Here is a 56,798-nt window from a genome sequence, read left to right on the forward strand (position 1 = left end):
GGCTGACCACGTTGACACGAATGCCACGATCTTTCAGATCCAGCGCCCACGAGCGCGCAAAGTTGCGCACCGCAGCCTTGCTGGCGCTATAGACGCTGAAGCTGGCGGTACCCTTAACTGAGGTGGTCGATCCGGTTAAAATGATCGATGCGCCATCGACCAGCAGCGGCAGCGCTTTCTGCACCGTGAACACCATGCCACGCACGTTCGTGCCAAAGATACGGTCAAAATGCTCTTCGCTAATGGCCCCCAGCGGCTGCATATCGCCGCCCCCGGCGTTGGCAAACAGAATGTCCAGCCGTCCGGCCTGTTTAGCTATCTGGGCATAGACCGCGTCCAGTTCCGCCAGCTTAGAGGCATCGGCGCGAATGCCGGTTGCCGCCGCGCCGATGGCATCCACCGCCGCGTCCAGCTCAGCCTGGCGACGCCCGGTAATAAATACCTGCGCCCCCTGAGCCGCCAGCACCTGTGCCGTTGCCAGACCAATGCCGCTTGTACCACCAGTGACCAGCGCAATTTTACCGTCGAGTTGTTTGTTCATCTTATTGTTCCTTACTGTGTAGTCGTGAGTATCGGGATTGCCCGTCACCGCATCGTCAGGGCATGGATGAACTCTACTGCGCAATTGATTAGTGAAAAATAGTGGAAAATAGAAAGGACTATTTATGGCTGTGGATAATCACCGGAGAGGATGGGCGCATAGTCCTGCCGCGAGACGTCGCTAAAGCCGCTGATAAACAGCGCTGCACAAAGGGTGCGATACGTCGGGTCGCTGACCAACTGGCGCAGCGCGTCCCGCAGCAGCGCGATGCGTGACGGCGGGGTGTTTCTGGCGGTAATCAACGGCAGTCCGGGCGCGGCGGGGCTTGCCCCGATAACGGCAAGCTCAGAGATTAACTGTGGCGCATGGCGCTGAAGTAGAGCGAAGGTAACGCAGTCGATGGCCGCAATGTCCGCCCTGCCCTCGCCGATTTCAACCAGCGACTGGCGGTGGCTGCCGCTGAAGATAACGTCATTAAAGAAGTTTCCAGACTGTGCCAGCGGCGCGACCATCTGCATAAACACGTTGTAGCCTGACTGGGAGTCGGGTGCGTTGCAGACCGCGCGGCTGCCACGAAAATCCGCCAGCGTTTTATGCCTGTCGCTCTGCCGCACCACCAGCAGGCTGCGGTAGCGAATGCCTTCGCAACCCGGAGCCGAATAGTGAAAGCAGCCCACCGTCTGCACCTCCGTTAGCCGCGTAACCAGCGGATAGCCGCAGGCCTGGCTCAGCAGAAGATCGTCGCTCTGCCAGTGGGTCAGCAGATCCTCCTGCGGCCAGACCGGCGTGACGGCAACGCCCCTTGCCGCCAGCAGATCCTGCACAGCCTGGATCAGCGCCTCGCTATCCGGGCGGTAGAGATCATACATTGGAAACGCAATCTTACTGCTCATTACCGTTCACCTTGTTAAAGCCGGGATGGGCATTAACGTTCACCGAGCGCCATAGAAAGTGCCGCAGCCACTCGCCATAGCCCCGCACCAGAAAGCCGCCGTTGCGCTGCTGATAGCTCGCCCGATCCCGCAGGTAGAGTTTGCGTAATGCATACCAGGGCACGCCCGGCAGATCGTGATGCACAGAATGGTAGTTCAGATTAAGGAACAGTACCCGCCACGGCAGCGAGGCCTCGTTGATCACCGAGCGGGCAAGCGGATCGTTATCCGCCCGATGCTCCAGAAAGGAGCGCACCTTGGTCAGGGCCAGCGCCGGATAGCTGACCGCCAGCACAAAATAGAGGATCGAAAACTCGCAGCGCAGCAGCCAGGCAAAGGTCACGGCCAGCAGAACACCGTGCACGATCCACATCGCTATTGCCCGACGCTCCAAACGGAGAAATGATGTCACCATGCCAGCCAGTAGCTGGGCGATATCCAGCGCCGGAGCCAGCAGCAGGCGACCGGGAAAGGTGTTGCGCAGGGTAATAACTTTTCGCTGCCAGGGCGCATAGCGCCGCCAGCGCCACTCGGGAATGTAGTAGGACTCGGGATCGTCCTCCGGCTGCGTGAGCAGATGGGTACGGTGATGCGCCAGATGTGCATCCCGATAGAGACCGTACGGGTACCAGACCGCCAGCGGCATCAGCCCCAGCAGCTGGTTTACCCGCGGATAGCGCGTTGGGTGGCCGTGGATCAGTTCATGCTGGAGCGACATGTACCAGGTGGTAAACCAGATCAGCAGCAGCGTAGCGGGCAGCAGCCCCAGCGTCTGCCAGAACGCCAGCGTCGTAAACCAGCCGCCGTAGATTACCGCGATCAAAATCCAGGTTGGCAGCTCGCAGCGCCACAGCCAGGAGCGGGCGCGCTGTCGAACCCAGTCGCGCTGCTCTTCATGCAGCCAGCCAGCGGTGCTTTTTGCCATCTTCTCCCACCTTTTACCCCGATGTCAGACGGGCAAACGATGTGAGAAAACGGCGGTAATGACAAAGAATTTAAATGGCTTAGCTTTTGCGAAGCGCGGCAATGGCAGCGCTAATCGCAGCAAGTTATTTAAATCCCTTTTACCAGCTTAAAGAGAGATAATCGTCTTTAAATGCAACCTGAATGTTCGTGTAATCAGTCAGCTGCATGGATGCCTCATTCAGCAAACCGTGATGGCCTGACCCTACAACAACAACACGCATGCCCGCAGCAACCGCAGAGTGAATTCCTGAAGCGGCATCCTCAAAAACAAGACAGTCGCCAGGCTGCACACCTAACGTAATAGCTGCTTGTAAATAAGGTTCCGGATCCGGTTTTCCGTGAGTCACATCTTCAGCAGTAATCATCACATCAGGCACTGGAATGTCCGCACTCGTTATGCTGCGCATAGAGACTTCTCTTGCTCCAGAGGTCACGATGGCAAGACGATCTCCAGGAAGCTTTTTCATAAACTCTATAGCGCCTGGGATAGGTTTAACATAGCTCAACGCATTTATCGCTCGTTTTTTTATCTCATCAATACACTCCTGATTAAAAAAATAAGGAGATATGAGTTTTAACGTTTCCTCTATCGTTCTGCCGTGGATGATGGATTTTATATATTCAGGATCAACGTGATTAACATTAGCCCAAGAGGCCCAAAGGTTTTCAATGCATACACCAGAATCTACCAGCGTTCCGTCAAGGTCAAAAAGAATAGCTTTACACTCAATGGTTATCATAATCTTTCCTTATAAAATGAAGCGTAACAGCATTGAGCCACTTTATTAGCGAACGGCAACTTTGTAATATAAAGCGCTATCTACAGCTAAGCGCATTGCGGTAGCCATAGCCAGAGGGTTATTTGCCTGCGCTATCGCTGAATTAACCAGAACAGCATCCATTCCTATAGAAAAAAGCTGCGTAACCTCCGTAACGTTAAGAATACCCGTTTCCCCTACACAGGGAATGCTGACTATGTTTTTCACATTTGCCATAGCCTGTAGGTTATAAATCCCCTTCCCCGTCCCTAACTCCCCTGCTGATAAACGTAGCGCACAGCACCCCATATCCTGGAGTTTCATAGCCGCATAGGGATCGGGCGTTATCATTGGCATTACGTCAAAACCAGCCTTAATGAGTACGTCTGCCGCCGTGATAACATCATAGTTATTAGCCCATCGCTGCTGTTCATCATTTCTAACATCGAGTTTAACAAATCGAATACCAAATAGATCCCTTAGTTTTATTGCCGTATCGATAGCCTCATGAGCTGAGTGTACAAATGATGTGGTGGATACGGGAGTATATCCGTAATGACATTCATCGAAGGCCTTGCTTACATCAGCAATTGCCACACCTGAACTACGATCTTTGGGGTTAATTGTTGCTATAAGAAGCTCAGCCCCCGCAGCAACTGTAACATCGCGGATCATCTCTGCGGAATCATACTGCTCAGTGCCTATCATTAATCTTGATGTTAATTTTACATGAGCCGTTTTAAGCCATGGCGCTAGTTTCATTGTTCTATCCGTTATTGATTATGATGGTAAGATGAGCAACTATTGCAGTGGTTGCCCTTTGAGAATAAAAAGCTTTTCATTTCTAAAGTTAATGAATCGAATACAAACATCTTGTTTACGTAATTTGCTTTTTGCCCGGCAAGAATTTCAATGGCCATGGTCGCTGCGGCAGTGCCAATGACCCCCACTGAGGCCCCTAACACACCCATCCTGTCAGGTGACGGGATAACATGGTCCGGTGGAAGTTCTGGAAAGAGACACCGATAGCAGCCATTGGCTATATCAAAGAAAGTGATTGCACCTTCATCACCCAATACGCTTGCATTGATAAAAGGGGTTTGCATTGCACAACACGCATCATTAACAGCGTAACGCGTTGGCAAATTATCACACCCCAGGATAATTAAATCATGCCCCTGAATATATTCTTCTACATTAACAGCAGTGACCCTGTCTTTAACAGTGACAACGTCAACATGTGAATTAAGCTGGAGCAGGCTATTTTTAGCCGCATCCACTTTTGATAAGCCAATATCTTTTTCACCAAAGAGGATCTGGCGATGCAAGTTGGATAATGAGACAACATCATCGTCGATTAACGTTATTTTTCCGACCCCTGAGGCAACCATATAAAGTGCAATCGGACAGCCTAAGCCTCCGCACCCTATAATGCACACTGCTGCTTTTTCTAACTTCGCCTGCCCCAGCAAGCCTATAACTTTGCGCTGCCGTTCATAGCGCATCTCGTTCATCTTAACCCCCAGCCATGGGTATAATAATCTCGATAGCACTCGAACTTTTTAAACGCATCGATGGATCTTTAGTTCTTTGTTTGTTCACATAAACCAGAACAAATCCGCTGAACTCTGTCTCGTTTTTTACAATCTTATTAATGAGTTCTTGATGATTAATTAAATACAAGACCTCCAGAATCGTTGAGCCAGATGGCAAAGATAATGATAAGGAGCTGCCAATTGATTTAGGTATAATTACATCAATAGTAATCTCTTCGTCGTTCATGACACATATCCCTTATTCAGTAAACCAATTGATACGTAAATTCGTTCAACCGTCACACGATTAAAATACTCCTTATAAAAAGAGGCGCAATTTTTTTACAGCAGGATTTTTAAGTGGATCATATTTCTGGAGATATATTAGCCAGCAGTATAAATCATAAATAAATTATAATGATTTTGGATACCTTGCCTGTGTTCAATCGTCAACCTGCATCTGCTCACCGTGCAGATGCAGTTTTTTCGCCAACGGGGAATAAGGAAAGAGCTATGCGCCAGCGTTATCCAGATCGAGAATATCTTCCGGCGTGAGCTGAAGGTTTATCGCTTCAACAAAGCCATCAACGTGCTCGATTTTGGTGGCGCTGGCGATAGGTGCGGTCACGCCGGGACGGCTAATCAGCCAGGCGAGCGCCACCTGCGCGGGCTTCACGCCGTGCTTCTCCGCAACGCTGTCCAGCGCTTCCAGAATGGCATAGCCGCGCGGGTTAAGGTATTTACCCACGCCCTCACCGCGCTGGCTCTTGCCCAGATCCTTCTCGCTGCGATATTTTCCGGAGAGGAAACCGGAGGCCAGGCTGAAGTAGGTCACCACGCCGATATTCTCCCGAACCACCAGCTCCTGCAATTCACTTTCAAAGCCGTCGCGATCGTAGAGGTTATACTCCGGCTGTAGCACCTGGTAGCGCGGCAGGCCGTTAGCATCGGCCGCCTTAAGTGATGCCTCCAGCTGCGCCGCATTGAGGTTGGATGCACCAACCGCACGGATCTTGCCAGCTTTCAGCAGCTTCTCATACGCGCCGAGGGTCTCTTCGTAGGGGGTGCTGTCGTCGGGCCAATGGGAGAAGTAGAGATCGATATAGTCCGTTTGCAGGCGTTTTAGGGAGTCATCAACCGCCTGTTCAATCCAGCGGGCGGAGAGCCCTTTTTTCCCCGGCTCGCCAAGGTCAGAGCCGACTTTGGTAAACAGGGTGATTTTTTCCCGTACGCCAGGGTGGGCGGCAAACCATTTGCCAAGGATCGTTTCGGATTCGCCGCCTTTGTTGCCCGGCACCCAGGCAGAGTAGACGTCGGCGGTGTCGATGGCGGTCAGGCCGCGCTCCAGCAGCGCATCCAGCAGAGTAAAGCTCTGCTTCTCGTCAACGGTCCAGCCAAAGACGTTACCGCCAAAAACCAGCGGTGGAATGTGTAATCCCGTCGTGCCTAATGAACGTAAAGCCATGCGCAATACCCCTTTTTTAGTTACGGTAAAGGCAATCGTAGACAAAACAGGGTAATAACGCACTGAATGCAGATGTAGATTTACAGAAGGGAAAGCTCTTCCCTGCGGGCCTGGTGGACCGCAGGGAAGAGTAAAGAGATTACTTCAGACGGTAGGCAACAACGGCGTCGCCGCCTTTGGTGCCCAGCGAGCCGTGACCGCCCGCGGCAATAACCACGTACTGCTTGTTATCGCTGCCCAGATAGGTCGCCGGGGTCGCCTGGCCGCCCGCTGGCAGCTCGGTCTGCCACAGTAGCTTACCGGTGTTGATGTCGTAGGCACGGAAGAAGTTATCCGCCGTTGCGCCATGGAACACCACGTCACCCGCCGTTACCAGCGGACCACCATGAGCGACCATCCCCATCGGGAAGCCGATTGGGAAACGCCCAGGCAGGAAGGTGGTGTTGAGGTTTTTGGTCGTACCGACCCGACGCATCCACTCCGTTTTACCGGTAGTCAGATCGACGCCCACCATCCGGCCCCACGGCGGCGCAATACACGGAATGCCCAGATCGGAAGAGAGCTGCTGAATGTGGATCGCGTAGGTGCCCTGGAAGTTCTCGTTCCAGTACGGCGAGTTCTCCTTGGTAAACAGACGCTCCTCTTCTGTCTGCGGGGTACGCTTGATCAGGTTGTATTTGTAGGCCAGACGTACCGGAGAAGCGATCAGGATCTGACGCTCCGGATCGATAGCCACCGATCCCCAGTTAAATACGCCGATGTTACCCGGGAAGACAATTGAACCGCCTTCGGTGGCTGGCGTCCACGGGTTACCGTCGTAGCGCAGCGATTTAAAATCAATACGGCAGGCCATCTGATCGAACGGTGTGATCCCCCACATCGCTTTTTCGCTCAGCGGATCGGGAATAAAGTTCAGCGCGGAGACCGGCTGAGTCGGTGAGAAGCTCTCTCCAGTAATGCCGCCTTCGGTTGACACTTTCTGCTGGTTAATCGGGTAGACAGGCTCGCCAGTCAGACGGTTAAGCACAAACAGGTTACCGGTTTTGGTCGGCAGGATAACGACCGGTTGTTTTTTACCCTGGTAGTCGATATCCAGCAGCGACGGCTGGGACGGGTTGTCGCGGTCCCACAGATCGTGCTTAGAGGACTGGAAGCGCCACTTGAACGCACCGGTGTTGAGATCCAGCGCCACCAGCGTGTCGCGGAATTTCTCGGTGTTGCTCTGTGGATCGCGCTGGGTACCGACTTCATCCGGCGAGGCGTTGCCAAACGGCACATAGACCAGGCCGTTTTTCAGATCGGCGCTGAGGGTGGCCCAGGCCACAGGGGTATCCTGCGGGAAGGTCTGCCCGGCGGCAATCGGCTGGGTATTCTCAGGATTTGCCGGATCGAAGTTCCAGACCAGATGACCGGTTACGGCGTCAAAGGCGCGGATCACGCCCGACGGGTTACCGGTGTTATAGCCGTTGTCCATCACGGAGCCGCCGAGGATCACCAGCTTACCGGCCACCAGCGGGGCAGCGGTCTGCATCAGCGCGTGGGGACGAATGGTACCCATGTTGTCATGCAGATCGACAATACCGTTAGTGCCGAAATCGGCGCACGGTTTACCGGTATCGGCATCCAGCGCAACCAGCTTCGCGTCGGTAGTCGCGTTGAAGATGCGGCGAGTACAGGCTGCCGGTGCAGGGTTAGATTCATTCTGCTGGGCTGCGCTGCCGTCATAGTAGCTTACGCCACGGCAGGTCTGGTGCTGTTGCAGGTAGGAGCGATCCTTTTCAGGAACATATTTCCACTTAAGCGCCCCGGTCTGCGGATCGAGAGCGTGCACCTCGTTGTGCGGCGTACAGAAGTAGAGCGCGTTGTTGACCTTCAGCGGCGTCGCCTCAAAGGTGTACTCGGTGGCGTCTGTACTTTCGCGCAGATCTCCGGTGTGATAGGTCCAGGCCACTTCCAGATCGCTGGCGTTATCTTTATTGATCTGGTTGAGCTTAGAGAAACGCAGGCCGTTGGTGGTGCCACCGTAGGCGGTCCAGTTGTTTTCCGCGACGTCGGCGCTGGAGGCGTTACGTGCGTTGGTAATGGTGCCATCCTGCGGGTACGGATCGTAGAAGCAGAGACCGATTACCAGGGCAATCATCACCGCCACGGTACCGCCGAGGAAAGGATGGAAGCGACGTTCCCCTGCTCCGCTGGCGCGGAATAGCGGACGAACCACCCACGGCATCGCCAGCCAGAGGCCAATGACGCCAATCAGATCGCCGCGCGGGATCCACTGCCATTTATCAAAGCCGACCTCGTAGATAATCCAGGCCAGAACAATCCACATCAGCACCGCATAGAGGCTAAGCGCAATGCGTTTGTTCAGGTAGAGCGTAACGGCGGTGGCAATCAGCCCCACGGCCATCACGGCGTAGAATGGCGAGCCGCCGACCAGCAGCAGTTTCGCCCCCATATAGAGCATCGCAAGCCCAATGAGCGCGATGATGATACTTGTTATTTTGTTAAGCATGATTTCCCTGACATAGACAAATGTACAATTGAAACGGCGTTTTACAACAATTTCGAAACAATGTTACAACGATCACAGAAAAAATATAGAGTTAGCGTCATCGCAAATTTGTCGTTTTGTGCGGGGAAAGGGTTAGAGAGAGGGTAAGAAACGGGTAAGCGCACGCCCTCAGGCGCTACGCATCAGGCCAAACAGCCAGTCGTTATGCAGTTGATCCCGCAGCCGGTAGCTTTCATGCAGCTCCTGCTCCAGGGTGAAACCCACCTTTTCCAGCACGCTGCGGGAAGCAAGATTACCTGCGGTGACGGTGGCAATCAGACGCTCAATCCCGCCCTCGCGGAAAGCATAATCACAAACGGCCCGCAGGGATTCTGTCCCGTAGCCCAGGCCCTGCGCTTCCGGCGCAAACAGAAAACCTACCTCGGCACAGTCAGGGCCGCGATGGATGTAGCCCGTAACGCCCAGCTTTTTTCCTGTCGCCTTGTCAGAAACCACGAGGCACAGCCAGTGCGGGCTTTGAGGAGACCAGCGCGGCAGCCTTGACTCAAAAGCGGCACGGATTTCTTCATCAGTCGGCAGATCCGCAACGTAATACATTACCTGCGTGTCTGTCTGTAGCGCCCGGAAGAAGTCCCAGTCGCTCTCTGTAATCTGCGTACAAGCCAGTCTGGCGGTATCGATAGTCACCATTTATTGTCTGTCTCTTTTATTTAATTTCCGAAACTTATCAATAAAAACATATCATTAATTTATTTAATAAAAAATACCGGGAGGTGACTATATTACGCCAGTAAAAGAACAAGAAAACGTTTGCTGGTGCAATTCCGCAACACAATTCCCGTATAGGGTGCATAAATATAAGGTTATTTTATTTCGCCATAAAAATCTGGGGCCTACGATAAGTCATTTCTATTTTATGGCCCGGCTCACGACTATTTTCAGGAAATTCAGAACTGGTATGTATCTTGCCTGTTAAAAAACGACACTCTATTTAACAGGGAACCTGTGATGCTGAATACCGTACTCTTGCGTAAATGCCGTATCGCCGTTGCTGTTTCTGGGGCGCTGGCGCTGTTCTCCTCTTTGCAGGCTAATGCTTCAACGCTGCGGATCGCTATGACCGCCGCAGATATTCCCTTAACCCTCGGCCAGCCGGATCAGGGCTTTGAGGGCAACCGTTTTACCGGTATTCCGCTGTACGATGCGCTGGTGGAGTGGGATCTCTCCCAGGGCGAAAAACCCAGCGGTATCGTACCAGGCCTGGCCACTGAATGGCATGTCGATCCGCTGAACCAGAGCCGCTGGATCTTTACTCTGCGTCCTGGGGTAAAATTCCACGACGGTACCGAGGTTAATGCCGACGCCATCGTCTGGAACGTCGATAAGGTGCTGAATAAGAGCGCCCCGCAGTACGCGCCAGGACAGATCGGCAATACCCTTTCACGCATGCCAACCCTCGCAGGCGTCGAGAAGATCGATGACCATACCGTCGCCCTCACCACGTCCGAACCGGATGCGTTACTGCCCTATAACATCACTAACCTGTTTATCGTTTCACCGACCGCCTGGCAGAAACTCTACGATGCGGTTCCGGCCGCTACCGGCGATACCGCCGCCCGCAGCAAGCAGGCGTGGACAGAGTTTGCCGCCCACGCCGTCGGCAGCGGTCCCTTTAAGCTGGAAAAGCTGGTGCCACGCCAGCAGCTGATCCTCAATAAGAACCCGGACTACTGGAATAAAGATCGTGTGCCGCGCGTCGACAAAGTGGTGCTGATCCCACTCCCGGAGGCCAATGCCCGCACCGCTGCCCTGCTCTCAAAGCAGGTGGACTGGATTGAAGCCCCGGCCCCCGACGCGGTGGATCAGATCAAAGCCCAGGGCTTTAAAATCTACGCCAATACCCAGCCGCACCTCTGGCCGTGGCAGTTCTCCTTTGCCGAGGGATCGCCATGGAAAGATATCCGCGTGCGCAAAGCTGCCAACCTGTGTCTCAACCGCGCCGAGCTGAAGAGCTACCTTGGCGGCTACATGGCTGAGGCGACCGGCGTCTATGAAGCCGATAGCCCATGGCGCGGCAAGCCTACCTTCCAGATCAAATACGATCCCGATACCGCCCGCAAGCTGATGACCGAGGCCGGGTTTAGCGAAAGCAAGCCGCTGCACGTCACCGTCGCCACCTCCGCCTCCGGATCTGGCCAGATGCAGCCCCTGCCGATGAACGAATATATCCAGCAGAGCCTGAAAAGCTGCTTCTTCAACGTCGATCTCAAAGTCAACGAGTGGAACACCCTGTTTACCAACTGGCGTCTTGGGGCAAAAGATCAGTCCGGCAAAGGGATCGATGCGATCAACGTCAGCGCCGCGGTCAACGATCCCTATTTCGGCATGATCCGTTTCGCCACCGCCAAAGCCTTCCCACCGCTGGCGGTGAACTGGGGCTACTTCTCCACGCCGGAAACAGAGAAGCTGGCGACAGCGGTGAAGCACGCCTTTACCCCAGCCGAGATGGATAAGGCCGCTGGAGAGCTGCACGCCGCGCTGGTGGATCAGGTCCCGTTCCTGTTTGTGGCCCATGACGTCGGGCCGCGAGCGATCTCGCCTGCGGTCACCGGGGTGGTGCAGCCGCAAAGCTGGTTTATCGACCTTAGTCTGGTGAGCAAAAAAGAGTAATCGTAACGGGGGCAAAAGATGATCAATACGCTGCTATACCGTATTCTGCTGGCCGTACCCACCATGCTGGGGGTGGCGGTGATCTGTTTTATGCTGGTGCAGATTGCGCCAGGGGATCCGCTAGTCTCGGTGATGCCGCCGGACGCCTCGGAAGCCCTGCGCCAGACGCTGCTGCAGGCCTACGGCTTCGATAAGCCGCTGCCGCTGCAGTTTGTCAACTGGCTGTGGCGGGCGTTGCAGGGCGATCTCGGCATGTCGGTAGCCACCGGACGACCGGTGATCGACGAGGTGATGACGGCGGTCGCTTACTCCCTACGCCTGGCGCTGCTGGCGACCATTATCGGCTTTGTGCTCGGCAGCCTGTTCGGCTTCGTCGCCGGGTACTTTCGCAATAGCATTGTCGATCGTCTGGCTTCGGTGCTGTCGGTCTTCGGCGTCAGCGTCCCGCACTACTGGCTGGGGATGCTGCTGGTCATCGCTTTCAGCGTCAAGCTTGCCCTGCTCCCCGCCACCGGCGGCGGGCCGATTGGCGAAGTGGGCTGGCAGTGGGACTGGGCGCATCTGCAATTTATGTTATTACCGGCCATTACCCTGTCGGTGATCCCAACCGGCATCATCGCCCGTACCGTGCGCTCGCAGGTGGCCGATATTCTCAGCCAGGAGTTTATCGTGGGCCTGCGCGCTCGCGGGCTTAACGAATCGCGCATCTTTTTCCATGTCATGAAGAATGCCGCCCCTACCGCGCTGGCAGTGATGGGCTTGCAGGTGGGCTACCTGATGGGCGGCTCGATCCTGGTGGAGACGGTCTTCTCCTGGCCCGGCACCGGCCTGCTGCTCAATACCGCCATCTTCCAGCGCGATCTGCCGCTGCTGCAGGGAACTATCTGGGTGCTGGCGCTGTTCTTTGTCCTGCTCAACCTGCTGGTGGATATCCTGCAAACCACCCTCGACCCGCGCATTAAGAGGAGCTGATTATGGTGGATACCGCAACCACGAAAGCTGTACCCGCTTCCCAGGCGCTACCTGCCCGGCAGGGCTACTGGCACGGCGTCTTTCGTCGTCTGCTACGCGATCCCGGCGGCGTGATCGTCGGGACGATCATCCTGCTGCTGCTGGCCCTGGCGCTGTTTGGCCCCTGGCTGATTATAAAAGATCCTTACCAGACCTCGATGTTTCTCCGCCTGAAGCCCATTGGCACCGACGGCTTTCCTCTCGGCTCCGACGAGCTGGGGCGGGATATGCTCTCGCGCCTGATCCTCGGTACCCGTCTGTCGCTGTTTATGGGGATTGTTCCAGTAGTGTTCGCCTTTTTCATCGGCGGTGCGATCGGCATTATCGCTGGCTACGCGGGAGGGAAAACCAACACCATCATTATGCGTACCGTGGATGTCTTCTACGCCTTCCCGTCGGTACTGCTGGCCATTGCCCTGTCGGGCGCGATGGGCGCGGGGATCGGTAATGCCCTGCTGTCGCTGACCCTGGTGTTTGTCCCGCAGGTAGCGCGCATTGCTGAGAGCGTTACCGCCCAGGTGCGGCATATGGATTATATCGACGCTGCCCGCGCCACCGGGGCCAGCGCATTCACCATTATCCGCGTCCAGGTGCTGGGCAACGTGCTGGGGCCGATCTTTGTCTTCTCTACCGGGCTAATCTCGGTCTGCATGATCCTCGCCTCCGGGCTGTCGTTTCTGGGACTGGGAGTGCGTCCGCCGGAGCCGGAGTGGGGCCTGATGCTCAACACGTTGCGCACGGCAATCTACACCCAGCCGTGGGTGGCGGCCCTGCCAGGCCTGATGATCTTTATCACCTCCATCTCGTTCAACATCCTCGCGGACCGCCTGCGTGCGGCAATGGCGATTAAGGAGTAAGCGATGCAACCTTTTGTCAATGTTGACGTGGGCGGGCCAGCACAGCCGCTGCTGACGGTCCACAGCCTGTTGAAATATTTTCGTTCCGGCGGCGGCAAGAAGCATGACGTAGTGCAGGCGGTAGATGACGTCAGCTTTACGGTGGTGAAAGGCGAAACCCTCGGCGTAGTGGGCGAGTCGGGCTGCGGTAAATCCACCACGGCACGACTGCTGATGCAGCTTCTCAATCAGGACAGCGGAGAGCTGATCTTTGATGGGCTGGCGGTGGGATCGACGCATCTGCCGATGAAGGCTTATCGCCGCCAGGTGCAGATGGTGTTTCAGGACAGCTATGCCTCCCTCAACCCACGCATGACGATGGAAGAGAGTATCGCCTTCGGCCAGCGCGTGCACGGCATCAGCGCCAAAGAGGCCAGCGAGTACGCTCGCTATCTGCTCGCCCACGTCGGCCTGGAGCCGGGACGCTTTGCCCACCGCTATCCGCATGAGCTTTCCGGCGGCCAGCGCCAGCGGGTGAATATCGCCCGCGCCCTGGCAATGAAGCCGCGGCTGGTGATCCTCGACGAGGCGGTATCCGCGCTGGATAAGTCGGTCGAGGCTCAGGTATTGCAGCTGCTGCAGGAGCTTAAGCGCACTCTGGAGCTGACCTATGTCTTTATCAGCCACGATCTGCACGTAGTGCGCTGGCTGTCGGATCGCATTCTGGTGATGTATCTCGGCGAGGTGGTGGAGATCGGTCCGGCGGAGCAGCTCTTTACCGCCTCCGCACACCCTTACACCCGCGCCCTGCTCAGTTCGATGCCGTCGATGGATCCGCATAATCGCACCCTGATATCACCGCTGAGCGGCGATCCGCCCAGCCCGATCGCCCCGCCTTCCGGCTGTCGATTTCATACCCGCTGCCCGCACGCCAAAGCGGTATGCGCGCAGGTTAAACCCAAACTGGAGAGCGTGGGCGACGGCCATCAAAGCGCCTGCCTGATGGCGCAGCCGGGGTCGGCGTGGCATCGGGATATTGCCGTTCAGGAGGTAAGCTATGTCGCATGAACCGTTTGTTCATATCCGCGATCTGCGGGTTGAGTTTCGCCGCGAGGGCCAGACGATCAATGCGGTGAACGGCGTCTCGTTTGACGTGCGTAAAGGCGAGGTGATGGCGCTGATCGGCGAGTCGGGGTCCGGCAAAAGCGTCACCCTGCGGGCGCTGATGCGCCTGCATCCGCCAAAAACTAGCCTGCTCTCCGGAACGCTGCGGGTCGGTGATCAAGAGGTGCTAAGCATGAGCGCCTCCCAGCTGCGGCGCTATCGCGGCGCGCTGTGCGCCATGATCTTCCAGGAGCCGCTGCTGGCCTTCGACCCAGTCTATACCGTCGGCCAGCAGATCGTAGAGGGACTGCGCCGCCATGAAGGGCTCTCTCGCCAGGCGGCAAGGGAGCGGGCGCTCGACGCGCTACGCCAGGTGCGGATCCCCAGCCCGGATCGGCGGCTGGATGCCTACCCTCACGAGATGTCCGGCGGCATGCGCCAGCGGGCAATGATCGCCCTCGCCCTGTCGTGCAATCCGCAGCTGCTGCTGGCGGACGAGCCAACTACCGCTCTCGACGCCACGGTGCAGATCCAGATCCTGATCCTGCTGCGCGAGCAGCAAAAGCAGCGCGATCTCTCGATCATCTTTGTCACCCACGACATTGGTGCGGCGGTGGAGATCGCCGATCGCGTGGCGGTGATGTACGCCGGACGCATCGTTGAGGAGGCGTCGATGGCAGAGATTTTATACCATCCGCGTCACCCCTATACCCAGGTTCTGCTCGGCAGCCGTCCCAAAGAGGGGCTGAAAAAAGGCGATGTTCTGCACTGCATTCCCGGCTCGCCGCCGGATCTGGCCCGCCTGCCCGCAGGGTGCGCCTTTGCCGATCGCTGCCCCCACGCCCTGCCCGCCTGCGCCGAGAGCCAGCCAGCTACCGAGCAGGTGACCGAGCGTCACGTGGTGAGCTGTCATCGCTGGCGAGAGCTGGCAGCAACCTCCGAACGTCAGGCAACCTACGCCTGAACCTGTTTACGCCATAACCCAGAGGAGCCAACATGCAGGATGATATTCACGCCTTTATGCCCTACCCGGCTTACCCGGTACCGCACGCCACCAGCGGGCCGCTGAGCGGCATGACTTTCGCCGTTAAGGATCTGTTCGATGTTGCAGGCTATCCGACCGGAGGCGGTAACCCGCATCTGCTGGCGCTCTCAGGGATTAAGAGCCACACCGCACCGGTGGTGCAGCGTCTGCTAAACAGCGGTGCGCGGTTCATGGGTAAAACCCATACCAGCGAGCTGGCCTACTCCATGAGCGGCCATAACGTTCACTACGGCTGGCCGCGCAACGGCGCTGCGCCAGACCATATTCCCGGCGGCTCTTCATCAGGTTCGGCCTCGGCGGTCTCTAACGGCGTGTGCGACTTTGCCCTCGGCACCGATACCGGCGGCTCGGTACGCACGCCAGCCAGCTACTGCGGTCTGTACGGTTTGCGCCCCACCCACGGGCGCATCTCCCTCGACGGCTGTCAGCCGCTCTGCGCCACCATGGATACCTGCGGTTTCTTCGCCCGCACTCCAGAAGTTTTTAAAGCTGTCGCTGAGTGTCTGCTGGGCAGCGACAGTCTGACTACGACAAATGTAAAGCTGGCCTGCCATGAAGGGCTGTTCTCCCGCCTGCCGGCGCACAGCCAGCAGGCGCTGCTTTCTGTACGCCAGCGTATGGCCAGCCATTTTGGCGACATCACTAGCCTGAGCTCGCCGCTGCCGGAGGTTGAGGATATCTATCTCGCTTTCCGCCAGATCCAGGGCTACGAAGCGTGGCAGTCACAGGGAGCGACCATTGAGCGCTATGGCCTGCAACTGGGGCCGGACGTGCGTGAGCGTTTCTTCTGGGGGAAAGCAGTGACCACGGCGCAATTTGAGGCCGCCTGCCAGCTGCGAGAGCAATTTACCGCCTGGTGGGAAGAGCAGCTTGGCGACGCGGTGTTGGTTCTGCCCACCGTGCCCGACGGTGCGCCGCTGCTTACCGCTCAGGCCGATGAGATCGAGGCGGTGCGTCGTCTCTCCCACGATATTTTACTGATTTCGGTCATGACCCGACGTCCACAGGTCACGCTGCCAGTCGCGCAAGTGGGTGGCCTGCCGCTGGGTATTTCACTTCTGGGTCCACGCGGTAGCGATCGCCTGCTGGTCGATCTGGCCGCTTCATTTATGCAAGGAGACGACAATGAGCAGTGATGTCCTGATTACCGCGGTGACAGATACAACGGTTTGCCGCATTAACGGCGAGCGGCTATGGGATTCATTGATGACCCTGGCAGAGATTGGCGCGACGCCGAAAGGGGGTTGCCGTCGGCTGACCTTAACCGATCTCGATCGCCAGGGGCGGGAGCTGGTGATCGGCTGGGCGCAAGATGCTGGCCTGAGCATCACCGTGGATAAGATCGGTAATGTCTTTATGCGCCGGGAAGGCCGCAACCCGATGCTGCCCCCGGTAGTTGCCGGGAGCCACATCGATACTCAGCCCACCGGCGGCAAGTTTGATGGCAATTACGGCGTGCTGGCGGCGCTGGAAGTGGTACGCACCCTTAACGATCTGGAGATAACCACCGAAGCGCCGATTGAAGTGGTGTTCTGGACCAATGAGGAGGGATCGCGCTTCGTGCCGGTGATGATGGGCTCCGGCGTCTTTGCTGGGGTTTTGCCGCTAGAGAAGGCCTACGCCGCGAAAGATGCCGAGGGCAAAACCGTGGGGGAGGAGCTGGCGCGGATTGGCTACGTTGGCAGCCAGACGCCGGGGGACCATCCGGTAGGTGCCTACTTTGAGGCGCACATCGAGCAGGGTCCGATCCTTGAAGATGAAGAGAAAGTGATTGGTGTGGTTCAGGGCGTACTGGGTATCCGCTGGTATGACTGCGTAGTCACTGGCCAGGAGTCCCACGCCGGACCCACGCCGATGCGCCTGCGTCAGGATGCATTGCAGATCGCCACCCGCATCATGCAGGAGGTAGTCGCCATCGCCGGGCGCAGCGAGGAGGGACGCGGGACTGTCGGGATGGTGCAGGTCTACCCCAACAGCCGCAACGTGGTGCCGGGAGAGGTCACCTTTTCCATTGATATGCGAAATATCAGCGACGAAGCGGTAGATGAGATGGATCGCCAGCTGCGTGATTTTATCGCCAGGGTTCAGCAGGAGAGCGGCATGGCGATCGCGCTAAAAGAGGTGAGCCACTATCCGGCCGCCCCGTTCCACCCCGCCTGCCAGGCGGCGATTGCCGAGGCGGCTGAGCGGCTAGGCTACCCTGCCCGCGAGATCGTCTCCGGAGCCGGACACGATGCGGTCTATATGAGCTATCTGGCTCCCACCGGAATGATCTTCATTCCCTGCAAGGATGGGATTAGCCATAACGAGATCGAGTACGCCTCGCCGGAGCACGTCACCGCTGGCGCAAACGTGCTGCTACAGGTCATGTTGCAGTATGCCCGGGCGGTGTAATCGTCATAAACTAAGGGGGGCACAAAGCCCCTTTTCTTTATGCTGTTGGGCGCTCATTCCAGGCGTCAGTAAATTGAACGTTACCATCCTTATAAAGCCAGGTGATTTTAGTATAACGAAGCTGTACGTTTTCCATATGCCCCGTACCAGGACAATCTCTTGTATCATGCATCACTGGCGTGATTGAAATCACTTTGACACCTTCCATTAAAATGTTGAAGTACTCTGCCTCATGCCCTGCATCGTTGATATTGTAGAACTTTAGTTCAGCGCTTTGCAGCGTCTGACCAGTGGCAACAGCCTTGTAGAGATACGGTGAAGAAGAGTCAATACTTTTAGTGAAGCTGAATGCGGAATGCTGGCGCGTCCCTGTTAACTTGCCTGTAGAGCCATTGGTGGGAATGCTGAGATTATGTATGAGATCTCTAAGCTCTATGCTTCCTTCACGATTTTTTACATCGGAACCGCCGTAAATCATAGCTCCACCATCGTTTTTTAAAAACAGGTGAACTGGTTCTGCCATTTTAAATCTCCTTGGTGTTAGTCTCTTGTGCCATTAGCGATTATGTTAATAACGGGCATAACAGCGATCCCGTCTGCGTAAAACAAATCTGAGTTAGTGAAATTGTAAATTTTCCCGGTCATTTTTATGTTTACTGTATTCCCGTAAGCAGTAGCCGTAATTACATTTGTATTTGTCTCTAGAAAAGGGGCACGCTCTTTCAGAGCATCTATTACGTCTTTATTTCCTATGTCTTTTTCCAGGTAGAAACGATAAATATCCGAAACGGTGGCGTTCCCCTCATTGTATTTTGTAGCGTATAGCCAGACGCTGTCTGACAATTTCTGTTTACTAACAAATACGTCTTGAGGCAGCGTGTTGGAAAAATAGTAATAGGCTGTATAACCGCCCACGAGCAGTAACAAGACCGCTGTAAGCATATAGTGCAGCTTTTTAATAACCGATCTTGCGTGCATACTCTATCCCTTGACTAATCCAATATTGGTCGTGTGGGTCGTCACCATACGGTGGTTTTTGATACCAATGCCCCCATCTTTTCTTGGTAGTTTTCGCCATTTCTTGTGCAAATCCAGCGCCCATTAGTAGGATTTCCGCCGGTATACCTGCGGCATAGCCGATTGCTCCATAATGGAAATTACCAAAATTCTCTAACTCGGGATGATGCTGCTTGTAATCCCATGGGCCTCGGTTTCTAACTTGCATGTAAAACCATGCATAAGTTAAAGGCGTTGCCATATCGCGAGCCATACCATGAGCACGGGCTATACGCATGTGATCCAAAATTAATGATATTCCTTGCGAAGGAAGTAAAGGTATAACTGCCATGTTAACCCTTCTGTTTATGAGTGATTAACAATCGTACTGCTGGCGGTAAAACAGAGTAAAGCTTGTTTTCAGGAAATAGCTTATTTTCGGACACCAAATCCCTTCAGCTTGTTGGTGGTAACACAACGCACGGAGCGTAACAGTTGCATCGTTGCCAGGTCATCTCTCAGTAGCGCTGTTAGCTGTTTTCACTTGATACGAAACTGCGGGTAGGCTTCGGCGGACTAGCGGGCAAATCTCCGCGATCCGGCCACGCACAGGATCACGCCCAGCGTGCTGGCGAGCATCAGCGGATCGACGGTTTCGTGCAACAGCGTGGCGGATAAGCCAAGCCCGATAAATGGCTGCAACAGTTGCAGCTGTCCTACGGCAGCGATGCCGCCAAGGGCCAGTCCCTTATACCAGAAGATAAACCCGATAAGCATGCTAAACAGCGACACGTAGCCCAGCGCAACCCAGGCTGACGTAGAGAAGGTGCTAAACGATTCTGGCCGTGTGATAAACGAGGCGATAAGCATAAAGGGCAGCGAAATTATCAGCGCCCAGCTGATGACCTGCCAGCCCCCCAGCTCGCGTGTTAGCTTTGCGCCTTCGGCATAGCCCAGACCGCAGACGATTATCGCCGCGAACATCAGCAGATCTCCCGCCAGCGAGGCAGAGGCATTTTGCGACAGGGCAAAGCTAGCAACCAGCAGGCTGCCCACCCCAGAAAAGATCCAGAAGGCAAGGCGCGGACGCTCGCCGCCGCGCAGCACGCCGAAGATGGCCGTGGTGAGCGGCAGTAGCCCCAGAAAGACAATAGATTGAGCGGAAGTCACGTGCTGCAACGCCAGTGCCGTCAGCAGCGGAAAGCCAACCACCACGCCCAGCGCAACGATAACCAGCGGCACAACCTGCGACCGATGCGGACGTTTTTCACGAAAGCCAGCAATCAGTCCGGCCGCGACAAGACCGGCAATCGAGGCGCGCAGAAACGTCAGAAAAAAGGGATCTATATTGAGTACGGCAACACGGGTAGCGGGCAGCGAGCCGCTAAAGATAATCACCCCAAGCAAACCGTTGAGCCAGCCGGAGAGCGATCCCGGCCCCGCTTTATGCGCAACTGCATTAACCATTTTTTACCACTCTCTATCAGCTTGAGTCATGAATAGCGGGATGGTAGTTTGCTCAATCCAGTACAATCAAAAAATTGTCATGGATACATGTCATGAAGGCGCGTTATAAATCGATCGTAGATAATTTTGCTGAGGCTATACGTTCCGGCGAACTTACAGCCGGTAGCCGGTTACCCACGCACCGGCAGCTTGCATTGGCTAAGCATATCTCGCTGGCAACAGCGACCCGAGTTTATAGCGAGCTGGAGGCGATGGGGCTGGTCAGCGGTGAAGCCGGACGCGGCACCTTTGTCAGGGATATCTCTCTGCCGCCCGGACACGGTGTGGATCAGCTCGCTGTGGCCACAGACGTACTGGATCTGAACTTCAACTACCCCTCTCTGCCGGGTCAGGGTGAGCGACTGCGTGATGCGCTCAGGCAGATAGCAGCAAGCGGCGATATTGAATCCCACCTTCGCTACCAGCCCCATGCGGGACGGCTGACGGAACGAGAGATCATTGCCCGCCACCTGACCCGAGGCGGTTTCAGCCCCGAAGCGGAGAACATGCTTATCGTTAACGGGGCCCAGCACGGTCTGACCATCACTGCGATGGGCCTCCTCAAGCCTGGCGATGTCGTCGCCGTAGATGCATTGACCTATCCGGGCTTTAAAGCCTTAGCGGCGCTCTGCCATCTTGAACTGATTGCCATTCCCTACGCTGCTAACGGACCTGATCCTGAGGCGCTGCGTCAGCTCTGCACCCGCCGGCAGGTGCGGGCAATTTATACCATGCCGACTCTGCATAACCCTCTGGGCTGGGTGCTGGATCGCCAGCAACGAAAAGCGCTTGCCGACATTGCCCGGCAGCATGATTTACTGATTATTGAAGATGCCGCCTATGCGTATTTGGTCCGCCGTCCGCCTCCACCCCTCGCTTTCTACGCGCCGGAAAGAACGGTCTATATCACCGGTTTCTCTAAAAACGTCGCCACCGGGCTGCGGGTAGGCGTTGCCATCTGCCCTGCCCGCTATCGACCTGCGCTAGAGCGAGCAATAAGGGCCACGGCCTGGAATACGCCTTCGCTGATGACAACCCTGGTCTGCAACTGGATTGAAGACGGAACGGTTTCACGGTTCGAGACGCTCAAACGACGCGATGCCCGGCTGCGCCAGTCTGTAGCAAGAGAGAGTCTGGGCCATCTCTCCTGTATTACACATCCCGACTCCTATTTTCTCTGGCTGCCACTCGCGGAAGAGGCCAGAGCCGACCGGGTAGTAAAAGCGTTAATGGATAATAATATTTCGGTATCCACCGCTGAGCCATTCTCAGTTTCAGCAAGCGTGCCGCAGGCCATTCGCATCGCGCTGGGTTCAGTGTCTATTGATAACCTGCGCAGCGCGTTGATAAAGGTGCGGGAGGTAATTGAATTTGAGCAGTATGGGTTAAAGCCGGTAAACGCCAGGGCAAAACCAGCGATTCGATGATAGCAATCTTGTTACCGGTATCACGGAAAGCACTTTACGTAACCCAGATGTTAAATCCCGCAATTGTTAACCCTCCCGCTTCAACCACACTATGGTTCCCGATTAAAGAACCCGTACCTTAACGACACCTGGTGACATCAATGACAACTAAAGTTACCCGTAAAGAGAAGATCAGTTATGGCCTTGGGGATATGGCTAGCCATGTTGGTCTGGATAACGTGATTATTTTTCTCACGTTTTACTATACCGATGTGGTAGGTCTGCCAGCCGCATTCGTCGGAACCATGTTTCTGCTTGCCCGCACTGCCGACGCCATTATCGACCCCGCGATGGGCTATATGGCCGACCGCACCCGCTCCCGTTGGGGAAAATTTCGCCCATGGATGCTGTGGCTGGCCCTACCCTTTGGCCTGAGCTGTCTCCTGACCTATGCCGTACCGCAATCGCTGGATATGACCGGTAAAATGATTTTCGCCAGCATTAGCTACACCTTTATGATGCTGATGTATACTGCCATCAATATCCCCTACTGCTCGATGGGCGCGGTGATTACGCCTGATAACGACGAGCGCATCTCCCTACAGTCCTGGCGCTTCTTCCTTGCCACGCTTGGCGGCGCAATGTCGACATTTTTCATGATGCCTCTGGCGGAGTACCTGGGTGGCGCGGATAAGCTGGCAGGTTATCGCTGGGCGATGGCGATTATGGCCAGCGCGGCGGTGATCATGTTCTGGATCTGCTTTGCCAATACCCGCGAACGTATTAAAGCGCCCGCCACTCACAACAACTACCTGGCCGAACTGCGGGATCTGTTGCGTAACGATCAATGGCGCGTCGTCGCGGTGCTCGTGGTAACCAACATTGGCTTTGGCGTGATCCGCCTCGGGGCGATGATGTACTTCGTCACCTATTATCTCGGCAGCGCCAGTTATTTCATGTGGATGCTCGCTGCGCATATCCTTGGCAAAGCCGCCGGTAGCCTGCTGGCTAAGCGTCTTACCCGCAACTTCAATAAAGTGCAGATGTTCGGCTACTGTGCGGTACTGGCGGGTGTGCTCAGCATCGCCCTGTTCTTTGCACCGAAATCCGTTTTCGTCCTGGTTCCACTAACGTTTATTGTCTCGACGCTCTATCAGGCGACCACCACGCTGATGTGGGTGATGATGGCCGACGTCGCCGACTACGGCGAATGGCGTCAGGGCAAACGTATGGATGGCATCATTTTCTCCACCTTCCTCGCCGTCCTCAAACTGGGAATGGCGCTCAGCGGTGCTATCGTCGGCTGGACCCTGGCCTTCAGCGGCTATATCGCCAACGCGCCGGAACAGACGTCGCTGGCAATGCACAGCATCGTCGCCCTCTTCACCATCGTCCCGGGACTGCTCTCTCTGGCGGCTTTCGCCACCCTGCGCTGGTACAAGCTTGATGACCAGACCATGCAGGAGATCAATTTGGCTAAAATGCAATCTATTGTGAAAGGATGACCTCTCCATGAGCGAATTAATTGAGCACGCTAACGCCATCGAATGGCGCTTCGAACGACAGATTTTACGTCTTGAACCCTGGGGCAAGAATAGCCTGCGGGTACGCGCCACCTGCGCGCCGGAGTTTAATTCTGAGCTTCACGCTCTGCTGAAGCCAGAATCATGCCAGGCCGAGATTTTCCGGGATGCTGAAACCCTGACTCTGCGCAACGGCAATATCAGTGCGGTATTGAACCTTAAGGGCCAGCTGGCATTTTACAATCAGCACGGCGAGCTGCTGCTGGAAGAGATGTGGCGACAGCGTTCTACGGTTGGCATCGGCGCCAGCGAAAAAAGCCAGGACAAGTACGTCAGCGCCCTGAAGCTGGATGGACGAGAATTTAAACCGCTGCCCGGCGGTAAATATCAGCTGACGGTACGTTTTGAGGCCCGCAACGGAGAAAGGTTGTATGGCATGGGGCAGTACCAGCAGCCCTGGCTGGATCTGAAAGGCTGCTCTCTGGAGCTGGCGCAGCGTAACTCGCAGGCCAGCGTGCCGTTTGTCCAATCCAGCCTCGGCTATGGCCTGCTGTGGAACAATCCGGCTATTGGCGAGGCTAGCTTTGCAAAAAACCACAGCCAATGGACCGCTCGCGTTACCCAGGAGATGGATTATTGGATAACCGCCGGTGATAACGTCATGGAGATGACCCGCCAGTATGCCAAAGTCACCGGTACGCCGCCCGCTGCGCCGGAATTCATCAGCGGCCTGTGGCAGTGTAAATTGCGCTACCGCACCCAGCAGGAGGTATTGGACGTCGCTCGCGAATATCACCGCCGCAACCTGCCGCTGTCAGTGATGGTTATTGATTTCTTCCACTGGCCGAATCAGGGAACCTGGTGTTTCGATCCTACCGACTGGCCGGATCCGCAGGCGATGGTCGAAGAGCTGGAATCAATGGGCATCAGGCTAATGGTTTCGGTCTGGCCGACCGTGGAGGCGCGTAGCCCACTATTTCCGCAGATGAAAGCCAAAGGCTGGCTGGTGACCAGCGATCGCGGCGTGCAGATCAACCTCGATTTTATGGGCAACACCACCTTCTTTGACGCCACCCACCCGCAGGCACGGCAGTTTGTCTGGGATACGGTGAAGAAAAACTACTTTGACTACGGGATCAAGCTGTTCTGGCTGGATGAGGCCGAGCCGGAGTATCGTGCCTATGACTTTGATAACTATCGCTACCATGCTGGACCGGTACTGGAAGTGGGCAACCGCTATCCGCGCGATTTCGCTCAGGGCTTCTATGATGGCCTGCGTGCAGAAGGCGAAAACGAGATCGTCAACCTGGTGCGCTGTAGCTGGGCAGGCAGCCAGCGCTACGGCGTACTCGCGTGGTCCGGGGACGTTCACTCCTCTTTCCATTCGTTCCGCAATCAGCTGGCTGCCGGGCTTAACATGGGACTGGCGGGCATTCCATGGTGGACCACCGATATCGGCGGTTTCCAGGGCGGCAACATCCACGATCCCGCCTTTCACGAACTGCTGATCCGCTGGTTCCAGTGGGCGGTGTTCTGTCCGGTCCTGCGTATGCATGGCTATCGCGAGCCGCGGATCCAGCCGCCGGAAAGCTATCGCCACGGCATTCCGCAATGCGATAGCGGTTCACCCAACGAGCTGTGGAGCTACGGTGAGGAGAACTTCGCCATTATGCAGCGCTGGCTGGGCGTCCGTGAGGCGCTACGCCCCTATATTGATGAACTTTACGCCAATGCGCATCACCATGGCGATCCGCTCATGCGCCCGCTCTTCTGGCACTACCCCGACGAGGCGCAAAGCTGGCAGGTGGAAGATCAATATCTGTTTGGCCGTGATCTACTGGTCGCTCCGGTTATGCACGCCGGTCAACGTCAGCGCGATGTCTGGCTACCGGGCGGCCACCAGTGGGTCAATTTACAGGGAGAGTGCTATCAGGGTGGACAGTGTATTTCGGTTCCTGCCGAACTGGAGACGATTCCGCTCTTTATTCGGGAAGGCAGCCCGCTGATTTCGCTGCTGGTGAAGTAAATCAGAGTGGTGTTCGGGAGATTTGAAACTGGAGCGGGCGAAGGGAATCGAACCCTCGTATAGAGCTTGGGAAGCTCTCGTTCTACCATTGAACTACGCCCGCTTTGAGGTGCGTAAGGCATTATAAACCTTACGCACCGTCTGGCAAGGCGGAAGCACGCTAACCGATGATTAATTAATCAGTTAGCATTTCGGCGGGGTGCCCTGCGGCGGCAGGTAGCGGATCGGATCGATGGCTGTAGCGCGGTAGCGCAGTTGGAAGTGCAGCTTCACCGAGTCGGTATCGGTGCTGCCCATCGTGGCGATCTTCTGCCCTATTTTTACGCTCTGGCCGTTGTTTACCAGCAGCGTGTCGTTGTGAGCGTAGGCGGTGATATAGTCCTCGTTATGCTTAATCATAATAAGGTTGCCGTAACCGCGCAGCTGATTGCCAACGTAGACCACCTTCCCTGCTCCGGCGGCGTAGATCGCCTGCCCGCGTGAGCCCGCAATGTCGATGCCTTTGTTGCCGCCATCAGCGGAGGAGTATGGCAGCACGACGGTGCCGCTCGTCGGCCAGCGCCAGCAGCGTTGCCCTACCGGTGGCCATGAGGCTGGCGGTACGGTGACGACGCGTGAGGAAGAACCGCTGCTGCGCTTACCGGAGGCCTTTTTGCCGGAACCATTGATGCGCAGCCGCTGGCCAATCTCAATGGTATAGGGCGGAGAGATACCGTTAAGGCGCGCCAGATCCCTGACGCTGGTACCGGTCAGGCGCGAAATACGCGACAGCGTATCGCCACGTTTCACAACATAGACATCTTCATCGGATAGCTTGTTCGACGAACAGGCGGCCAGCAGCATGCCCAGCATCAGGCAGATAATAAGGCGAAACGGTTTTCTCATCGGGCGTCCTGCGCTCAAAACGGATCCTCAGGTAATTGTTATGGGGTTGTTTATGATAGCAGCCATCCGCCGGAGGCTAAATGTCTTCACGGTGATTTACATTTTAGGGGAATGGATGCCCGGTGGCGCTACGCCATAAAAAAAGCCCCGCAGTTCATTACCGTCGGGGCCTTATTAACGCGTTACGTCTTACTTAACCGGACGCATCGCCGGGAAGAGGATCACGTCGCGGATGGTGTGGCTGTTGGTGAACAGCATCACCATACGGTCGATACCAATGCCCAGGCCTGCGGTCGGCGGCAGGCCGTGCTCCAGCGCGGTCACGTAATCTTCGTCGAAGAACATCGCCTCGTCGTCACCGGCGGCTTTCGCATCCACCTGGTCCTGGAAACGCTGGGCCTGGTCTTCCGCGTCGTTCAGCTCGCTGAAGCCGTTGCCGATCTCACGTCCACCGATAAAGAATTCAAAGCGGTCGGTGATCTCCGGGTTCTCGTCGTTACGGCGCGCCAGCGGGGAGACTTCTGCCGGATACTCGGTGATGAAGGTCGGCTGGATCAGATGCGCTTCAGCGGTCTCTTCGAAGATCTCGGTCACGATACGGCCCAGACCCCAGCTCTTCTCAACCTTGATACCAAGGCTTTCAGCGATCGCTTTCGCCGCATCGAAGTTATCCAGGTCGGCCATGTTGGTCTCCGGACGGTACTTCTTGATCGCCTCGCGCATGGTCAGCTTCTCAAACGGCTTGCCGAAGTCGAAGGTCTCTTCGCCATAAGGCACCTGGGTGGTGCCCAGAATATCCTGCGCCAGGGTGCGGAACAGGGATTCGGTCAGCTCGATCAGATCTTTATAGTCCGCATAGGCCATATAGAGTTCCATCATGGTGAACTCTGGGTTATGACGAACGGAGATGCCTTCGTTACGGAAGTTACGGTTGATCTCGAACACACGGTCAAAACCACCGACCACCAGACGCTTCAGGTACAGCTCCGGCGCGATACGCAGGTACATGTCCAGGTCCAGAGCGTTATGATGGGTGATGAACGGACGCGCAGACGCGCCGCCAGGGATCACCTGCATCATCGGGGTTTCCACTTCCATAAAGTCGCGGCCCACCATGAACTGACGAATACCGGCCATGATCTGGGAACGAATTTTGAAAGTCTTGCGGGATTCATCGTTGGAGATGAGATCCAGGTAACGCTGGCGATAACGCGCTTCCTGATCCTGCAGGCCGTGGAACTTGTCCGGCAGCGGGCGCAGGGCCTTAGTCAGCAGGCGCAGCTCGGTGCAGTGAATGGACAGCTCGCCGGTTTTGGTCTTGAACAGCTTACCTTTCGCGCCGAGGATATCGCCGAGGTCCCACTTCTTGAACTGCTCGTTGTAGATGCCTTCCGGCAGGTCGTCACGGGAGACATACAGCTGAATGCGGCCGCCAACGTCCTGCAAAGTAACGAAGGACGCCTTACCCATGATACGGCGGGTCATCATCCGGCCAGCCACGCTCACTTCCACGTTCAGCGCTTCCAGCTCGTCGTTCTCTTTTGCATCAAACTCGGCGTGCAGCGCATCGGAGGTGCGATCGCGGCGGAAGTCGTTCGGGAACGCAACGCCCTGCTCACGCAGCTGCGCCAGCTTCTCGCGGCGGGTTTTTAGTTCGTTATTAAGATCGACCGCCGCGTCAGCGCCCTGTGCTTGTTGTTCAGACATGTTGGTTCCTCATAGCCCTGCTTTCAAACTTGCTTCAATAAACTGGTCCAGACTGCCGTCCAGCACCGCCTGCGTGTTGCGGGTTTCAACCCCGGTGCGCAGATCTTTGATACGGGAGTCGTCCAGTACGTAAGAACGGATCTGGCTGCCCCAGCCGATGTCGGATTTGTTATCTTCCATCGCCTGCTTCTCAGCATTTTTCTTCTGCATCTCCAGCTCATAAAGCTTCGCTTTCATCTGCTTCATGGCCTGGTCTTTGTTCTTATGCTGGGAACGGTCGTTCTGGCACTGAGTCACTAATCCAGTCGGAATGTGGGTAATACGCACCGCCGATTCCGTACGGTTAACATGCTGGCCGCCCGCGCCGGAGGCACGGTAAACGTCGATACGCAGATCCGCCGGATTGATTTCGATATCGATATCGTCTTCCACTTCCGGGTAGACAAATGCAGAGCTGAAGGAGGTGTGACGACGACCGCCGGAGTCAAACGGGCTCTTACGCACCAGGCGGTGGACGCCGGTTTCGGTACGCAGCCAGCCGTAGGCGTAATCGCCAATAATTTTGATGGTCACCGATTTCAGGCCAGCAACTTCACCTTCGGACTCTTCGATAATCTCGGTTTTGAAACCGCGCGCTTCGGCCCAGCGCAGATACATACGTGTCAGCATGCTGGCCCAGTCTTGAGCTTCCGTACCGCCGGAGCCAGCCTGGATATCTAGGTAGCAGTCGGCGCTATCGTATTCGCCGGAGAACATGCGGCGGAACTCAAGCTGCGCCAGCTTCTCTTCCAGCACGTCAAGCTCGGCAACGGCTTCGTTAAAGGTCTCTTCGTCGTCGGCTTCTACGGCCAGCTCCAGCAGGCCGGAGACATCTTCCAGGCCCTGGCGCATCTGATCCAGCGTATCGACGATGGCTTCCAGGGAGGAGCGCTCTTTACCCAGCGCCTGCGCGCGTTCGGGTTCGTTCCAGACGTCCGGCTGTTCCAGCTCGGCGTTTACCTCTTCAAGACGCTCTTTCTTGGCATCGTAGTCAAAGATACCCCCTAAGAACGTCTGAGCGCTCCGTGAGGTCCTGAATGCGGTTTTTTACAGGATTGATTTCAAACATGGCTGTATTCTTTTCTGCGCTTGTCAAAATGCGGTTATAAGGGCGGGATCTTAGCGGATTCGCGCCCTTTTTTACAGTGAAAGTGATGCTAAATCGGCCAGATATCGTCGATGATCAGCTGCACGCTGCGATTACCTCGGAACTCGTTAACATCAAGTTTATAGGCAAGGCTCACTTCACGCACGCCGTTGTCCGGCCAGATAGTGGTATCGACGTTAAACGCGATGCCGTCCAGCAGTGGGCCGCCACCGACCGGTTCGACCATCACTTTCAGATGGCGCTCGCCGACAATACGCTGCTGCAACAGGCGAAAATGCCCGTCAAACAGCGGCTCCGGGAACATCTGCCCCCACGGCCCGGCGTCGCGCAGCATCTCTGCGACCTCCAGCGTCATGTCGGCAGGTGAAAGCGGGCCGTCTGAGACGACCTCACCCTGCAACAGGGCGGGATCCAGCCACTCGGTGACCAGCGCGCCAAAGCGCTGCTGGAACTCCTCAAAACGCGCCGCTTCCAGCGACAGGCCTGCCGCCATGGCGTGGCCGCCGAACTTCAGCATCATCCCCGGATAGAGCGTGTCGAGACGCTCAAGGGCATCGCGCATATGCAGACCCTGAATGGAGCGGCCAGAGCCTTTCAGCAGGCCATCCCCCGCCGGGGCAAAGGCTATCACCGGGCGGTGGAAGCGCTCTTTGATACGTGAGGCGAGAATACCGACTACGCCCTGATGCCACTCGGGATGATACATCGCCAGCCCGCCGGGCAGCGTCTCACTGCTGCGCTCCAGCTTCTCGCAGAGCGCCAGCGCTTCGGCCTGCATCCCCTGCTCAATCTCTTTACGCGTCTGGTTGAGCGCATCCAGCTCGCTGGCCAGCACCCGGGCTTCACCGACGTTGTCGCAGAGCAGCAGCGCCACGCCTACCGACATATCGTCGAGCCGCCCGGCAGCGTTAAGCCGGGGGCCAAGGGCAAAACCAAGATCGCTGGCCGCCAGCTTCTGTGCATCGCGGTTGGCGATCTCCAGCAGCGCCTTAATGCCTGGGCGGCACTTGCCTGCACGAATGCGGCTCAGACCCTGCCAGGTCAAAATCCGGTTGTTGGCATCCAGCGGCACCACGTCGGCTACCGTGCCAAGGGCAACGAGATCCAGCAGCTCCGCCAGGTTAGGCTCGGCCAGGCCGCGTGCTGCAAACCAGCCCTGGTCGCGCAAATAGGCGCGCAGCGCCAGCATCAGGTAGAACGCAACCCCTACACCTGCGAGCGATTTCGACGGGAAGGTGCAGTCGCGCAGGTTCGGATTCACGATCGCTTCGGCGTCCGGCAGCGTCTCTCCCGGCAGGTGGTGATCGGTTACCAGCACCGGGATCCCCAGCTCATGGGCACGATCGACGCCAGCATGGGAGGAGATGCCATTATCCACGGTGAGGATCATCTGCGCGCCACGCGCATGCGCCTGATCGACCACCTCCGGGCTTAACCCGTAGCCGTCGTCAAAGCGGTTTGGCACCAGGCAGGTAACGTTCCCGCAGCCCAGCGAACGCAGGGCCAGCACGCTAAGGGCGGTGCTGGTGGCGCCGTCGGCGTCAAAATCGCCGACAACGACGATGCGCAGCTCCTCCTGCAGAGCGCGATAGAGCAGCGCCACCGCTTTATCGATGCCGCTGAGCTGCTGCCATGAGAGCATCCCTTTTACGCTGCGCTCCAGCTCTCCAGCCGAACGTACGCCGCGGCTGGCATATAAGCGCCGCAGCAGCGGGGGCAGGTTCGCTGGTAGATCCGCCGCCTCATCCACTGTTCGGCGGCGAAGTTGTCTCTGATGTTTCACGAAAATTATTTACCGCTCATAGATTTCTGCTGGTCGAGGAACGCCTTCAGCTCCTGCGGATCCTGATAGCCCGGCACGACGTAGCCGTTGCTCAGGACGATAGCCGGGGTACCGCTGACGCCGAACTGCACGCCCAGCGCATAGTGGTTAGCAATGTCGATATCGCAGCTGGCCGGCTGCACACCTTTGCCATTCATCGCATTATCGAAGGCTTTATTACGATCTTTCGCGCACCAGACCGACTTCATATCTTTTGCCGCATCGCTCTGGATCCCCTGACGCGGGAAGGCCAGATAGCGCACGGTGATACCCAGCGCATTGTAGTCCGCCATCTCTTCGTGCAGCTTATGGCAGTAGCCGCAGGTGATATCGGTGAACACGGTAATGACGTGCTTCTCCTGCGCGGCTTTGTAGACGATCATCTCTTTTTCCAGCGCGTTGAGATGAGTCATCAGCATCTGGTTAGTGACGTTGACCGGCTGCGCACCGCTGACGTCATACATTGGCCCCTGAATAATATGTTTACCGTCGTCGGTGACGTACAGCACGCCGCTGTTGGTCATTACGGTTTTCATACCGCTCACCGGCGCAGGCTGGATCTCGGTGCTCTGCACGCCCAGCTTCGCCAGCGACTGTTTGATTGCCGCGTCATCAGCGTGGGCCATTCCGGAGAGCGTTGCCGCCAGCAGGGTAAACATCATTAAACTCTTTTTCATAACCGTCCTTAACTGTTCAGCATCATGCCCGGGGGTGATGCTGTTGATGAAGTTGTCGCAGGCGTTCCGTAGCCACATGGGTGTAGATCTGCGTCGTTGAAAGATCGCTGTGTCCAAGCAGCATCTGCACCACGCGCAGGTCAGCGCCGTGGTTTAGCAGATGTGTGGCAAACGCGTGGCGCAATACGTGCGGCGAGAGCTTTTCACCGTCGATGCCTGCCAGCAGAGCATAATGCTTGATCCGGTGCCAGAAGGTCTGCCGGGTCATCTGCTGCGCGCGCTGGCTTGGAAAGAGCGTATCGATTGAGGTGCCGTTCAGCAACCACGGCCGCCCATGCTCAAGGTAGTTCTCCAGCCAGTAGACCGCCTCTTCCCCCAGCGGCACCAGACGCTCTTTATTACCTTTACCGATGACCCGCACTACGCCCTGGCGCAGGCTGATGTCGCTCATAGTCAGCCCTACCAGCTCCGAGACGCGCAGCCCGGTGGCATAGAGTACCTCCAGCATCGCCTTATCGCGTAGCTCCAGCGGCTGATCCACCAGCGGAGCCTGCAGCAGGCGTTCGACCTGGGCCTCACTGAGATCTTTTGGCAGCCGCTGCGGCAGCTTGGGCGACGCCAGCAGCGCGCTGGGATCGTCCGGGCGTAGCTTCTCCCGGTACAGGTGCTGAAAGAGACGCCGTATAGCGCTCAGCAGGCGCGCAGAGCTGGTGGCTTTATATCCCCCTTCAATACGCTCCGCCAGCAGCGCCTGGAGATCGTCGCTTTGTGCACTCTGTAATGAGAGGCCGCGATGGTGCAGCCACTCAACCACCATGCTGAGGTCGCGGCGGTAGGCGCTCAGCGTATTCTCCGCCAGATTACGCTCCAGCCAGAGCGCATCAAGAAACTGTTCTATGCGTGCGAGATCCTGATCCATTTGAGCCTCTTGTGGTCTGCGGCTCTCCATTATGCCTGATTGCCCACCGATTCTGGTACACTGTGCGCAAAGCCCCATCAGGAATTGAGACGTTTACGCTATGAACATTGGTCTTTTCTATGGTTCCAGTACCTGCTACACCGAAATGGCAGCGGAGAAAATTCGCGACGTTATCGGCCCGGAACTGGTCACGCTGCACAACCTGAAAGACGATGCTGTCTCCTTAATGGAGCAGTACGATGTCCTGATTCTCGGCATTCCCACCTGGGATTTTGGCGAGCTTCAGGAGGACTGGGAGGCTGTCTGGGACCAGCTCGACGGCCTGAAACTCGACGGTAAAATCATTGCGCTGTACGGTATGGGCGATCAGCTCGGCTACGGCGAGTGGTTCCTCGACGCGCTCGGCATGCTGCACGACAAGCTGGCTGCCAAAGCCGTGACCTTTATCGGCTACTGGCCGACAGAGGGCTATGAGTTTACCAGTCCTAAGCCAGTGATTGCCGATGGACAGCTCTTTGTTGGCCTGGCGCTGGATGAAACCAACCAGTACGATCTGAGCGAAGAGCGCATCCAGAGCTGGTGCGAACAGATCCTTAATGAAATGGCCGAGCAGTTCGCCTGACTGGTTTCAACGTGCTCCAGCCGCCGGTTGCTGTAGCAGCACCCGGCGCAGGTCACGCCACTCGCTCTCATCCATGCTGTCCGACGCCAGCCACAGATGATGAATACGCCCGCCCTGCTCTTTACGCAGGCGCAGCATCATGCCGTTGGTCAGCATCCAGGGCGTGCCGATAATCTCCCACTCCACGCCTTGCCAGCGCAGCCGGGAATCCATTAGCAGCTTAATCTCACCGTGACAGGCGTTGATACGCCGCTGGCTGCGCACGCAGTCAAACACCACCAGTGAGAGCAGCATGAGCCACACCGGCGTATAGCGCAGCGGCCAGGGGGCCAGCAGTATTAACGCCGCAACAAGGCCATGAAGCAGGAGAGAGAGCCACTGGGAGCGCCAGGAGACGCGTAGATCAGATTGCCACAGGACCACGTTCCCGATTCCGTGTCTGAATTAACTGCACCATTCTCTGCAACTCCGTGTCGGCAGGTTCACCATGATTCATTAACCAGTTAAATAAATCTGGATCGTCACTTTCCAGCAGGCGGACGAATAGACGTTTATCGTCGTCGCTCAGCGTATCGTACTCGTGTTCAAAAAAAGGCATGATGGAGATATCCAGCTCGCGCATTCCCCGGCGGCATGCCCAATGGATGCGGGCTCTATTATTTATGTCCATGTCTTCTCCCTGCATTACGATATAGAAGTATCGATAGTGCAGACAGTGTATCGTGTTTTTTGTTCATCCTTTACTGGAAAGTTGATAATTAGGAAGGGTGCTTCCAACATAAAACATCCCGGAGGTACGTTTTGCATTTTATTGCGTAGCGCTACGCATCCCGGCGAAGTGAGCACAAATCGTATGCTTTTACCGCTTGCATTGGTCGGCGGCTCTTTTACCATTAAGCATCTAACAGCGTTAAGCAAACCAGGACACTATTATGGCCTTTACTCCTTTTCCCCCGCGCCAGCCTTCCGCCTCTGCGCGTCTGCCGCTGACGCTTATGACCCTCGACGACTGGGCGCTGGCAACCCTGACCGGTGCAGATAGCGAAAAGTATCTGCAGGGCCAGGTCACCGCTGACGTTGCCGCCCTGACCGAGCACCAGCACCTGCTGGCGGCGCACTGCGATGCCAAAGGCAAAATGTGGAGCAACCTGCGCCTGTTTCGCCGCGACGGCGGCTTTGCCTTGATTGAGCGCCGCAGCATTCGTGACGCTCAGCTGACCGAATTAAAAAAATACGCGGTCTTCTCTAAGGTCACTATCGCGCCGGATGACGAGCACGTACTGCTGGGCGTGGCCGGTTTTCAGGCCCGCGCCGCGCTGGCAAACGTATTTACCACCCTGCCCGACGCTGAAAAGCAGCTCGTGCAGGAGGGGGCAACCTCGATTCTGTGGTTCGAGCACCCGGCAGAGCGTTTCCTGCTGGTGACGGACGTTGCCACTGCGGAACTGATTAGCGAGAAGCTACGCGGTGAAGCGCAGCTGAACAACAGCCAGCAGTGGCTGGCGCTGAACATTGAAGCGGGCCTGCCGGTGATCGACGCCGCTAACAGCGCCCAGTTTATTCCGCAGGCAACCAACCTGCAGGCGCTCGGCGGCATCAGCTTTAAGAAGGGGTGCTATACCGGCCAGGAGATGGTCGCCCGGGCGAAGTTCCGCGGCGCCAACAAGCGCGCCCTATGGTATTTGGCGGGTAAAGCGAGCCGCCTGCCGGAGCCGGGTGAAGATCTTGAGCTGAAGATGGGTGAAAACTGGCGTCGCACCGGCACTATCCTGGCGGCGGTACAGCTTGAGGATGGCCGTCTGCTGGTACAGGCAGTGATGAACAACGATATGGAGCCGGACAGCGTCTTCCGCGTGCGCGACGATGCCAATACGCTCAGCATCGAGCCACTGCCCTATTCGCTTGAGGAGTGAGTAGTTACGCCGGGTGGCGGCTTCGCCTTACCCGGCCTACGGTTTTGTAGGCCCGGCAAGCATAGCGCCGCCGGGCAAAAAGTTAAGCCTGGCCAACGTAGAAGTAGATTGCGAGGAAGTGGCACAGGCTGCCGCCCAGCACAAAGCCGTGCCAGATTGCGTGGTTGTAGGGGATGCGCCTGCACACGTAGAAGATCACCCCCAGCGAGTAGACGATGCCACCCGCAGCCAGCAGTATGAGCCCGCCCGCCGAGAGCCTGATGGCCAGCTCGTAAATCACCACCAGCGACAGCCAGCCCATCGCCAGATAAGTTACCAGCGAGAGCACCTTAAAACGGTGGGCAATGGTTAATTTGAACAGGATCCCGAGCAGCGCCAGACCCCAGATAACAATCATCAGGCCGCGCGCCAGCGGCGAATCCAGCCCTACCAGTAAAAAAGGCGTATAGGTACCGGCTATCAGCAGATAGATAGCACAGTGGTCGAACTTCTTCAGCCACGGCTTTGCGCGCGGATGGGGAATAGCGTGATAGAGCGTTGAGGCCAGAAACAGCAGGATCATGCTGCCCCCGTAAAGGCTGTAACTCGTAATGGCCAGTGGGCTGGCATGATTATCCATTGCCTGCATCAGCAGTAGCACCAGTCCCACCACGCCGAACACCAGTCCAATACCGTGACTAATGCTGTTGGCTATCTCCTCAGCCAGTGAATATCCCTGTTTTTTTAATGGTTTATCAACCATAGCTTACTCCATAAAACAGAGGCTTACGCCGGGTCACTCAGTAGCCGATAGCTGCCTGAATGATAACCAGTATAGAGTAACTGAGAATGATTTCAGTGCACACCTGTTAGCTAAAATAAATATTAGCGTCAAAAAAATGCAATAAGCTCACGCCTCGTTCAGGCTACAGCTGTTCCGCCTTTTAGAAAGCCTCACGCCGCAGCGCGGATTCCCGTTTCGGGCAAAGTGTGGCAGCATAGAGAGGTGCCATACCGCGCAGATAACCGTCTGAAAAAGGAAGCCTCGTGACCCTGTTTAACCACTCCGCTGTTGCCAGCCTCAACAACCTTGAGATGATGGTCTACAACGTGGTCATTAAAAATCGCGACAAGGTGATGTACATGACCATTCGCGAACTGGCCGATGCGGCAGGTGTCTCCACCACTACCGTTCTCCGCTTTTGCCGTAAGCTGGAGTGCGAAGGCTACTCGGAGTTTCGCGTGCGCTTTAAATTATATTTAGCGCAAAGCGAACCACAGCCCGCTAATTTCGGTGCCAGCGAAATTATTAGCTTTTTTAAAAGCGTTAATAACGATGAATTCGATCGTCTGCTGGATCAGGCTGCCGATATTATCCTGGCCTCCGAGCGAATTATATTTGTCGGCGTAGGCACATCCGGATCGCTGGCGAAATATGGCGCACGTTTTTTTTCCAACGTGGGTAAATTCAGTAACCATGTTGACGATCCCTATTTTCCCGTCACCAACGATATGGCGAAAAATGCGCTGGCGATTGTCCTCTCTGTCTCCGGTGAGACGGAAGAGATCCTGCGCTTCGCCAGCCAGTTCAGCCTGCATCACTGTAAGGTGATGTCGATTACCAGCCACGAGCATTCGGCATTAGCTAAGCTGGCAGATTTTAACCTCTCCTGGCATATTCCCCAGACGCGCATTTCAGGGGGCTACGATCTGACTACCCAAATTCCCGTGATCTATATTCTTGAAACCCTGGGCCGCAAGCTGGCGAAAAAATTAGCCTAAAAAAACAGGCTGTTTTTTCCCTGTAACATATTACCGAAGCGGCAAAGTGTTATATCGTGACTTTCGATTGGGCTTTGCTAGACTCGGCGTAAACCTATTTTCTGTCGGTTACAGCGGGATAAATAAGCATGAAAAAGATCACCTTACCAAAAGACTTTTTATGGGGCGGCGCGGTCGCTGCGCATCAGGTTGAAGGCGGCTGGAACAAAGGCGGCAAAGGCCCGAGCATCTGCGACGTGCTGACCGGCGGTGCGCACGGTGTACCGCGTGAGATCACCCAGGAAGTTGTGCCCGGCAAATACTACCCGAACCACGAAGCCGTTGAGTTCTACAGCCACTACAAAGAAGACATCAAGCTGTTTGCCGAGATGGGCTTTAAGTGTTTCCGTACCTCTATCGCCTGGACGCGCATCTTCCCGAACGGCGATGAGCTGACGCCGAACGAAGAGGGTCTGAAGTTCTATGACGATATGTTCGATGAGCTGCTGAAATACAACATCGAGCCGGTGATCACCCTCTCTCACTTTGAGATGCCGCTGCACCTGGTACAGGCTTACGGCGGCTGGACCAACCGTAAAGTGGTCGATTTCTTTGTGCGCTTCGCCGAAGTGGTCTTCGAGCGCTATAAGAACAAGGTCAAATACTGGATGACCTTTAACGAGATCAACAACCAGCGTAACTGGCGTGCGCCGCTGTTTGGTTACTGCTGCTCCGGCGTGGTCTATACCGAGCATGAAAATCCGGAAGAGACCATGTATCAGGTGCTGCACCACCAGTTTGTCGCTAGCGCGCTGGCGGTGAAGGCTGCGCGGGAGATCAATCCAGAGATGCAGGTCGGCTGCATGCTGGCGATGGTGCCGCTCTATCCGTTCTCCTGTAAGCCAGAAGACGTGATGTATTCCCAGGAGTCAATGCGCGAGCGCTGGGTCTTTACCGACGTGCAGCTGCGCGGCTACTACCCTTCCTACGTTCTGAACGAGTGGGAGCGTCGCGGCTTTGATATCAAAATGGAAGCCAACGACGAGCAGATCCTGCGCGAGGGTACCTGCGCCTATCTCGGTTTCAGTTACTACATGACCAACGCGGTGAAAGCGGAAGGCGGCAGCGGCGATGCAATCTCTGGCTTCGAAGGCAGCGTGCCGAACCCGCACGTTAAAGCCTCAGACTGGGGCTGGCAGATCGACCCGGTCGGCCTGCGCTATGCTCTGTGCGAGCTGTACGAGCGCTACCAGAAGCCGCTGTTTATCGTGGAAAACGGCTTCGGCGCGTACGATAAAGTGGAAGAGGATGGCAGCATCAATGATGACTACCGCATTGACTACCTGCGCGCCCACGTTGAAGAGATGATCAAAGCCGTGACCTATGACGGCGTCGATCTGATGGGCTACACCCCGTGGGGCTGCATCGACTGCGTATCGTTCACCACCGGCCAGTACAGCAAGCGTTATGGCTTTATCTATGTGAACAAGCACGACGACGGCACCGGCGACATGTCCCGCTCCCGTAAAAAGAGCTTTAACTGGTACAAAGAGGTGATCGCCAGCAACGGCGAGAATCTGTAATTGTTAAATGCCGGGTGGCGGCTCCGCCTTACCCGGCCTACTTGACGTGGTCGGCGGCTACTTGCCGCCCGCCATCTCAATAAAACTCCCCGTCACGTACGACGCCCTCTCGCTCAGCAGCCAGACTATCGCCTGCGCCACCTCTTCCGGCTGGCCGCCACGCTGCATCGGCAGCGCTGATTTAACCCGATCCACTCGTCCTGGCTCGCCGCCATCAGCATGCATCTCGGTATAGATAAACCCTGGACGCACGCCGTTAACGCGAATGCCCTGCGCCGCGACCTCCAGCGACAGCCCGGTAGTCAGCGTATCGACCGCCCCTTTCGAGGCGGCATAGTCCACGTATTCGCCGGGCGCGCCCAGCCGCGCCGCCGCTGAGGAGACGTTGACGATGGCCCCACCCTTGCCGCCATGCCGGTGCGACATCCGCTTTACCGCCTCGCGACAGCAGAGAAAATAGCCCGTCACGTTGGTCGCCAGTACGCGGTTAATGCGCTCGGCGGTGAGGTTTTCCACGTTGCTCTGGGTAAAAAGAATGCCTGCATTATTGACCAGCGCGGTCAGCGGTTCACCCTCCTCATCGATACGGGCAAACATCGCCAGCACCTGCGCTTCATCGCTGATATCTGCCTGTACTGCGAACGCTCTGCCACCCGCAGCGAGGATCGTGTTGACCACCTCGGTTGCCGCGTCCACGTTGTGGTGATAGTTAACCGCCACGCTATAGCCCTCACGCGCCAGATCCAGCGCCGTGGCTCTGCCAATCCCCCGGCTTGCGCCGGTCACCAGTGCAATACCCATTCTATTCTCCCAATAAAAAAGCCGGGCGGCGCTTGCGCTTGCCCGGCCTACAATATGGCACAAAATATTACTGATATTCGCTCATCGGCACGCAGGAGCAGAACAGGTTACGGTCGCCGTAAACGTCATCAAGACGCTTCACGGTCGGCCAGTACTTGTTCGCAGACCCTGCCGGGAAGACCGCCAGCTCGCGGCTGTAGCCGTGGCTCCACTCCGCCACCATCTCGTGCTGGGTATGCGGGGCGTTAACCAGCGGATTATCCTCCAGCGTCCACTCGCCGTCCTGCACGCGATCGATCTCCATGCGGATAGCCAGCATCGCGTCAATAAAGCGGTCCAGCTCGGCTTTGCTCTCGGATTCCGTCGGCTCCACCATCAGCGTACCTGCCACCGGGAAGGACATGGTTGGCGCATGGAAGCCGTAGTCAATCAGGCGCTTGGCAATATCCAGCTCGCTAATGCCGCTCTGCTCTTTCAGCGGACGAATATCCAGAATGCACTCGTGCGCTACGCGGCCATCGCGACCGGTATAGAGCACCGGGAAGGCAGACTGCAGGCGGGTAGCAATGTAGTTAGCATTGAGGATTGCCACCTGACTGGCTTTCTTCAGCCCTTCTGCGCCCATCATGCGGATGTACATCCAGCTAATTGGCAAAATAGAGGCGCTGCCGAACGGAGCGGCAGAGACCGCACCCTGACGGGTCAGCATCCCTTCAATCTGTACCACGCTGTGGCCCGGTACGAACGGTGCCAGGTGCGCTTTCACGCCGATAGGACCCATGCCTGGGCCGCCGCCGCCATGCGGAATGCAGAAGGTTTTATGCAGGTTGAGGTGCGACACGTCTGCGCCGATAAAGCCAGGGGAGGTGATCCCTACCTGGGCGTTCATGTTCGCGCCGTCAAGATAGACCTGACCGCCATACTGGTGGACGATTTCGCACACTTCGCGGATCGTCTCTTCATAGACTCCGTGGGTAGACGGGTAGGTCACCATGATACAGGAGAGGTGATCCCCCGCCTGCTCGGCTTTGGCACGCAGATCGGCCAGGTCGATGTTACCGTTTTTATCGCAGGCGACCACAACCACCTGCATGCCCGCCATCTGCGCCGACGCCGGGTTAGTGCCGTGAGCAGAGCTTGGGATCAGACAGATATCGCGATGACCGTCGTTGCGGCTCTCATGATAGTGACGGATCGCCAGCAGGCCTGCATACTCGCCCTGCGCGCCGGAGTTCGGCTGCATGCAGAGGGCGTCATAGCCAGTCAGCTTCACCAGCCAGTCAGAGAGTTGGTTGATCATCTGATGATACCCTTCCGCCTGGTCTGCCGGGCAGAACGGGTGCAGCTCGGAGAACTCTGGCCAGGTGATTGGGATCATCTCTGCGGCGGCGTTCAGCTTCATGGTGCAGGAGCCGAGCGGGATCATCGCCTGGTTCAGGGCCAGATCCTTGCGCTCCAGCGAGTGCATGTAGCGCATCATTTCGGTTTCGCTGTGGTAGCGATTGAACACCGGGTGGCTCAGAATGGCGTCATCACGCAGCATGCCCGGCTGGATTGCGCGGCTGTCGTGGGCCACCTCTTTATCCAGCGCGTCGATATTCAGGCCATGACCATCGCCGACAACCACGTCGAAGAGCTTAACCACATCTTCGCGGGTGGTGGTTTCGTCGAGGGTAATACCTACGGCGTTATGGATGTCGCTACGCAGGTTGATCTGTGCCGCTTCGGCACGCGCCAGCACCGCCGCTTTGTCAGCGACCTCGACACAGAGGGTGTCAAAGAAGTGTGCGTGGCGCAGCTTCAACCCTTTCTGCTGCAGGCCGGTAGCCAGGATATCGGCCAGGCGGTGGATACGGCCCGCAATGCGTTTCAGCCCAACCGGGCCGTGATAGACGGCATAGAGGCTGGCGATGTTAGCCAGCAGCACCTGCGAGGTACAGATGTTGGAGTTCGCTTTCTCACGGCGGATATGCTGCTCGCGAGTCTGCATCGCCATGCGCAGCGCAGTGTTACCGGCAGCATCTTTCGATACGCCGATAATGCGGCCTGGCATGGAACGTTTAAATTCATCTTTGGCAGCAAAGAAGGCTGCGTGCGGGCCACCATAGCCCATCGGCACGCCGAAGCGCTGCGCAGAGCCGAAGACAATATCCGCGCCCTGCTTGCCTGGTGCAGTCAGCAGCACCAGCGCCATAAAATCTGCCGCGACGCTCACCACGACCTTGCGTGCTTTCAGTTCACCCATCAGCGCGCTGTAGTCATGCACTTCTCCCGTGGTGCCTACCTGCTGGAGCAGCACGCCGAAGAGATCCTGATGATCCAGCGCCTTGTTGGCATCGTCGACCACGATCTCAAAGCCAAAGGTTTCCGCGCGGGTGCGAACCACGTCGAGAGTCTGCGGATGCACGTCGGCGGCGACAAAGAAGCGGTTTGCTCCCTTCAGCTTGCTCACGCGTTTCGCCATCGCCATCGCTTCGGCCCCTGCCGTCGCTTCATCAAGCAGCGACGCGGAGGCGATATCAAGGCCGGTCAGATCCAGCGTAACCTGCTGGAAGTTGAGCAGCGCCTCAAGGCGGCCCTGAGAGACTTCCGGCTGGTAAGGGGTATAGGCGGTGTACCAGCCTGGGTTTTCCAGCATATTGCGCAGGATCACCGGCGGCAGCTGCACGGCGGTGTAGCCCATGCCGATGTAAGACTTAAAGCGCTTGTTGCGCGCGGCGATGGCTTTCAGCTCGGCCAGCGCGGCAAACTCCGTCGTCGCTTCGCCAATCTGCGGCGGCGTCGCCAGCTGAATGTCCTGCGGGACAATCTGGCCAATCAGAGCGTTGAGTGAATCTGCGCCAACGGTTTTCAGCATCTCTTGCTGCTGAACAGCGTCCGGCCCGATGTGGCGATCGACAAAGGCGTCGCGGTGTTCAAGCTGGCTTAAAGTCTGGGTCATGAGCGATGGTTCCTGAAACGTGCGGTGAATCGTGGTTGTCTTAACCTGAAATGCCCGGTGGCGCTGACGCTTACCGGGCCTACGGGCTTTATTCGTCTTCTAATAGAGATTCGTACGCGGTCGCGTCCAGCAGGGCTTCAACCTCTGCTTCGTCGCTGGCCTTGATTTTAAAGATCCAGCCACCGGCGTACGGCTCGCTGTTGACCAGCTCCGGGTTGTCGCTGAGCGCGTCGTTGACTGCCACGATCTCGCCGCTCACCGGGGCATAGATGTCAGAGGCTGCCTTCACGGATTCTGCCACTGCACAGTCATCGCCCGCGCTGACGGTAGCGCCCACGTCCGGCAGGTCAACGAACACCATATCGCCCAGCAGCTCCTGCGCATGTTCGGTGATACCCACGGTGTAGGAGCCGTCTGCCTCTTTGCGCAGCCACTCATGTTCTTTACTGTATTTCAGATCGCCAGGTACATTGCTCATTAACATTTCTCCACGATAGATTAGGTTACGCGACGGCTTTGCCAGCGCGTACAAAAACAGGTTTCGTTACCTTCACCGGCATTTCACGGTTGCGGATCTGCACGATGGCCGTGTCGCCAATCCCTGCCGGTACGCGGGCCAGCGCGATGCTGTAGCCCAGCGTCGGCGAGAAGGTGCCGCTGGTAATAATGCCTTCCTGTGAGTTGCCGCTGGCATCGGTGAAGCGCACCGGCAGTTCGTTACGCAGGACGCCTTTTTCGGTCATGATCAGGCCAACCAGCTGTTCGGTGCCCCGCTCACGCTGTGACTCCAGCGCTTCGCGGCCGATGAAGTCACGATCGGCTGGCTCCCAGGCGATGGTCCAGCCCATGTTGGCGGCCAGCGGCGAAACGCCTTCGTCCATCTCCTGACCGTAGAGGTTCATGCCCGCTTCCAGACGCAGCGTATCGCGTGCGCCCAGGCCACAGGGCTTCACGCCCGCGCCAATCAGCGCCTGCCAGAAGTCCGCTGCCTGCTCACTCGGCAGCGCAATCTCATAGCCCGCTTCGCCGGTGTAGCCGGTGGTAGCGATAAACCAGCCGTCAGACTCCACGCCAAAGAAGGGCTTCATACCCGCCACGGCCTGGCGCTGAGCATCGGTAAACAGGCCTGCCGCTTTCGCCTGGGCATTCGGCCCCTGGACGGCGATCAGCGCCAGATCGTCACGGACGGTAATGTCGATATCAAAGGGAGCCGCGTGCTGGGTGATCCAGGCGAGATCTTTTTCGCGGGTGGCGGAGTTCACCACCAGGCGGAAATGGTCTTCGGTAAAGAAGTAGACGATCAGGTCATCAATGACGCCGCCGGACGCGTTGAGCATGCCGCTGTAGAGCGCTTTGCCCGGCTGGGACAGTTTGGCCACGTCGTTGGCCAGCAGGTAGCGAAGAAACGCCCGGCAGCGGCTGCCGTGCAGGTCAACGATGGTCATATGCGAGACATCAAACATACCGGCATCGGTACGCACCGCGTGGTGCTCATCGATCTGCGAGCCGTAGTGCAGCGGCATCATCCAGCCGTGGAAATCCACCATGCGTGCGCCGCACAGCGTATGTTGTTCGTATAAAGGGGTTTGCTGAGCCATCTTTTCCTCATTGAATAAGCGGGGCCAGGATAAATAAGGCGAAGTCGTAAGCAGGTAGCCTCGTTTCCAGACGGCGACGCAAACGTTACCTTTTGCCTGAACTTATCACTGAACAGCAGGCATAACCATAAGCAAAAATGTTCCATCACATTAGCTTATGACCTAAAAAGCCAAACCGGGCGGCAGGATATTACACTGCCATCAGGCTATACGTTTGCGATAAACATCATAAAACAGACGATGAATGCCCCATAAGCCAGCGTATTACGCGGCAAAGCGCGCAGATTTTCAGAGCGGTAAAAATAGAGTGATGAGAAAAACTAATCCGAAAATGGGAGTGGAATTAGAATATTTCAAATGAGGAAGGGTACCCCTCCCCATGGCTGGGGAGGGAAAGTGTGATCGGGTTAACGTAACCACTCTGGCAGATCGTTTAGCCCCATCGCCTGGCGAATAAGCTGCGGCTTGACGCCCGGCAGCGTATCGGCCAGCTTCAATCCGAGATCGCGCAGCAGCTTTTTCGCCGGGTGCGTACCGGAAAACAGTTCGCGAAAGCCCTGCATACTTGCCAGCATCACCCCGGCGCTGTGTTTGCGGCTACGCTCGTAGCGGCGCAGGTAGAGGTGCTGGCCGATATCTTTGCCCGCGCCGTGCAGGCGCTTAAGCTCGTTGACCAGCTCGGCGGCATCCATAAAGCCAAGGTTTACACCCTGCCCTGCCAGCGGATGGATGGTGTGCGCTGCATCGCCCACCAGCGCAAGTCGGTGCGCGGCAAACTGGCGCGCATAGCGGCCCGTCAGTGGAAAGACCAGCCGCTCGCTCTCAACGCGGCAAAGGCCAAGGCGGTTGTCGAACGCCATATCCAGCGCCTGGTTGAAAGCCTCCTCTGTCGCCTCCTGCATGTTGGCAGCCTCCAGCGGCGGCAGCGACCAGACAATAGAGCAGAGGTGCGGATCGCTCAGCGGCAGGAAGGCTAAGATGCCGTCGCCGTGGAAGACCTGACGCGCCACCGCCTCGTGAGGCTCATCAGTGCGAATGGTGGCAACCAATGCATGATGACGATAGTCCCATGAGGTAAGCGCAATGTCGGCCTTATCGCGCAGCCAGGAGTTCGCCCCGTCCGCGCCGACTACCAGCCGCGCCGTTAGCATGCCGCCATCTTTCAGGGTCAGAAAGGCTTCGTTTTCACCCCAGGCGACCTGCTGCACGCCCGCGGGTGCCAGGAGCGTGACGTCCTGACACTGCTGCGCTTTCTGCCACAGCGCCTGATGGATTACGTCGTTCTCGATAATGTGGCCCAGGTGGCTATAGCCCATGCTGCGGTCGTCAAAAGCGATGCGTCCAAAGCTGTCTTTGTCCCACACCTCCATACCGTGATAGCAACTGGCCCGGTTCGCCACGATGGATGACCAGACGCCAAGGCGCGTCAGCAGCTTCTCGCTGCCAGCGTTGATGGCCGATACGCGGAGCGCAGGCGGAGCGTTCTCCGGCAACGGCTGAGGCGGGTTTTGCTCCAGCACCGCTACGCGCAGGCCGCTCCCCTGTAATCCACAGGCTACCGCCAGCCCAACCATGCCGCCGCCGACAATTGCTACATCTACACTCTGCAAAATTCGCTCCTAAAGCTACCGCCTGGTTCAGCAGGCGTAATTGTTGCAGCCAGTTTGAACACGGACAGCGCGGAAGAACCGGAGCGTACACGTAGTACGTGAGGATTCTGAGCACTGCCCTGGTTCAAAATGGCAAATAAAATAGCCTGGTGAAGCAGGCCTATCGGGCGACCCATCCTAGCGTCCGCTGCGCCAGCACGTCGCGTGCTGGAGTAAAAAGTTCCATTGCCATCAGTCCGGCATTGCGACCCGCGACCAGCGGAGACCAACGGTTAGCAAACAGCTGCACCAGCCCATCAGTGACGCCGATAGTCGCCTCTTTATCCTCCTGGCGACGCTGCTGATAGCCGCGGAGCACCGGATAAGCGCCGATATCGCTGCTCTCTGCCCACGCGTCAGCCAGCGTCTCGGCCAGGCTCATCACATCGCGCATGCCGAGGTTGAATCCCTGCCCGGCGATGGGGTGCAGCGTCTGGGCGGCATTGCCTACCAGCACTATTCGGTGCGATACCGGCGATGAGGCGGTGGTTAACGCCAGCGGATAGGCATTGCGGGTGCCCGCGTGAACAATGCGACCCAGCCGCCAGCCGAACGCATTTTGCAGCTCGTGGCAGAAGCGTTCATCCGACCAGGCTATCACCTCGTCGCGCTTCTCCAGCGGATGACACCAGACCAGCGAGTAGCGTCCCTGCGACATGGGCAGCAGCGCCAGCGGGCCGTGCTCAGTGAAGCGCTCGAAGGCTCTCCCGTTGCCGGCAACCGCGGTGGTGACGTTGGCGATTACCGCCACCTGGTGATATGGCTCCTGCTGCCAGCCGATGCCACACTGCGCCGCCAGCGCCGAACGGGAGCCGTCTGCAGCCACCAGCAGGCTTCCCTGTAATATTTTTCCGCTCTCCAGCGTTACGCTGACGCCCTCTTCACTACGAGTGAAACCGCTGACGCGTTCAGGACAGTGCAGCGTGACGCCAGGCGCACGGTGTAGCAGCGAAAACAGCCGCTGCCCCACCTCGTGCAGCTCCACGACGTTTCCGAGAGCATCGACGCGATAGTCCTGTGCTTCCAGCGTTACAAATCCTGCATGGCCACGATCGCTCACGTGAACGGTGGTGATGGGCGTAGCGCACTGGGCAATATGCTGCCAGATGCCGATCCGCGCCAGATGCTGGCAGGTACCCTCGGCCAGCGCGATAGCGCGGGCATCAAAACCGGGGTGCGCCTGGGCTTCCGGGGCGGTCGCTTCGATAAGATGCACCGGCAGTGAGCCGTGCGTCAGACGAGAAATGGCCAGCGCAAGCGTAGCGCCGGTCATCCCGCCGCCGACGATAATTACGCTCATGAACGCTTCGCCGCCGCCATCAGCGCCTCGATCTCATCGGCCTTTTTCACCACGCTGGCGGTCAGGTTCTCATTGCCGTTTTCGGTGATGAGGATGTCATCCTCGATGCGGATGCCAATGCCACGGTATTGGGGCGGCACGTCGGCATCCGGGGCGATATAGAGACCCGGTTCGACGGTCAGCACCATGCCCGGCTCAAGCGGACGCGAGCGGTCAGGTCCGTAAACGCCGACGTCGTGAACGTCCAGACCCAGCCAGTGGCTCAGGCCATGCATAAAGAAGGCGCGATGGGCGTTATCGGTAATCAGCTGGTCAACGTCGCCTTTCAGGATATCGAGCTTCACCAGCCCGGTAATCATGATCCGCACCACTTCACCGGTCACCTCCTGAATAGAGGTGCCCGGACGGAACAGGGTCAGCGCAGCGTCGAGAGAGGCCAGCACGATGTCATAGATCTCGCGCTGGGCCGGGGTAAATTTGCCGTTGATCGGGAAGGTGCGGGTAATATCTCCCGCGTAGCCCTGATACTCGCATCCGGCGTCGATCAGTACCAGCTCACCGTCGCGCAGCTCGCTTTCGTTCTCGGTGTAGTGCAGGATACAGCCGTTTTCCCCGCCGCCGACAATGGTGTTGTACGACGCAAAGCGCGCCCCGTGGCGGTTGAACTCGTGCAGGATCTCGCCTTCAAGCTGATATTCAAACATGCCCGGACGGCAGGTTTGCATCGCCCGGGTGTGGGCTAAGGCGCTGATCTCGCCTGCGCGGCGCAGAACGTCAACCTCTTCCGGGGATTTAAACAGGCGCATCTCATGGACGAGGGGCCGCCAGTCGGTAATAGAGGCCGGGGCAGTAAGATTCTGCCGGGATCCTTTGCGCAGCTTATCCAGCGCGGTGAAGAGGCTCGCATCCGCATAGCTGTATTCGCCCTGCGCGTGGTAGACCACGTCGAGGCCATTAAGCAGCTGGTAGAGCTGCTCGTCGATTTCACTGAACGCCAGCGCCCGATCCACGCCCAGCTTCTCCGGCGCAGCCTCCTGGCCTAGCCGACGGCCGAACCAGATCTCTGCGGTTTTATCTCGCAGGCGGTTGAACAGCACGCTGTGGTTGTGGGTGTCATCACTCTTGATCAGCACCAGCACCGATTCTGGCTCGTTAAAGCCGATGAAGTACCAGAAGTCGCTGTTTTGACGGTAAGGATATTCACTGTCGGCGCTGCGGGTCGCCTCCGGAGCGGAGAAGATCAGCGCCGCGCTGGCCGGGGCCATCTGCGCAAGCAGCGCCTGGCGGCGGCGAAGAAACTCAGACTGGGTCATGACACCTCCTTTTTAGCATTCAGTACGACGCTTAATGTAGCGTTGGCTTACGCACTTCCGGTGCGGTCGGCTGTGGACGGGTAAAGGTATCGTGGCAGAGCAGCGCCGCCACGCGGACGTACTCAACGATCTCTTCGAGCGACATCTCCAGCTCTTCCTGATCTTCGTCCTCGTCGTAGCCCAGCTGCGCGATGTTGCGTAGATCGTCGATGGCCTCGCCGGTATCGCCGGTGACCTTATCGAGCTTCGGCTGCGTGACGCCCAGTCCCAGCAGGAAGTGGTTCACCCAGCCCGCCATGGCGTCGGCACGGTCAAACACGCTGACCTCGTCGCCATCCGGCAGAAAGAGCTGGAACTGGAAGCCATCGTCCTCCAGCGCGTCGCTGGTGGCGGCGTGCATCTTACGCAGCGCCTCGGCCAGCTCATGGCCGAACGCCAGGCCTTCGTTGGTGAGATCGTGCAGCAGCGGCTGCCACGAAGTGTCGTTATTGCCGCCGCAAAGCATCCCGCCGATCAGACCGTGCATCTCGGCTGGCGTTAAGCCAACACCCTGTTGGTTGAGTAACTGGTTCAATTCATTGTAACCAGGCATTTCGTTCTGTATTGACATGCGCATTCGTCGTCGTTGGGAGGAAGATTCATGGTATGCTACCACTTTGGACCCTGGTGATATAGCCGTCAGATTTCGCCAAACATGCGTTTGCGACCTTTACGTATAGGTTTCTTTTTACGGCTATGTTAAGAGAATAGGCTAAGAGTTCAGGTTATGAGAATCTGCTTGAATCCTCTAACCAGGGTAGCTATAGTGTCGCCCCTTCGCAGCCATGACTCGGTTGCCAAGGTAGAGCGCAGTCAAACAGCAGGAAGGTGTCATGTCTGCACAACCCGTCGATATCCAAATTTTTGGCCGTTCACTGCGCGTGAACTGTCCGCCTGAACAGCGGGACGCTCTCAATCAGGCTGCAGATGATCTGAATCAGCGGTTGCAAGATCTGAAAGTTCGCACTAGAGTCACAAATACTGAGCAGCTAGTTTTCATCGCCGCGTTGAACATTAGCTACGAACTGGCTCAGGAAAAGGCAAAAACCCGCGACTACGCATCCAGCATGGAGCAGCGTATTCGACTGTTACAGCAGACCATCGAACAGGCATTGCTTGATCAGGGTCGCATAAACGAAAGACCGGGGCCTAAGTTTGAATAACACTTCAAGGTCTACTATGGTAGAGTGACCGTGAAGAAAAAATTTCTCTGAGATGTTCGCAAGCGGGCCAGTCCCCTGAGCCGATATTTCATACCACAAGAATGTGGCGCTCCATGGTTGGTGAGCATGCTCGGTTCGTCCGAGAAGCCTTAAAACTATGACGACATATTCACCTTGAACCAAGGGTTCAAGGGTTACAGCCTGCGGCGGCATCTCGGAGATTCCCCTTCCTCTACCTGATACCATGACATCACTCGCGCTACCCGTTTCACCCCGACAGCTCATTCGCCAGCAGATCCGCCAGCGTCGCCGTGCTTTAAGCAACGACGAGCAGCGTAGCTATGCCCAACAGGCCGCTAACCGCATGATGGCGTTTCCGCCCATGGTGCTGGCCCATACCGTGGCGCTATTTCTCTCTTTCGACGGTGAGCTTGATACCCGCCCGCTGATCGAGCAGCTCTGGCGCAGTGGCAAACGCGTCTGCCTGCCGGTTTTGCACCCCTTTAGCCCCGGCAATCTGCTGTTTCTGCACTACCATCCCGAGAGTGAGCTGGTGGTGAATCATCTGAAAATTTATGAGCCAAAGCTCGATCTGCGCGACGTCACGCCGCTCGATAAGCTGGATGTTTTAGTCACGCCGCTGGTGGCCTTTGACAATCAGGGGCAAAGGCTGGGGATGGGCGGTGGCTTTTACGATCGCACGCTACAGAAGTGGCAGCAGCACGGCTTTACGCCGGTGGGCTACGCCCATGACTGCCAGCAGGTCGATGCCCTGCCGGTAGAGGAGTGGGATATTCCGTTGCCTGCGGTGGTGACCCCATCGCAGACGTGGCAGTGGTAGGCCCGGCAGGCACGCCGGGCAAAACAGATCAGTAGAGCAGACGCGCGCGGATGGTACCTGCGATGCCCTTCATGCTCTGTAGCGCCTTCTGCGCCACCTCTTCTTCCGCCTCGATATCGATCACCACGTAGCCCATCTGCGGCGTCGTTTGCAGATACTGGGCAGCGATGTTGACGCCCTGCTCCGCGAAGATCTGGTTGATGGCGGTCAGCACGCCAGGGCGGTTCTCATGGATATGCAGCAGACGACGACCGCCGTGCAGAGGCAGGGAGACCTCCGGGAAGTTGACGGCAGAGAGCGTGGAGCCGTTGTCTGAATATTTCGCCAGCTTGCCCGCCACTTCGAGACCGATGTTCTCCTGCGCTTCCTGCGTGGAGCCGCCAATGTGCGGCGTCAGCAGCACGTTATCGAATTCACAGAGCGGAGACTCAAACGGATCGCTGTTGGTCGCCGGCTCGGTCGGGAAGACGTCGATAGCTGCCCCGGCCAGATGCTTGTTGCGCAGCGCATCGCAGAGGGCCGGAATATCAACCACCGTGCCGCGTGAGGCGTTGATCAGCAGCGAGCCGGGCTTCATCAGGGCTAGCTCTTCGACGCCGATCATGTTCTTCGTCGAGGCATTTTCCGGCACGTGCAGACTCACCACGTCGCTCATATTCAGCAGGTCAGAGAGGTGCTGAACCTGGGTAGCGTTGCCCAGCGGCAGTTTGCTTTCGATATCGTAGAAGAAGACGTTCATCCCCAGCGACTCCGCCAGAATGCCCAGCTGGGTGCCGATATGGCCGTAGCCGATAATACCGAGCTTCTTACCACGCGCTTCATAGGAGCCAGCGGCGAGTTTGTTCCAGACGCCGCGGTGCGCTTTGGCGTTGGCTTCCGGAATGCCGCGCATCAGCAGCAGCAGCTCACCGATCACCAGTTCCGCCACTGAACGGGTGTTAGAGAATGGGGCGTTGAATACCGGCACGCCGCGTTTAGCGGCAGCGTTGAGGTCAACCTGGTTGGTGCCGATACAGAAGCAGCCGACGGCGACCAGCTTCTCTGCGGCAGCAAAGATCTCTTCCGTCAGATGGGTACGGGAACGCAGGCCGATGAAATGGGCATCACGGATCGACTCTTTCAGTTGAGCGCTGTCCAGCGCCCCTTTGTGAAATTCGATGTTGGTGTAACCCGCCGCACGAAGGCTATCCAGCGCTTTCTGGTGTACGCCTTCGACCAGCAGAAACTTAATTTTGTCTTTTTCCAGTGATACTTTTGCCATTTCCCCGACCCTGTTATTTTCTAAATCAATGTGTGTTCGCCTTAGCCAACATATCAAAAAAAACTATTGCGGCAATATGAACGTTTGCGTCGGCGGTATGAAGAAAAGTCATGCAGCGGAGTTTGGCAGAGGAAAATGCTGGCAGATTGGCGAAACGGCGGCAGGATCGCCAGCGGCTGGCTGAAAACGTGACACAAGTCACCAAATTCAGCCAGGGAAAATTTTTTCAACGGCGAGCGCGGCTTGCCATCAGATCATTTTACGATGGTTTTCACGCCGTCGGCGGTACCGATCAGCGCCACGTCCGCGCCACGGTTGGCGAACAGCCCGACGGTCACCACGCCTGGAATGCCGTTAATGGCGTTTTCCAGCGCCACCGGATCGATAATCTCCAGGCCGTGCACGTCGAGGATCACGTTACCGTTGTCGGTCACTACGCCCTGGCGGTATTCCGGACGGCCGCCCAGCTTCACCAGCTGGCGAGCAACGGCGCTGCGGGCCATGGGGATCACTTCCACCGGCAACGGGAAGTTGCCCAGTATGGCGACCTCTTTTGACGCATCGGCAATACAGATAAACTTATCCGCCACGGAGGCAATGATCTTTTCGCGGGTCAGCGCCGCGCCGCCGCCTTTGATCATCTGCATCTGGCCGTTGATCTCGTCAGCACCGTCCACATAGACGCCAAGACGATCGACCTCGTTGAGATCGAACACGGTGATGCCAAGGGATTTCAGCTTCTCAGTGGAGGCGTCAGAGCTGGAGACCGCCCCTTCAATCTGTCCCTTCATCGTGCCCAGCGCATCGATAAAGTGTGCAGCCGTTGAACCAGTGCCAACCCCGACAATGGTGCCTGGCTCAACGTAGTTTAGCGCCGCCCAGCCTACTGCTTTTTTTAGTTCATCCTGCGTCATGATCGTTTGCCTGTGGTGTGGAGACTCAACGCGCATTATAAGGCATCGGTCGTTGAAATGTCCCTGTGATCTATGTCACAACTCTCAGTGAAAACCACAGGCGTGCATTTCGTCTGTATCTAACGAAAATTTATGTCATAGTGCTGTTAATCACACTTTGGAGCACCTCTTAGCAATGAAACGTCCGGACTACAGAACACTACAGGCGCTTGATGCGGTCATTCGTGAACGCGGGTTTGAGCGTGCCGCGCAAAAACTGTGTATTACCCAGTCCGCCGTCTCACAACGTATTAAACAGCTGGAAAATATGTTCGGTCAGCCGCTGCTGGTACGCACCGTGCCGCCGCGTCCAACCGAGCAGGGGCAGAAGCTGCTGGCGCTGCTGCGCCAGGTCGAGCTGTTAGAAGATGAGTGGCTGGGGGATGAGCAGACCGGCTCCACGCCGCTACTGCTCTCTCTGGCGGTCAACGCCGACAGCCTGGCGACCTGGCTCCTGCCTGCGCTGGCTCCGGTGCTGGTTGACTCACCGATCCGCCTTAATCTGCAGGTGGAGGACGAGACCCGCACCCAGGAGCGTCTGCGCCGGGGTGAAGTGGTCGGGGCGGTCAGTATCCAGTCCCAGGCGCTGCCAAGCTGCCTGGTGGATCGGCTCGGGGCGCTCGACTACCTGTTTGTTGGCTCAAAAGCCTTTGCCGAACGCTACTTCCCCAACGGGGTGACACGCTCGGCGCTGTTGAAAGCTCCGGCGGTGGCGTTTGATCATCTTGACGACATGCATCAGGCCTTTTTACAGCAGAACTTCGACCTGCCGCCGGGCAGCGTGCCGTGCCATATCGTTAACTCGTCCGAAGCCTTTGTACAGCTGGCGCGCCAGGGCACAACCTGCTGCATGATCCCGCACCTGCAAATCGAGCGCGAGCTGGACAGCGGCGAGCTGATTGACCTGACGCCCGGTCTGTTCCAGCGCCGGATGCTCTTCTGGCACCGCTTCGCGCCAGAGAGCCGCATGATGCGCAACGTCACCGAAGCGCTGCTGGCCCATGGTCGCCGCGTGCTGCGCCAGGATTAAAACGGGAAGGTATCCGGCCAGGTTTGGTCCCGGCCGGATAAGAGAAGTTTACTGCTGGGCTGGCTGAGTGGACTGGGATGGTGCCGACTGCTCTGGCGTAGAGTGAGAAGTCTGACCCGCCTGCGGTTGCAGCTCAAACACCACGTCAACCTGATCGTCAAACTGGATGGTTGGCTGCTCGTAGGTCTCCTGCGCCGATGCCGTCGCCGCGTCTGCCTTCATCATGCGTACCATCGGGGTAGGCTGATAGTTAGAGACGTGGTAGCGCACGCTGTATACCGGACCCAGGGTAGACTTAAAGCCCGCAGCAAGCTGACCGGCCTGACGCACCGCATCATCGATTGCCGCTTTACGCGCTTTGTCTTTATAGGCTTCCGGTTGCGCAACGCCCAGCGTGACCGCACGGATCTCGTTCAGCCCGGCCTTCAGCGCGCCGTCCAGCAGCGAATTAAGCTTATCCAGCTCGCGCAGCGTCACCTCTACGGTACGTACCGCCCGATACCCCTTCAGAATGCTTTTGCCGTTCTGATAGTCATAGTCCGGCTGCGTACGCAGGTTAGCGGAGTTGATGTCCTTCTTCGCCACGCCGTTCTGCTCGAGGAAGCTCAGGTATTGCGCAACGCGATCGTCGGCCTGCTTCTTCGCCGATGCCGCATCTTTTGCCGCAACGTTAACTTCAATCGCCAGGGTGGCGATATCCGGTACGGCATCCACGCTTGCCGTACCCGAGGTAACAATATGCGGGCCGTTTGGCAACTCATTTGCCTGAACCGACAGCGCACCTAATCCAACTAATGCCGCAAGGGCCATCACTTTGAACTTCACCGTAGCTTCTCCTTGTCTGAATATTCGCCGCGGACGCGGACGTATGGCTGCAAGCTTAACGTTTCCGGCCCGGTTGTCCATCGGACTTAGCCTGATAACGCTACCCTACAGCACCTGCAAATGATGAATACCTTCCTTCGCCAGCTGAAACGCAATAAACCACATGATAGCGCCAACGACGATGTTGATAATACGCTGCGCCTTAGCGGTGCGCAGGCGCGGCGCAAGCCAGCTTGCCAGCAGCGCCAGGCCGAAAAACCAGATAACCGAGGCGCTGATAGTCCCAAGCGCAAACCAGCGCTTCGGCTCGGCCGCCAGCTGCCCACCCAGACTGCCAAGCACTACAAAGGTGTCGAGATAGACGTGGGGATTAAGCCAGGTCACCGCCAGCATAGTCATAATAATTCGCCAGCGCCCCTGTTTTAACACCTCAGCACTGGCCAGCTCAAGCTGCTGGCTGAACGCCGTCTTCAGTGCGCCAAAGCCGTACCAGAGCAGAAACGCCACGCCGCCCCAGGTTACCAGCGCCATCAGCCACGGCGACTGCATCAGCACGGCGCTGCCGCCAAAGATCCCCGCGCAGATCAGGATCAGATCGCTAAGGGCACATAGCCCGGCCACCATCAGCGGATATTGACGGCGGATCCCCTGATTCATCACAAACGCATTCTGTGGGCCTAGCGGCAGGATCAGCGCTGCACCTAATGCAACACCTTGAAAATAATAACTTAGCACCGTAACTGCCTCTACCTAATAGTGAATGGCGGAGACTATACCGTGCCCTTATTATAAGCGGAAATTTAAAATTCTAATCAGTTATCAGTAACGCTAATAAGAAGAGAGGCCAGCAACGCTGGCCCTGGGGATATTACTGCTGCTCGGCAGGCTGAGCCGCTTTCTCGCGCTTGAAGTGTACGTCCATCTGCGGATAAGGGAAGCCAATGCCATGGGCGTCAAACGTATTCTTAATGCGCTCCAGCACGTCCCAGTAAACCGCTTGCAAATCGCTGCTGTTGCTCCAGGTACGAATCACAAAGTTGACCGAGGAGGCACCCAGCTCGTTCATGCGGACGGTCATCTCGCGATCTTTAAGGATACGATCGTCAGACTCGATAATTTCGGTCAGCAGCTTTCTTACCAGATCGATATCCGCATCGTAGTCGACACCGATAATGAACTCGTTACGGCGCACCGGCTCGCGGGAGAAATTGATGATGTTGCCCGCAATGATTTTGCCGTTGGGGATGACAATGTAGCGGCCATCGGCTGAACGCATGGTAGTAGAGAAAATCTGCACGTGTAGAACGGTACCCGCCACGCCGCCTAAATCGACATACTCACCGGCACGGAACGGACGGAAAGTTACCAGCAGCACGCCTGCGGCAAGGTTAGAGAGCGACCCCTGCAACGCAAGACCAATGGCCAGACCCGCGGCACCCAGTACGGCGATCACCGATGCGGTCTGCACACCTACCCGGCCTAGTGCGGCGATCAGGGTAAAGGCAATAATGCCATAACGCACCAGCGCAGAGAGAAAGTCAGCTACCGTGGCATCAATATGGCGAGCCACCATTAGTCGGTTGATACCGTTAGAAATGACCCGAGCGATGATCATCCCGATAATGAGGATAACAATCGCCGCAACGATGTTGACGGCATAGCTCAGCAGCAGCGCCTGGTTGCGCACCAGCCAGCCGCCGGCGTTATTTATGCTACCCAGCACATTAAGATCGTCCATTCACTGTTCCTTATGCTTACCTAAATGGATTAAAAGTCACGTAAAAACGTGAAGCAGGTCAGCAAAGCGTAAACAAAAAACGACACCTATGCCAAACCCTAAACGCACCGGCCGCACAAAACGCCCGCAACATGAGTCAATTTTCAGACTGGGTTTACGATACTCAGGCAAAAAAAATGGCTCCCCGTCGGGAGCCACTGTTTATTACACGCGTTAAATTACAGAACGTCGATCGCGTTCAGCTCTTTAAACGCCTGCTCCAGACGCGTTACCATGCTGGCCTGTGCGGCACGCAGCCATACGCGCGGATCGTAGTATTTCTTGTTCGGCTGGTCTTCGCCTTTCGGGTTGCCCAGCTGAGACTGCAGGTAAGCTTCGTTCTCTTTGTAGTACTTCAGGATACCTTCCCAGTTAGCCCACTGAGTATCGGTATCGATGTTCATTTTGATCACGCCGTAGCTTACGGAGTCTTTGATCTCCTGAGCAGAAGAGCCGGAACCGCCATGGAACACGAAGTTCAGGCTGTTGTGTGGCAGGTTATGTTTCTTAGAAACATACTCCTGGGAGTCGCGCAGGATGGTCGGGGTCAGCTTAACGTTGCCCGGCTTGTATACGCCGTGTACGTTACCGAAGGAAGCAGCAATGGTGAAGCGCGGGCTGATCGCGTTCAGCTTGGTGTACGCGTAGTCAACGTCTTCCGGCTGGGTGTAGAGTGCGGATGCGTCCATATGGCTGTTGTCCACGCCATCTTCTTCACCGCCGGTGCAACCCAGTTCGATCTCCAGAGTCATGCCCAGCTTGGACATACGCTCCAGGTACTTAGAGCAAATCTCGATATTCTCTTCCAGCGACTCTTCAGAGAGGTCGATCATGTGGGAGGAGAACAGCGGCTTACCGGTAGCGGCAAAGTGTTTTTCACCCGCGTCCAGCAGACCGTCGATCCACGGCAGCAGTTTCTTCGCGCAGTGGTCAGTGTGCAGGATCACCGGCACGCCGTAGTGCTCAGCCATCTGGTGAACGTGGTGGGCACCGGAGATTGCGCCCAGGATAGCCGCCTGCTGGCCTTCGCCTTTGAAGCCTTTACCTGCGATAAACGCAGCACCGC

Annotated in this window: 54 protein-coding genes, 1 tRNA gene and 1 other RNA gene (2 of these 56 cut by a window edge); 18 read left to right on the forward strand and 38 right to left on the reverse strand. The window is 57.0% G+C overall.

Going from position 1 to position 56,798, the window contains the following annotated elements; translation table 11 throughout:
• From RTM13_RS15235 to RTM13_RS15280, 10 genes are all read right to left on the reverse strand, one after another.
• Positions 1-541, reverse strand: the 5' portion of a protein-coding gene (locus RTM13_RS15235; protein WP_312212899.1) for an SDR family oxidoreductase. 209 nt of this gene lie to the left of the window's left edge; only the first 541 of its 750 coding nucleotides appear in the window; it begins with the start codon at positions 539-541; its stop codon lies beyond the left edge, outside the window.
• A gap of 122 nt (positions 542-663) precedes the next feature.
• Positions 664-1,434, reverse strand: coding sequence for a PhnD/SsuA/transferrin family substrate-binding protein (locus RTM13_RS15240; RefSeq protein WP_312212901.1), 771 nt, complete (start codon positions 1,432-1,434; stop codon positions 664-666).
• A complete protein-coding gene (locus RTM13_RS15245; RefSeq protein WP_312212903.1) occupies positions 1,424-2,398 on the reverse strand; it encodes a fatty acid desaturase in 975 nt (324 codons plus the stop codon). Before RTM13_RS15245 ends, RTM13_RS15240 begins: the two co-directional genes overlap by 11 nt.
• A gap of 139 nt (positions 2,399-2,537) precedes the next feature.
• Positions 2,538-3,179 carry an HAD-IA family hydrolase gene (locus tag RTM13_RS15250; RefSeq protein WP_312212905.1) on the reverse strand — a complete coding sequence of 214 codons (642 nt, stop codon included), beginning with the start codon at positions 3,177-3,179 and terminating at the stop codon, positions 2,538-2,540.
• A 45-nt stretch (positions 3,180-3,224) separates the two neighbouring features.
• The gene (locus RTM13_RS15255; RefSeq protein ID WP_312212907.1) at positions 3,225-3,959 is read right to left on the reverse strand and encodes a hypothetical protein; all 735 of its coding nucleotides are present in this window, start codon (positions 3,957-3,959) and stop codon (positions 3,225-3,227) included.
• Between the two features lie 11 nt (positions 3,960-3,970).
• Complete coding sequence (locus tag RTM13_RS15260; RefSeq protein WP_312212909.1) at positions 3,971-4,711, reverse strand: HesA/MoeB/ThiF family protein; 741 nt, start codon at positions 4,709-4,711, stop codon at positions 3,971-3,973.
• A gap of 1 nt (position 4,712) precedes the next feature.
• On the reverse strand, positions 4,713-4,979 hold the full coding sequence (locus RTM13_RS15265) for a hypothetical protein (RefSeq protein WP_312212910.1): 267 nt from the start codon (positions 4,977-4,979) through the stop codon (positions 4,713-4,715).
• 264 nt (positions 4,980-5,243) lie between these two features.
• On the reverse strand, positions 5,244-6,197 hold the full coding sequence (locus RTM13_RS15270) for an aldo/keto reductase (RefSeq protein ID WP_312212911.1): 954 nt from the start codon (positions 6,195-6,197) through the stop codon (positions 5,244-5,246).
• 139 nt (positions 6,198-6,336) lie between these two features.
• Positions 6,337-8,709 (reverse strand): membrane-bound PQQ-dependent dehydrogenase, glucose/quinate/shikimate family, encoded by a 2,373-nt coding sequence (locus RTM13_RS15275; protein ID WP_312212912.1) that lies wholly within the window; start codon positions 8,707-8,709, stop codon positions 6,337-6,339.
• 168 nt (positions 8,710-8,877) lie between these two features.
• Positions 8,878-9,399: a GNAT family N-acetyltransferase gene (locus tag RTM13_RS15280; RefSeq protein WP_312212914.1), complete on the reverse strand. Its 522-nt coding sequence runs from the start codon at positions 9,397-9,399 to the stop codon at positions 8,878-8,880.
• Between the two features lie 318 nt (positions 9,400-9,717).
• Between RTM13_RS15280 and RTM13_RS15285 the strand changes: the two genes are divergently transcribed.
• Genes RTM13_RS15285 through RTM13_RS15315 form a run of 7 tightly spaced genes read left to right on the forward strand, consistent with a single transcriptional unit; the run spans position 9,718 to position 17,769 of the window.
• Positions 9,718-11,379: an ABC transporter substrate-binding protein gene (locus tag RTM13_RS15285; RefSeq protein WP_312212916.1), complete on the forward strand. Its 1,662-nt coding sequence runs from the start codon at positions 9,718-9,720 to the stop codon at positions 11,377-11,379.
• 18 nt (positions 11,380-11,397) lie between these two features.
• Positions 11,398-12,351 (forward strand): ABC transporter permease, encoded by a 954-nt coding sequence (locus RTM13_RS15290; protein WP_312212918.1) that lies wholly within the window; start codon positions 11,398-11,400, stop codon positions 12,349-12,351.
• A gap of 2 nt (positions 12,352-12,353) precedes the next feature.
• Positions 12,354-13,247, forward strand: coding sequence for an ABC transporter permease (locus RTM13_RS15295; protein WP_312212920.1), 894 nt, complete (start codon positions 12,354-12,356; stop codon positions 13,245-13,247).
• A 3-nt stretch (positions 13,248-13,250) separates the two neighbouring features.
• Positions 13,251-14,294: an ABC transporter ATP-binding protein gene (locus RTM13_RS15300; protein ID WP_312212922.1), complete on the forward strand. Its 1,044-nt coding sequence runs from the start codon at positions 13,251-13,253 to the stop codon at positions 14,292-14,294.
• On the forward strand, positions 14,284-15,294 hold the full coding sequence (locus RTM13_RS15305; RefSeq protein ID WP_312212924.1) for an ABC transporter ATP-binding protein: 1,011 nt from the start codon (positions 14,284-14,286) through the stop codon (positions 15,292-15,294). Before RTM13_RS15300 ends, RTM13_RS15305 begins: the two co-directional genes overlap by 11 nt.
• Positions 15,295-15,326: 32 nt before the next feature.
• Positions 15,327-16,511 (forward strand): amidase, encoded by a 1,185-nt coding sequence (locus tag RTM13_RS15310; RefSeq protein ID WP_312212926.1) that lies wholly within the window; start codon positions 15,327-15,329, stop codon positions 16,509-16,511.
• A complete protein-coding gene (locus tag RTM13_RS15315; protein ID WP_312212928.1) occupies positions 16,501-17,769 on the forward strand; it encodes a Zn-dependent hydrolase in 1,269 nt (422 codons plus the stop codon). The genes RTM13_RS15310 and RTM13_RS15315 overlap by 11 nt, the downstream gene beginning before the upstream one ends.
• A 37-nt stretch (positions 17,770-17,806) precedes the next feature.
• Here the strand turns inward: RTM13_RS15315 and RTM13_RS15320 are convergent, their stop codons facing one another.
• The 4 genes from RTM13_RS15320 to RTM13_RS15335 form a co-directional block, all read right to left on the reverse strand.
• Positions 17,807-18,292 carry a type VI secretion system tube protein TssD gene (locus RTM13_RS15320; RefSeq protein WP_312212930.1) on the reverse strand — a complete coding sequence of 162 codons (486 nt, stop codon included), beginning with the start codon at positions 18,290-18,292 and terminating at the stop codon, positions 17,807-17,809.
• A gap of 17 nt (positions 18,293-18,309) precedes the next feature.
• Positions 18,310-18,747: a hypothetical protein gene (locus RTM13_RS15325; RefSeq protein WP_312212932.1), complete on the reverse strand. Its 438-nt coding sequence runs from the start codon at positions 18,745-18,747 to the stop codon at positions 18,310-18,312.
• Positions 18,725-19,117 (reverse strand): polymorphic toxin type 44 domain-containing protein, encoded by a 393-nt coding sequence (locus tag RTM13_RS15330; protein WP_312212934.1) that lies wholly within the window; start codon positions 19,115-19,117, stop codon positions 18,725-18,727. The genes RTM13_RS15325 and RTM13_RS15330 overlap by 23 nt, the downstream gene beginning before the upstream one ends.
• A 224-nt stretch (positions 19,118-19,341) precedes the next feature.
• Positions 19,342-20,232: a DMT family transporter gene (locus RTM13_RS15335; protein ID WP_312212936.1), complete on the reverse strand. Its 891-nt coding sequence runs from the start codon at positions 20,230-20,232 to the stop codon at positions 19,342-19,344.
• Between the two features lie 92 nt (positions 20,233-20,324).
• Between RTM13_RS15335 and RTM13_RS15340 the strand changes: the two genes are divergently transcribed.
• From RTM13_RS15340 to RTM13_RS15350, 3 genes are all read left to right on the forward strand, one after another.
• Complete coding sequence (locus RTM13_RS15340) at positions 20,325-21,698, forward strand: PLP-dependent aminotransferase family protein (protein ID WP_312212938.1); 1,374 nt, start codon at positions 20,325-20,327, stop codon at positions 21,696-21,698.
• Positions 21,699-21,838: 140 nt separating this feature from the next.
• Positions 21,839-23,182, forward strand: coding sequence for a glycoside-pentoside-hexuronide (GPH):cation symporter (locus tag RTM13_RS15345; RefSeq protein ID WP_312212940.1), 1,344 nt, complete (start codon positions 21,839-21,841; stop codon positions 23,180-23,182).
• Positions 23,183-23,189: 7 nt separating this feature from the next.
• Positions 23,190-25,226 (forward strand): TIM-barrel domain-containing protein, encoded by a 2,037-nt coding sequence (locus RTM13_RS15350; protein WP_312212942.1) that lies wholly within the window; start codon positions 23,190-23,192, stop codon positions 25,224-25,226.
• A gap of 29 nt (positions 25,227-25,255) precedes the next feature.
• Here RTM13_RS15350 and RTM13_RS15355 read toward each other — a convergent pair.
• The 7 genes from RTM13_RS15355 to xerD form a co-directional block, all read right to left on the reverse strand.
• Positions 25,256-25,329, reverse strand: a tRNA-Gly gene (locus RTM13_RS15355).
• A gap of 80 nt (positions 25,330-25,409) precedes the next feature.
• Positions 25,410-26,111: an amidase activator ActS gene (actS, locus tag RTM13_RS15360; protein ID WP_312212944.1), complete on the reverse strand. Its 702-nt coding sequence runs from the start codon at positions 26,109-26,111 to the stop codon at positions 25,410-25,412.
• Positions 26,112-26,300: 189 nt separating this feature from the next.
• Positions 26,301-27,818: a lysine--tRNA ligase gene (gene lysS, locus RTM13_RS15365; protein ID WP_312212945.1), complete on the reverse strand. Its 1,518-nt coding sequence runs from the start codon at positions 27,816-27,818 to the stop codon at positions 26,301-26,303.
• Positions 27,819-27,827: 9 nt separating this feature from the next.
• Positions 27,828-28,926 (reverse strand): peptide chain release factor 2 gene (prfB, locus tag RTM13_RS15370; RefSeq protein WP_312212947.1). Its coding sequence is split into 2 segments (ribosomal slippage): positions 27,828-28,850 and positions 28,852-28,926, totalling 1,098 coding nucleotides; the frame shifts between segments, so codons are not numbered across the junction.
• 88 nt (positions 28,927-29,014) lie between these two features.
• Positions 29,015-30,748 (reverse strand): single-stranded-DNA-specific exonuclease RecJ, encoded by a 1,734-nt coding sequence (gene recJ, locus RTM13_RS15375; RefSeq protein WP_312212949.1) that lies wholly within the window; start codon positions 30,746-30,748, stop codon positions 29,015-29,017.
• A 5-nt stretch (positions 30,749-30,753) separates the two neighbouring features.
• Positions 30,754-31,464, reverse strand: coding sequence for a bifunctional protein-disulfide isomerase/oxidoreductase DsbC (dsbC, locus tag RTM13_RS15380; RefSeq protein WP_312212951.1), 711 nt, complete (start codon positions 31,462-31,464; stop codon positions 30,754-30,756).
• A 22-nt stretch (positions 31,465-31,486) separates the two neighbouring features.
• The gene (gene xerD / locus RTM13_RS15385; protein WP_312212953.1) at positions 31,487-32,383 is read right to left on the reverse strand and encodes a site-specific tyrosine recombinase XerD; all 897 of its coding nucleotides are present in this window, start codon (positions 32,381-32,383) and stop codon (positions 31,487-31,489) included.
• Positions 32,384-32,483: 100 nt separating this feature from the next.
• Here xerD and fldB point away from each other — a divergent pair, with 100 nt between their 5' ends.
• Positions 32,484-33,005, forward strand: a complete 522-nt coding sequence (gene fldB, locus RTM13_RS15390) for a flavodoxin FldB (RefSeq protein ID WP_312212955.1) — start codon at positions 32,484-32,486, stop codon at positions 33,003-33,005.
• Positions 33,006-33,011: 6 nt separating this feature from the next.
• Here fldB and RTM13_RS15395 read toward each other — a convergent pair whose 3' ends face one another.
• Together RTM13_RS15395 and sdhE are read right to left on the reverse strand one after the other, a co-directional pair.
• Positions 33,012-33,428, reverse strand: coding sequence for a protein YgfX (locus tag RTM13_RS15395; RefSeq protein ID WP_312212957.1), 417 nt, complete (start codon positions 33,426-33,428; stop codon positions 33,012-33,014).
• Entirely contained in the window at positions 33,409-33,675 is a 267-nt protein-coding gene (gene sdhE / locus RTM13_RS15400; protein WP_103818411.1) for an FAD assembly factor SdhE, read from the reverse strand. Before sdhE ends, RTM13_RS15395 begins: the two co-directional genes overlap by 20 nt.
• 262 nt (positions 33,676-33,937) lie before the next feature.
• Here sdhE and ygfZ point away from each other — a divergent pair, with 262 nt between their 5' ends.
• The gene (gene ygfZ, locus RTM13_RS15405; protein WP_312212960.1) at positions 33,938-34,918 is read left to right on the forward strand and encodes a tRNA-modifying protein YgfZ; all 981 of its coding nucleotides are present in this window, start codon (positions 33,938-33,940) and stop codon (positions 34,916-34,918) included.
• 82 nt (positions 34,919-35,000) lie between these two features.
• On the opposite strand, the gene trhA is transcribed toward ygfZ, so the two are convergent.
• The gene (gene trhA, locus RTM13_RS15410) at positions 35,001-35,660 is read right to left on the reverse strand and encodes a PAQR family membrane homeostasis protein TrhA (protein WP_312212962.1); all 660 of its coding nucleotides are present in this window, start codon (positions 35,658-35,660) and stop codon (positions 35,001-35,003) included.
• A gap of 290 nt (positions 35,661-35,950) precedes the next feature.
• Here trhA and RTM13_RS15415 point away from each other — a divergent pair, with 290 nt between their 5' ends.
• Positions 35,951-36,679 carry a MurR/RpiR family transcriptional regulator gene (locus RTM13_RS15415; RefSeq protein ID WP_312213086.1) on the forward strand — a complete coding sequence of 243 codons (729 nt, stop codon included), beginning with the start codon at positions 35,951-35,953 and terminating at the stop codon, positions 36,677-36,679.
• Positions 36,680-36,807: 128 nt separating this feature from the next.
• On the forward strand, positions 36,808-38,241 hold the full coding sequence (locus RTM13_RS15420; protein WP_312212964.1) for a 6-phospho-beta-glucosidase: 1,434 nt from the start codon (positions 36,808-36,810) through the stop codon (positions 38,239-38,241).
• A 57-nt stretch (positions 38,242-38,298) separates the two neighbouring features.
• Here RTM13_RS15420 and RTM13_RS15425 read toward each other — a convergent pair whose 3' ends face one another.
• The 8 genes from RTM13_RS15425 to RTM13_RS15460 form a co-directional block, all read right to left on the reverse strand.
• On the reverse strand, positions 38,299-39,042 hold the full coding sequence (locus RTM13_RS15425) for an SDR family oxidoreductase (protein WP_312212966.1): 744 nt from the start codon (positions 39,040-39,042) through the stop codon (positions 38,299-38,301).
• Between the two features lie 67 nt (positions 39,043-39,109).
• On the reverse strand, positions 39,110-41,983 hold the full coding sequence (gcvP, locus tag RTM13_RS15430; RefSeq protein WP_312212968.1) for an aminomethyl-transferring glycine dehydrogenase: 2,874 nt from the start codon (positions 41,981-41,983) through the stop codon (positions 39,110-39,112).
• Positions 41,984-42,071: 88 nt separating this feature from the next.
• Positions 42,072-42,461, reverse strand: coding sequence for a glycine cleavage system protein GcvH (gene gcvH, locus RTM13_RS15435; RefSeq protein ID WP_042388045.1), 390 nt, complete (start codon positions 42,459-42,461; stop codon positions 42,072-42,074).
• Between the two features lie 25 nt (positions 42,462-42,486).
• A complete protein-coding gene (gene gcvT / locus RTM13_RS15440) occupies positions 42,487-43,581 on the reverse strand; it encodes a glycine cleavage system aminomethyltransferase GcvT (RefSeq protein WP_312212969.1) in 1,095 nt (364 codons plus the stop codon).
• Between the two features lie 407 nt (positions 43,582-43,988).
• Entirely contained in the window at positions 43,989-45,191 is a 1,203-nt protein-coding gene (gene ubiI, locus RTM13_RS15445; protein ID WP_312212971.1) for an FAD-dependent 2-octaprenylphenol hydroxylase, read from the reverse strand.
• 160 nt (positions 45,192-45,351) lie between these two features.
• The gene (gene ubiH / locus RTM13_RS15450) at positions 45,352-46,530 is read right to left on the reverse strand and encodes a 2-octaprenyl-6-methoxyphenyl hydroxylase (RefSeq protein ID WP_312212973.1); all 1,179 of its coding nucleotides are present in this window, start codon (positions 46,528-46,530) and stop codon (positions 45,352-45,354) included.
• Positions 46,527-47,843: a Xaa-Pro aminopeptidase gene (gene pepP, locus RTM13_RS15455; protein WP_312212975.1), complete on the reverse strand. Its 1,317-nt coding sequence runs from the start codon at positions 47,841-47,843 to the stop codon at positions 46,527-46,529. The genes ubiH and pepP overlap by 4 nt, the downstream gene beginning before the upstream one ends.
• Positions 47,844-47,874: 31 nt before the next feature.
• Entirely contained in the window at positions 47,875-48,453 is a 579-nt protein-coding gene (locus RTM13_RS15460; protein ID WP_312212977.1) for a YecA family protein, read from the reverse strand.
• A gap of 262 nt (positions 48,454-48,715) precedes the next feature.
• On the opposite strand from RTM13_RS15460, the gene zapA reads away from it, so the two are divergent.
• The 3 genes from zapA (at position 48,716) to RTM13_RS15475 (ending at position 49,886) form a co-directional block, all read left to right on the forward strand.
• On the forward strand, positions 48,716-49,045 hold the full coding sequence (gene zapA / locus RTM13_RS15465) for a cell division protein ZapA (protein ID WP_103818422.1): 330 nt from the start codon (positions 48,716-48,718) through the stop codon (positions 49,043-49,045).
• 41 nt (positions 49,046-49,086) lie between these two features.
• A non-coding RNA gene (ssrS, locus tag RTM13_RS15470) (6S RNA) lies at positions 49,087-49,270 on the forward strand.
• Between the two features lie 19 nt (positions 49,271-49,289).
• The gene (locus RTM13_RS15475; RefSeq protein WP_312212978.1) at positions 49,290-49,886 is read left to right on the forward strand and encodes a 5-formyltetrahydrofolate cyclo-ligase; all 597 of its coding nucleotides are present in this window, start codon (positions 49,290-49,292) and stop codon (positions 49,884-49,886) included.
• Positions 49,887-49,914: 28 nt separating this feature from the next.
• Here RTM13_RS15475 and serA read toward each other — a convergent pair whose 3' ends face one another.
• Together serA and rpiA are read right to left on the reverse strand one after the other, a co-directional pair.
• Positions 49,915-51,147 carry a phosphoglycerate dehydrogenase gene (gene serA, locus RTM13_RS15480; protein WP_312212980.1) on the reverse strand — a complete coding sequence of 411 codons (1,233 nt, stop codon included), beginning with the start codon at positions 51,145-51,147 and terminating at the stop codon, positions 49,915-49,917.
• Between the two features lie 254 nt (positions 51,148-51,401).
• On the reverse strand, positions 51,402-52,061 hold the full coding sequence (gene rpiA / locus RTM13_RS15485) for a ribose-5-phosphate isomerase RpiA (RefSeq protein WP_103818425.1): 660 nt from the start codon (positions 52,059-52,061) through the stop codon (positions 51,402-51,404).
• 175 nt (positions 52,062-52,236) lie between these two features.
• Between rpiA and argP the strand changes: the two genes are divergently transcribed.
• Positions 52,237-53,130 carry a DNA-binding transcriptional regulator ArgP gene (argP, locus tag RTM13_RS15490; RefSeq protein WP_103818426.1) on the forward strand — a complete coding sequence of 298 codons (894 nt, stop codon included), beginning with the start codon at positions 52,237-52,239 and terminating at the stop codon, positions 53,128-53,130.
• A 48-nt stretch (positions 53,131-53,178) separates the two neighbouring features.
• Here the strand turns inward: argP and RTM13_RS15495 are convergent, their stop codons facing one another.
• The 4 genes from RTM13_RS15495 to fbaA form a co-directional block, all read right to left on the reverse strand.
• A complete protein-coding gene (locus RTM13_RS15495; protein ID WP_312212982.1) occupies positions 53,179-53,955 on the reverse strand; it encodes an oxidative stress defense protein in 777 nt (258 codons plus the stop codon).
• A 105-nt stretch (positions 53,956-54,060) separates the two neighbouring features.
• The gene (gene argO, locus RTM13_RS15500; RefSeq protein WP_312212984.1) at positions 54,061-54,690 is read right to left on the reverse strand and encodes an arginine exporter ArgO; all 630 of its coding nucleotides are present in this window, start codon (positions 54,688-54,690) and stop codon (positions 54,061-54,063) included.
• Between the two features lie 133 nt (positions 54,691-54,823).
• Positions 54,824-55,693: a small-conductance mechanosensitive channel MscS gene (gene mscS / locus RTM13_RS15505; protein WP_312212985.1), complete on the reverse strand. Its 870-nt coding sequence runs from the start codon at positions 55,691-55,693 to the stop codon at positions 54,824-54,826.
• Between the two features lie 218 nt (positions 55,694-55,911).
• Positions 55,912-56,798, reverse strand: the 3' portion of a protein-coding gene (fbaA, locus tag RTM13_RS15510) for a class II fructose-bisphosphate aldolase (RefSeq protein WP_103818435.1). The gene runs 190 nt beyond the window's last position; the window shows 887 of its 1,077 coding nt (coding positions 191-1,077); the start codon falls outside the window, past its right edge — the gene reads right to left on this strand; the stop codon is at positions 55,912-55,914.

The sequence above is a fragment of the Pseudescherichia sp. genome (assembly GCF_031979925.1).
In the GTDB taxonomy this organism is placed as follows: Bacteria; Pseudomonadota; Gammaproteobacteria; order Enterobacterales; family Enterobacteriaceae; genus Pseudescherichia.

Coding starts and splice junctions, on each gene's coding strand:
- RTM13_RS15285 (WP_312212916.1), top strand. CDS start 9,718: ATGCTGAATACCGTACTCTTGCGTAAATGCCGTATCGCCGTTGCTGTT.
- lysS (WP_312212945.1), bottom strand. CDS start 27,818: ATGTCTGAACAACAAGCACAGGGCGCTGACGCGGCGGTCGATCTTAAT.
- zapA (WP_103818422.1), top strand. CDS start 48,716: ATGTCTGCACAACCCGTCGATATCCAAATTTTTGGCCGTTCACTGCGC.
- RTM13_RS15315 (WP_312212928.1), top strand. CDS start 16,501: ATGAGCAGTGATGTCCTGATTACCGCGGTGACAGATACAACGGTTTGC.
- ubiH (WP_312212973.1), bottom strand. CDS start 46,530: ATGAGCGTAATTATCGTCGGCGGCGGGATGACCGGCGCTACGCTTGCG.
- RTM13_RS15460 (WP_312212977.1), bottom strand. CDS start 48,453: ATGTCAATACAGAACGAAATGCCTGGTTACAATGAATTGAACCAGTTA.
- xerD (WP_312212953.1), bottom strand. CDS start 32,383: ATGGATCAGGATCTCGCACGCATAGAACAGTTTCTTGATGCGCTCTGG.
- RTM13_RS15350 (WP_312212942.1), top strand. CDS start 23,190: ATGAGCGAATTAATTGAGCACGCTAACGCCATCGAATGGCGCTTCGAA.
- trhA (WP_312212962.1), bottom strand. CDS start 35,660: ATGGTTGATAAACCATTAAAAAAACAGGGATATTCACTGGCTGAGGAG.
- RTM13_RS15305 (WP_312212924.1), top strand. CDS start 14,284: ATGTCGCATGAACCGTTTGTTCATATCCGCGATCTGCGGGTTGAGTTT.
- gcvT (WP_312212969.1), bottom strand. CDS start 43,581: ATGGCTCAGCAAACCCCTTTATACGAACAACATACGCTGTGCGGCGCA.
- RTM13_RS15420 (WP_312212964.1), top strand. CDS start 36,808: ATGAAAAAGATCACCTTACCAAAAGACTTTTTATGGGGCGGCGCGGTC.
- RTM13_RS15345 (WP_312212940.1), top strand. CDS start 21,839: ATGACAACTAAAGTTACCCGTAAAGAGAAGATCAGTTATGGCCTTGGG.
- RTM13_RS15275 (WP_312212912.1), bottom strand. CDS start 8,709: ATGCTTAACAAAATAACAAGTATCATCATCGCGCTCATTGGGCTTGCG.
- RTM13_RS15290 (WP_312212918.1), top strand. CDS start 11,398: ATGATCAATACGCTGCTATACCGTATTCTGCTGGCCGTACCCACCATG.
- serA (WP_312212980.1), bottom strand. CDS start 51,147: ATGGCAAAAGTATCACTGGAAAAAGACAAAATTAAGTTTCTGCTGGTC.
- dsbC (WP_312212951.1), bottom strand. CDS start 31,464: ATGAAAAAGAGTTTAATGATGTTTACCCTGCTGGCGGCAACGCTCTCC.
- RTM13_RS15250 (WP_312212905.1), bottom strand. CDS start 3,179: ATGATAACCATTGAGTGTAAAGCTATTCTTTTTGACCTTGACGGAACG.
- RTM13_RS15300 (WP_312212922.1), top strand. CDS start 13,251: ATGCAACCTTTTGTCAATGTTGACGTGGGCGGGCCAGCACAGCCGCTG.
- gcvP (WP_312212968.1), bottom strand. CDS start 41,983: ATGACCCAGACTTTAAGCCAGCTTGAACACCGCGACGCCTTTGTCGAT.
- RTM13_RS15265 (WP_312212910.1), bottom strand. CDS start 4,979: ATGAACGACGAAGAGATTACTATTGATGTAATTATACCTAAATCAATT.
- RTM13_RS15330 (WP_312212934.1), bottom strand. CDS start 19,117: ATGGCAGTTATACCTTTACTTCCTTCGCAAGGAATATCATTAATTTTG.
- RTM13_RS15280 (WP_312212914.1), bottom strand. CDS start 9,399: ATGGTGACTATCGATACCGCCAGACTGGCTTGTACGCAGATTACAGAG.
- pepP (WP_312212975.1), bottom strand. CDS start 47,843: ATGACCCAGTCTGAGTTTCTTCGCCGCCGCCAGGCGCTGCTTGCGCAG.
- RTM13_RS15310 (WP_312212926.1), top strand. CDS start 15,327: ATGCAGGATGATATTCACGCCTTTATGCCCTACCCGGCTTACCCGGTA.
- argP (WP_103818426.1), top strand. CDS start 52,237: ATGAAACGTCCGGACTACAGAACACTACAGGCGCTTGATGCGGTCATT.
- mscS (WP_312212985.1), bottom strand. CDS start 55,693: ATGGACGATCTTAATGTGCTGGGTAGCATAAATAACGCCGGCGGCTGG.
- RTM13_RS15425 (WP_312212966.1), bottom strand. CDS start 39,042: ATGGGTATTGCACTGGTGACCGGCGCAAGCCGGGGGATTGGCAGAGCC.
- RTM13_RS15320 (WP_312212930.1), bottom strand. CDS start 18,292: ATGGCAGAACCAGTTCACCTGTTTTTAAAAAACGATGGTGGAGCTATG.
- RTM13_RS15255 (WP_312212907.1), bottom strand. CDS start 3,959: ATGAAACTAGCGCCATGGCTTAAAACGGCTCATGTAAAATTAACATCA.
- RTM13_RS15240 (WP_312212901.1), bottom strand. CDS start 1,434: ATGAGCAGTAAGATTGCGTTTCCAATGTATGATCTCTACCGCCCGGAT.
- RTM13_RS15335 (WP_312212936.1), bottom strand. CDS start 20,232: ATGGTTAATGCAGTTGCGCATAAAGCGGGGCCGGGATCGCTCTCCGGC.
- RTM13_RS15475 (WP_312212978.1), top strand. CDS start 49,290: ATGACATCACTCGCGCTACCCGTTTCACCCCGACAGCTCATTCGCCAG.
- RTM13_RS15270 (WP_312212911.1), bottom strand. CDS start 6,197: ATGGCTTTACGTTCATTAGGCACGACGGGATTACACATTCCACCGCTG.
- RTM13_RS15325 (WP_312212932.1), bottom strand. CDS start 18,747: ATGCACGCAAGATCGGTTATTAAAAAGCTGCACTATATGCTTACAGCG.
- actS (WP_312212944.1), bottom strand. CDS start 26,111: ATGAGAAAACCGTTTCGCCTTATTATCTGCCTGATGCTGGGCATGCTG.
- RTM13_RS15245 (WP_312212903.1), bottom strand. CDS start 2,398: ATGGCAAAAAGCACCGCTGGCTGGCTGCATGAAGAGCAGCGCGACTGG.
- RTM13_RS15340 (WP_312212938.1), top strand. CDS start 20,325: ATGAAGGCGCGTTATAAATCGATCGTAGATAATTTTGCTGAGGCTATA.
- ygfZ (WP_312212960.1), top strand. CDS start 33,938: ATGGCCTTTACTCCTTTTCCCCCGCGCCAGCCTTCCGCCTCTGCGCGT.
- RTM13_RS15295 (WP_312212920.1), top strand. CDS start 12,354: ATGGTGGATACCGCAACCACGAAAGCTGTACCCGCTTCCCAGGCGCTA.
- rpiA (WP_103818425.1), bottom strand. CDS start 52,061: ATGACGCAGGATGAACTAAAAAAAGCAGTAGGCTGGGCGGCGCTAAAC.
- RTM13_RS15260 (WP_312212909.1), bottom strand. CDS start 4,711: ATGAACGAGATGCGCTATGAACGGCAGCGCAAAGTTATAGGCTTGCTG.
- gcvH (WP_042388045.1), bottom strand. CDS start 42,461: ATGAGCAATGTACCTGGCGATCTGAAATACAGTAAAGAACATGAGTGG.
- fldB (WP_312212955.1), top strand. CDS start 32,484: ATGAACATTGGTCTTTTCTATGGTTCCAGTACCTGCTACACCGAAATG.
- sdhE (WP_103818411.1), bottom strand. CDS start 33,675: ATGGACATAAATAATAGAGCCCGCATCCATTGGGCATGCCGCCGGGGA.